The organism is Pseudomonas sp. TH39(2020) (assembly GCF_016650715.1).
Lineage (GTDB): Bacteria > Pseudomonadota > Gammaproteobacteria > Pseudomonadales > Pseudomonadaceae > Aquipseudomonas > Aquipseudomonas mandelii_C.
In genome coordinates this window covers 115,343-173,013 of sequence record NZ_JAEKFF010000005.1, presented here as the reverse complement: position 1 = coordinate 173,013, position 57,671 = coordinate 115,343, and the positions used below count along the sequence as shown (strand labels likewise).

Sequence of the window (57,671 nt, the reverse complement as noted above, 5' to 3'; positions counted from 1 at the left end):
GCCTTCTGGATCAGCTATTCGCAATTCATGCAGGCGGCAGCCACGGATCTGGGCATTGATCTGCAGATTCTCTATTCCCGACGCATGCCGGAGCTCACGTTGGCGCAAGCGCGTCAGGCGCTGCAAGGCCCTGATCGTCCGGACTATCTGGTGTTCGCCAACGAACAGTACGTCGCCCCGCAGATCATTCGTCTGGCCCAGGGCAGCGGGGTAAAGCTGTTCATGGTCAACGCGTCCCTGACGGCCAACCAAATGAGTCTGTTGGGCGAGCGCCCTGAGCGCTTGGGCAGCCTGGTGCCCAACGATGAGGAGGGCGGCTACCTGATGCTCAAGGAGCTGATTCGCCAGCATCCGCCCGCGGCGCCCGGTCAGGTCATCGAGTTGCTGGCGTTTTCCGGCCTGAAGATCACCCCTTCGGCGCAACTGCGCGAGCAAGGCATGATGCGGGCCTTGGCCGAGCACCCTGAAGTACGCTTGCGCCAACTGGTTTATAGCGGCTGGACCCGGGAACGGGCCTATGAACAGGCCAAACTGCTGTTCCGGCGTTACCCGAAGGTCTCGCTGGTGTGGTCAGCCAATGACGAAATGGCGTTTGGCGCCATGCAGGCGTTTTCGGAGACGGGTGGGCTACCCGGCAAGGATGCATTGTTCAGTGCGGTCAACACCTCGCCGGCGGCGTTACAGGCGACGGTCGACGGACGCATTAGCGTGCTGTTGGGCGGGCACTTCACGTTGGGCGGTTGGGCGCTGGTGGAGCTGCATGATCTTGAGCAAGGCGTGGATCTCAGCCATTACGGCGGCCGAGACCGGAGAATCCCGTTGCTGCAATTGATCGACAAGGCACAGGCCCGGCGATTGCTGGCCATGGGGGAATCACCGGATTACGGTGTGAACTTCCGCCGTCTTTCAGCCAAGGGCCGGCCGACGTCGTATCGCTATCCGTTCAGTCTGCAAACCTTGATGCGCTAAACCCCGGCCAGATGCACCACCAGTTGCACGATGCCATACAGCGTCAATGCGAACACCGCGGTGAACAAAATCCCCAGAATCACGAAATGACTGGGCTTGCCGTGAGTGAAGTCCCGCGCCCGGTTCTTCCCGCTCTGCACCCCGAACGCCGCCGCCATGACGCTGTGCAGCATCTGCCAGAAAGTGGGCGGCTTTTTGTCGGCTGGATCGTCCATAAACCCCTCGTCTCCCGTTTGAGTAAGACAAGCATAGACAACCCACGGAAAGAAGATCGCCCCCGGCGCCACGCGGTATAAATATGTACCGCCCTGGACGTCAAACCTGCTGATTGACTGGTGCTTCATTCGACAGCATCAGGTATTGCCACATGAGTGGAATCCCATCGGTCCAGGAAAAGGGCCTTCACAACCATTTCATCAAAAAAAAGCTGCACGATCGGATACGCCACCTGACCCCGGCAAACTTCCGGGCTCTGGATCGGGCGAGAACACCGGGAGGCCTGGCCGAAAATGCCATGCCGGACTGGTTTCAGAAGGCCTCCAGCGACCAACGACAAACTGTACGGGACGACCAGAAGCGCAGTCGAACCTCCAACGAAACCCTGGCAAAAACACTCGCCGGGCTCAAAGGAGTCACCGATTTCGCGCAACCGTTGCTCGAAGCGGCGTTGCAAAAAAAGTTCGGGTTGAATGTTGATGTTGCGCAGACCTGGCTCTACGAGCCCTTTGCAGGCTCGCTCATCACTCACCAGACACTGCTGCAACTGGCACTGCGCAATTTTGAAGAAGACCAGGTGTTTGGTGAACGTGACGTCATTGCTGAGCGAGGTAAACGGGCTGCCTATCTGGAAACTCAAGGAGGACCTTACGGTTGGGACTATCCGGAAAAGGGCCCTTCAACGCGCTACAGGATCAAGAAGCTACCGATAAAGCCCGCCGATTTCGCCTCGCTATGCCGTGAACTGGATATCGGCAAGCAGTATCAGGAACACCTGACGGCGATGTTTGACGCCGCGGACAGGGCCGCCACCGTGCGCACCCAAACCGTCGGCGCGTGGAAGGACAGTCTGCGGGTGCATGCCCATATCGCCCACCTCAAATCGCTGATCACGCCATCGGCCTACAGCACATTGCTGGCCGTGCTCAACGGCGACAAATCGCCAACACTGGACGGTGAACGCGTCACTTTCAGTCAGTTGCATGTGCTGGGGTCGCCCGTCAGTGAGCTGTTTGTCATTGGCGCAAGCCGGCGCAAAGCTAAAAAGGTCAACTTCAGCTGGACCAATCCCGGTGTAAACCTGTTTGACGTACTGGGTTACCAGGACTCGCGGATCATCGTCTGTATTCCGGGTGATCCGGTGGCGCCGGTCATGGAATATGCCTCGCTCAAGTCCTTTGAAAATGACCTGAGCTACAGGCTGCGCGATGTGAATTACCAGCGCTCTTTCCTCAGGCTCATCCCCCACGGTGATGCGGGCAAGTTCCTCGGCAAGATCAAGACTGCTCTGCAAACACTCAAATGGAACCCGGATTTCCCTTACCGTAAACAGACCCTCTTGGGGCACATCGACGGCGTCTACGAAAATGTTTACCGGGATGAGCCGGCTCTTGATATCAGTGAAGAGTTTTTTGACACGGAGCTGTTCGGCGAGCTGTACACGCGGCACCAGACGCGCCTCAAGGAGACTGCCGAGCAACTGGCGGTGCCGACGGCCAAGGTCGATCATGACGCCTGGTATGAACGACTCGCCCGCTATGCCGAGTGGGGGCTGAACATACTCAACGTGGCCGCATTTTTTGTGCCTGGCCTGGGCGAGGTAATGATGGCCGTGATGGCGGTGCAACTGACCACAGACATTTATCACGGGGTTGAAGCCTGGAGTATCGGGGACACGGATCAGGCCTGGAGTTATTTGAAGTCGGTGGCCGTGAACGTGGCATTCATGGCGGCTGTAGGCGCGGTTGCCAGTAAAGCGCCGAAAGTGCTGTCCACACCCATCGTCGATGGCCTGGTCAAGGTTAAATTGCCGTTTGGCAGCGAACAGTTGTGGCGGCCTGGCTTGACGCCGTACCTGAGCGACAGGGTCTTGCCGGCGGGGCTCAAGCCCAACAAGCTTGGGCAGTATGAAGTGGACGGCAAGACCTATATCAGGCTCGACGGTAACGTCTACGAAAAAACCTTCGACCCCAAGTTGAACAAATGGCGTCTCAAACACCCGACGGCCCCGGACGCTTACTCCCCCGTTCTTGAACACAACGGTGAGGGCGCGTGGCGCCATCGTTTCGAGCGCCCGCTGGAGTGGGATCGTGCCACCTTGTTACGACGTCTTGGACCGGTCACTGACGGTATTGACGCGGCGACGCTGGAGAAAATTGCCGATATCAGCGGCGTTAACGACGACGTGCTGCGCAAGATCCATACGGATAACCTGCGCTTGCCATCAGCGTTATCCGACACGTTGCGGCAGTTTCAGATCGACCGTCAGCTCAATGAAATGATTGAACAGATTCGTCTCGATCAGCCAGTGCCGGACAGCCGCTACAACGACGTCTTGCCGCACGTGATCAATATGCCGCGTTGGCCGCAGGGGCGGGTGATCGACGTGTTCGACAATGCAAGCCTGAGCGGTGCTTCGTCCCGCTACGGTGAGGCGTCGACACCCATGAAACCGAGCATCAGGATTTCCCGTGAGGATGTGTCTGCCGGGAAATTGCCCGAACGAGTGCTTGCGGCACTGGATGAGGAAGAAATCGTTCGTTTGCTGGGGGGTGACGGTGCGCGGGTCGAGGCAGAGCGTGAAACGGTTTTCCGACAACAGCTTGGCGACCAGCTTTCGGGCAACAAAACTTCATTGTTCGACAAACTCAGCCAGGACTCCAAGGCAACAACGCGTGAAATTCAGGCGCTGCAACGTACTTCCCCCAGTCTATCGACGGACGCGGCGCAAGAAGTACTGACCAATGCCACAGCCAAGGAGCGGCTGTACATCAAACAAACCGGCCGACTCCCCACCAGTCTGTTGCTCAAGGGGCGTGCGCGCGCCCGGGTGACTCGGCTGAACAAGGCCCTGGCCGGATTGCAACTGGAGAGCATGGCGTCATCCGACAGCCAGCGTCTGGCACTGCACAGCCTGGAAAAACTCCCTGACTGGCCGAAAAACCTGCGCCTGGAAGTTCGTCAGGGCGATTGCGGTGGAAAACTGCTCGACAGCATCGGTAGCGAGACGGCCGAGCAAGTCAAATACCTGGTCAAGGACGGCTATCAACATCATCAAGCCAACCAGTTCCAGGCCTTCGACCAGCAACAAAACGCGTTGAACAGCGTGCCGAAAGAAGGCGACAACTTTTTCTCTTCGGTCATGCATGCGTTGCCGGACGACGTCCGCACACAGTTGGGCATGCCCAATGTGGCGCAGGGTGCCAAGTTACAAAAGACATTGAGCATCTATGCCATGGGCCACCGTGATCAGATGATGGAAACCCTCGTGCCTAACGCCGCCACGCCACGATTCCGTCCGCCGGTGCGACTGCCCGACGGCAGGGTCGGCTACCCATTGAGCGGGCGGGGTGCCGGAGCAACGGTGAATCCCTCGTTGGTCTCCAGGTTGCGGGATGTCTATCCGAACTTCTCCGATGAGTTGGCGGAATCGATGGTCATCCAGCTTGCGCTGGATGGCATGACCGAAACGCAGATCGCCAATTTATTGAACATGCGGGGCCGGGAATACGAGGCACTGACGGCGCAGCTCGAACAATGGGCACACAGCGGCGACTGGAATACTGTTCGCTATCAAGTCGCACGAAACATTAGAGACGTCTGGCAGCAGAGGGGTATTTACGATGGCGATGCCAGTGTTTATCTGGACGTGGGCGCTGCAGACAGCTTGCCGGAACTGGCCGGCAACTTTCCTCACGTAAGACATCTGAATATGAGCGTTGGTGGAGTATTGAGTCAGACACCGGAAGCCTTTGTGCGCCAGTTCCCCAACGCCCGGTCGCTAAGGTTGAGGATCCAGGGTGGCGTCGACAGGGTTCAACTGGCCGAGAGGCTAAAGGCACTGCCGAGTATTCGTGAGCTGGAGATGGTAGGGCCGCTGGGTCCGGAATTCACCGAAGCTGCCCAGTCGCTGATAGACGCCATGCCACAACTGCAACGATTGGACGTGATTGGCATGGCGGGCGAGCTGGATGTCAGTCGCCTGACTCAACTGCATTCGTTGAGTGTGTACGGAACGACAGAGGCCTGGCCGAAGGGCGCTCTGCAATTGCCGCAGCTCAGGTCGCTGGATCTCGCTCACTCAAGCGTCAAGACACTTCCCCCTGAATGGCTATCCGGTCATGAATCACTGTGGCCTGGCATGAAACTCAACTGGGCCAGGCTGAGCACTGAGGACTTCTCGAAGGCATACGAGTATGTGCACGACAATCCTGCGCATTTGCTGGATACCGGGCAGATGCTGGATCGTTATTGCCAAGGCACGCTATACAACGCCCTGGAGACAAGCGACGAGCTTTCGAAGATTGCCCTTGGGCGAATGAAGGCTGAGGGGTTGGCAGGGCGGGCGTTGCTGGCACGGACCAATGCACTGCGCCAGGATGGACAGGCATTGCGACAGCATTTGGAGGCATGGCAGCAGCGAACAGCAAGAGCCAATGGCCGGCAAGTCAACATTCGGGAACGAGAATCCGTTGCCCGGCGAATCCGTGAGTGCTGGCGTGATGGTCTGCGTAAACGCTATGGCGGTACGGAGGAGGCGCAGTCTTCGCAACCTCAGGCCGGACCTTCAACGGTGCGGCCATGGCCTGTCATGCCGCGACAAGTCATTTCATCGACTCTTGATTTGTCCGGCTGGGCGCTGGGCGATCTGCCTGAACTGCCAGCGCTGTCAGCAACGAATTTTGCCCATGTGCAAACCCTGAAAATGTCGGGTGTGGTGGCCTCATCCGAGGATTTCAGTCGTTTTTTGAGCGGCTTCACCGACATTAGCGAGTTGGATCTGTGTGGCAATCAACTGCAGGATCTTCCGTCAGCTTTGGACAACCTCGGAAAACTCACTGATCTGGAGCTGAGCCGAAATCACCTGACAATTACCCCGAGTATGCAACAACGCTTGAACCGGTTGTCTGCCCTTGAAAGCCTGGACTTGCGCTTTAACCGGCTCGATTCGCTGGATGTCAGCGCCATGACCCGCTTGAAGACCCTGCGTGTGGGTCATACCGCCATTAAAGACTGGCCAAAAGGTGCGTTGGACTTGTCCGGCCTCGGCACGCTCGAGTTGAACAACAGCGCGATCACGACGATTCCTGAGGCTGCCTTGACCGGCCACGACGCTCTAAGGATCGATATGATTGGCTGTCGATTGACGGCCAAGGCCCGCACCGATTTGCTGGCGAGTACTTCTTCCGAAACACCCATGGGTATTCCCAGAGCCAGATTGCAGGCGGGCATTACCATTGGTAAGCCAGAGTACTTTCCGGTTTTGGTCGCACAAAATCCGGACTTGTTACTGCCGCTGCCTGTTGTCCCTGGCAATGACCTGACGCTTTTGACCCCACAAGCCCGCTTGCGAAGGCTTGACCCGGATCTGCCAGGCGCCGAGGCGATACAGATGATTGATGAACTGACGTTACGCCATGGCGGCGCTGGCCCCCTGTATGAGCAATTGGCCAAATGGGACAGACAACATCAGGCATTGACGAAGACCCTGAACACATGGATCGAAACCCCACCACAGCAGATGGGTGAATCCTCTCCTCCTGTGTGGATTGCAGCCACCGAGCGTCGTCAGGCGGCAGACCGGATAATGGCGTGCTGGAGGCAGAACCTCCGCGGGGCGCAGGCCGTGGAGAGCGCATCGGGAGGTTATATCCTTGATCTGTCCGATAACCCCTTGGGCAATCTCCCGGCTCTACCCGCCGACTTCGCTCATGTCGGTGCGTTGAACCTGAACAACGTGTATCTGAGAGAAGAGGGGCTAAGCGATTTCCTTGATGCGTTTACTCATGTCCATACCCTGGCGCTGAATGCCAATGCATTGAGTGCATTGCCAGAGTCCGTTACCTCACTGAACAGCCTCAAGCGACTTTCGGCAGTCAATAACCGTTTTTCCGATGCGCCTCAGCTCCAACGTCAGCTTGCAGGATTGAGCAACCTGGAGTCATTGAACCTGGCGGAAAACTGGCTTGAGTCGCTGGATATCAGTCCTCTTACCCGTTTGCAGGCCCTCGATCTGAGTGGCAATCGCCTGATCATCTGGCCGCAGGGAGCGCTTCAGCTCCCCTCGCTCAGTGCTCTGGATTTGCGCGACAACATGATCGAGTCCATTCCGCCGGTCCTGATGGCCGATGAACACAGGGTATTGCGTGCGGGCACGAATTTGGCCAGCAACGAAACTCTGGATGGCGCGAGCCTGCTAATGCTGCGTAATCAGGTGCGGGAGGGCGAGCAGATAGTGGGATGGAGGCCAGGAGAGATTGACGAGGCACTGGAGCGGTTTGATAGCACTAGCGACAGCAGCAGCGTTAACGACAGCGATAGCGATGACTCGATCGCAAGTGACGTAGAAGTGGATATGGATGAGGTGACAGGTACCGACGCTCGTGAGCGATGGATCGCTCCGTCAGCAGCCGACTCAGAGGAATTGATACGGATATGGAATGACTTTGAGCAAGCGCCAAACAATCAGTTCTTCTTCAATTTGCTGACCAAAATGGAAGGTACGACAGACTTCCTGACGGGACGTGCTGATCTTGTGCGGCGGGTCCATACCGTACTGAGGGTGGCCGATAGCGACGCAGGTCTGAGGGATACGATATTCGAAATGGCGAGGTCTGGCGCAACCTGCGTTGATGGTCAAATCCTGTTGTTCAGCGATATAGAAGTTAAGGCTTTCGAATTTGAGACCGCGAAGTCAATTTCCCCGGGCCAACAAGGCAACGTCTTGTTCAGACTTGGCAGGAACCTGTTTCGCCTTGGGAAAGTCGAGGAAATCGCTAACCGCGACATTGTCCAGCGACAGGCACAGCGCCGCTCAACTGATCCGGCGGAAGTACGGTTGGCCTATCGTATCGGGCTTGCCGAGCGACTTGAGTTGCCGGGGCAACCAAGAGGCATGCGCTACAGCGGCAACGTTGCGCCTGCCGTGCTGGATGCTGCCTATGCTGAAGTGATCGTGGCAGAACAATCATCGGCATTTATTGATGATTTGGTCGGCCGCAAGTACTGGAGCGACTATTTGAAGGACAAATACCCTGAACGGTTCGCCCAGGTGCGAGAGGGTTTCGCAGACAGAGAGCATGAGGTAGACGAGGCGTATCCAAATTACGGCGAAGGCGCGCAGGAGCAGTACAAAACCGCCATGCAGGCGATAGAGGCAGACCTTCTTTTCGAGCAAGGAACGTTGGTGCGCGAATTATCTGAAAAAGAACGGACGCTGGTGGGGCTGTAACGTCAACCTGCAGCTTTCATATGAACCCCGGGAGTCGCACCAGTCGACTCCCGGGACCACCATCAGTTGTCGTAACCCAGGTTCGGCGCCAACCACCGCTCGGTCACGCTCAATTCCTGACCTTTGCGCGAGGTGTAGCTCTGCACCTGATCCTTGTCGATCTTGCCCACGGCAAAATACTGCGCCTGTGGGTGAGCGAAGTACCAACCGCTGACCGCCGCCGCCGGGAACATGGCGTAGTGCTCGGTAAGGAACACGCCGCTGCGGCCGGCTTTCATTTCCGAGGCCTCAGGGTCCAGCAACTTGAACAATGTGGATTTCTCGGTGTGATCCGGGCAGGCCGGGTAGCCCGGGGCAGGGCGGATACCGGTGTATAGCTCTTTGATCAGCGCCTCGTTGTCGAGTGTCTCGTCCTTGGCGTAACCCCAGTAGTCTTTACGTACCTGCTGGTGCAGCCACTCGGCGCACGCCTCGGCCAGACGGTCGGCCAGGGCCTTGACCATGATCGAGTTGTAATCGTCGCCGGCGTCCTGATAAGCCTTCGCCACTTCTTCGGCACCGATCCCGGCGGTGGTGATGAAACCACCCACGTAGTCGGTCACTTCGCTGTCCTTCGGTGCAACGAAGTCAGCCAGGGAGAAGTTCGGTTTGCCGTCGGTCTTGATGATCTGCTGACGCAGGTGATGCAGCTTGGCAATCGGCTTGCCGTCATCGCCGTAGACTTCAATGTCATCCTCACGCACCTGGTTGGCTGGCCAGAAGCCGAACACCGCGCGGGCGCTGATGAGTTTCTCGTCGATCAGCTTGGCTAGCATTTCCTGGGCATCGGCGAACAGCGCGGTGGCGGCTTCACCGACCACTTCGTCCTGCAAAATGCGCGGGTATTTGCCGGCCAGGTCCCAGGAGATAAAGAACGGCGTCCAGTCGATGTATTCGGCCAGGACATTCAGGTCGATGTTGTCCAGCACCTTGGCACCGGTAAACGTCGGTTTGACCGGCTCGTAAGTGGTCCAGTCAAACTGCGGCTTCTTGGCGATGGCCGCCGGGTAGCTCAGGCGCTCGGTGCGGGCGCTGCGGTTGGCGGTGCGCTCGCGGACTTCGATGTATTCCAGGCGAGTCTTCTCGATGAAGGCCGGCTTCAATTCCTTGGACAGCAACTGCGTCGCCACGCCCACGGCGCGGGAAGCGTCGGTGACGTAGATCACTGCGTCGTTGCTGTATTTGGGCTCGATTTTCACCGCCGTGTGCGCTTTCGAGGTGGTCGCGCCACCGATCATCAGCGGCAGATGGAAGTCCTGACGCTGCATTTCGCGGGCCACGTGGACCATTTCATCCAGCGAAGGGGTGATCAGGCCGGACAGGCCGATGATGTCGCACTTCTGCTCCTTGGCCACTTGCAGGATTTTCTCCGCCGGCACCATCACGCCAAGGTCGACGATGTCGTAGCCGTTACAACCCAGCACTACGCCAACGATGTTCTTGCCGATGTCGTGCACGTCGCCTTTTACCGTGGCCATCAGGATTTTGCCCTTGGCTTCCGGTTTGTCGCCTTTTTCCAGTTCGATGAACGGGATCAAGTGGGCCACGGCCTGCTTCATCACGCGGGCGGATTTCACCACCTGCGGCAGGAACATTTTGCCAGCGCCGAACAGGTCGCCGACGATGTTCATGCCGGACATCAGCGGGCCTTCGATCACTTCGATCGGGCGAGCGAACGACTGACGGGATTCTTCGGTGTCTTCAACGATATGCGTGGTGATGCCTTTGACCAGCGCATGCTCCAGACGCTTGTTGACGGGCCAGCCGCGCCATTCTTCGGTCTCGGCTTCCTTGACGCTGCCGTCGCCCTTGTACTTGTCGGCAATGGCGAGGAGGGCGTCAGTGCCTTCCGGGGTGCGGTTGAGCACTACGTCTTCAACGGCGTCACGCAGTTCGGCCGGGATCTGGTCGTAGATCTCCAGCTGGCCGGCGTTGACGATACCCATGGTCAGGCCGTTGCGGATCGCATACAGCAGGAACACCGAGTGAATCGCCTCGCGCACCGGGTTATTGCCACGGAACGAGAACGACACGTTGGACACACCGCCAGAGGTCAGCGCGTACGGCAGTTCGTCACGGATGTAGGCACAGGCATTGATGAAGTCCACAGCGTAGTTGTTGTGTTCTTCGATGCCGGTGGCGATAGCGAAGATGTTCGGATCGAAGATGATGTCTTCCGGCGGGAAGCCGACTTCGTTGACCAGAATGTCGTAGGAGCGTTTGCAGATTTCTTTCTTGCGCGCTTCGGTGTCGGCCTGGCCGGCTTCGTCGAAGGCCATCACCACCACGGCGGCACCGTAGCGCTTGCACAGTTTGGCGTGATGAATGAACTGCTCGACGCCTTCCTTCATGCTGATCGAGTTGACGATGCCCTTGCCCTGGATGCACTTGAGGCCGGCTTCGATCACTTCCCACTTGGAGGAGTCGATCATGATCGGTACGCGCGAGATGTCCGGCTCACCGGCAATCAGGTTGAGGAAGGTCACCATGGCCTTCTTCGAATCGAGCATCCCTTCGTCCATGTTGATGTCGATCACCTGGGCGCCGGCTTCGACCTGCTGCAGGGCGACTTCCAAGGCTTCGGTGTAGTTGTCTTCACGGATCAGGCGGGCGAACTTGGCGGAACCGGTGATGTTGGTCCGCTCGCCGACGTTGATGAACAACGAGTTGCGATCGATGGTGAACGGTTCCAGGCCCGACAGGCGGCAGGCCTTTGGAATGTCCGGAATTTCACGCGGCGCATAACCGGCCACGGCATTGGCGATGGCTTCGATGTGGCCCGGCGTGGTGCCGCAGCAACCGCCGACGATGTTGAGGAAGCCGCTTTGGGCGAATTCTTCGATGACTTTTGCGGTTTCCGACGGCAGTTCGTCGTACTCGCCGAATTCGTTCGGCAGGCCGGCGTTCGGGTGCGCGGAAACGTGGGTGCTGGCCTTGTTCGACAGCTCTTCCAGGTACGGACGCAACTCGCTGGCGCCGAGGGCGCAGTTCAGGCCGACCGAGATCGGCTTGGCGTGGGCCACGGAGTTCCAGAACGCTTCGGTGGTCTGGCCGGAGAGCGTACGGCCGGAAGCATCGGTAATGGTGCCGGAGATCATGATCGGCAACTCGACGCCGAGTTCTTCGTATACACCTTGCACCGCGAAGATCGCCGCTTTGGCGTTCAGGGTGTCGAAAATGGTCTCGATCAGAATCAGGTCGGCGCCGCCTTCGATCAGGCCTTTGGTGGCCTCGGTGTAGTTTTCCACCAGTTCATCGAAGGTCACGTTGCGGTAGCCGGGGTTGTTCACATCAGGCGACAGCGAGCAGGTGCGACTTGTAGGGCCGAGCACGCCAGCGACGAAGCGCGGCCTGTCCGGGGTTTCCAGGGTCTTGGCGTCTGCCACCTTGCGCGCCAGACGTGCGCCTTCTACGTTTAGCTCGTACGCCAGGCCCTGCATGCCGTAGTCTGCCTGGGACACTTGGGTGGCGTTGAAGGTGTTGGTTTCCAGAATGTCGGCGCCGGCATCCAGGTAGGCTTTCTCGATGGCGCCAATCACGTCCGGGCGCGTCAGGATCAACAGGTCGTTGTTACCCTTGACGTCACTTGGCCAGTCGGCGAAGCGTTTGCCGCGGTAATCCTGCTCTTCGAGCTTGTAGCTCTGGATCATTGTGCCCATGCCGCCATCGAGAATCAGGATGCGCTCTTTGAGGGCGTGCTTGAGAGCTTGAAGGCGAACACTGCGATCGGACATTTGGACTACTCGGAAAGACCATGACGAAGGGGCGGGATAATAGCAAACCTGTGCGGTTTTAGAGCATGTCCCGGTTTTTCATGAATATCGCTCATGTTGGTGCAAGGATCAGACCGGTAGAATCGCGGCGTTTTTCATGATCGGGACCAGGGATATGTCTTATCGCGTCATCAGCATGGTTTTGCTGTTTTTAAGCTGGGGCGCCGCTGCACAGGATCCGGCCATTTCCTCTGCCATTTCTTATAGCCGCGACATCCAACCGATTTTCACCGAAAAGTGTGTGGCCTGCCACGCCTGCTATGACGCCGCTTGTCAGCTCAATCTGGGCAGCGGTGAGGGGGCGGCGCGCGGTGCGATCAAGCTTTCGGTCTACGACGGCGAACGCAGACAGGCTGCCGCGCCGACCCGGCTGTTTTATGACGCCTTTGGCAAGCGGGCCTGGCAACAAGAGGGCTTTTATTCGGTACTCGATGCCCAGGGCAGTCAGGCCGCGTTGATGGCGCGGATGCTCGAGTTGGGCCACAAAACTCCTTTGCAACCCAATGCCAGGTTGCCAGAAGAGATCGTTCTGGGCCTGAACCGGGAAAACTCGTGCGCCATGCCGGCCGAGTTCGACGGCTACACCCGCTCACATCCCAAAGAAGGCATGCCGCTGGCGGTCACCGGCCTGACCGATCAGCAATACCAGACGCTGCAGCGTTGGCTGGCGTCCGGCGCGCCGATTGACGCGCAAGGACTTGTGCCGAGCGCCAAAGAAGCCTTGCAGGTGGTGCAGTGGGAAAACCTGCTCAACGCACCGGGCGCACGGCAAAGCCTGGTGGGGCGCTGGTTGTTCGAGCATTGGTTTCTCGCTCACCTCTATTTCAAGGACGGCGAGCCGGGGCATTTCTTTCAGTGGGTACGTTCGCGCACGCCGACTGGCCAGCCTATCGATCTGATCAACACACGCCGCCCGAATGACGATCCGGGCACTCAGGTGTATTACCGCTTGTGGCCGGTGCAAGGCGTGATTGTGCAGAAGACCCACATCACCTACCCGTTGAGCGCGGCGAAGATGGCTCGGATCAAAAGCCTGTTCTATAACGGCAAATGGCAGGTCGACGCCTTGCCGGGATACGGGCCGGAGCGTCGGGCCAATCCGTTCACCACGTTTGAGGCGATCCCGGCCCAGGCGCGTTATCAATTCATGCTCGATAACGCCGAATATTTCGTCCGTACATTTATTCGCGGCCCGGTGTGCCGTGGGCAGATCGCCACCGACGTGATCCGCGATAACTTTTGGGCAATGTTCCAGGCGCCTGAACACGACCTCTACATCATCGATCCGAACTACCGCGGCCAGGCCACGCCATTGCTGGCGATGCCGGGGCAGAACGACGATGTCGGCAGTGTCCTGAGCCTGTGGCATGACTACCGCAACAAGCGTAACGAGTACGAGGCGCTGCGCCGTGACAGTTACGCCGATGCGCCGGCGCCGAGCTGGTCGACCCTGTGGGCCGGTAACGATAACGCGCTGCTGACAATCTTCCGGCATTTCGACAGTGCCTCGGTGAACAAAGGCCTGATCGGTGACGTGCCGCAAACGATGTGGCTGTTCGACTTCCCGTTGCTGGAGCGCACGTATTACCAGTTGGCGGTCAACTTCGACGTGTTCGGCAACGTCTCCCATCAGGCGCAAACGCGCCTGTACTTCGACCTGATCCGCAACGGTGCCGAGCAGAATTTCCTGCGCCTGATGCCGGCCGATTCGCGGGACGATTACCTCGACGACTGGTACCAGAACGGCGGCAAATTCAAGATGTGGCTGGACTACGAGGCCATCGACAACGACAAAAAGACGGCGCTGGTACTGGACGAAAAGGACCCGAAACGCGATTTCGCCATGCAGTTGCTGGTCCGTTACGGCGACCTCAACGCCAAGCCCGATCCGATCAACCGTTGTGACGGCGCTTATTGCTCGCGGCCGAACATCGACCCGGCCTTGCAGAGCGCCGAGCAGGCCTTGAGTCGCCTGACTTCGCGTCCGGCGGCCGGGTTGAAGGTGATCGATCAGTTGCCGGAAGCGACCCTGCTGCGGATCGAAACCGCGAGCGGCAAGCGCGAGGTCTACAGCCTGCTGCGCAATCGCGCTCACAGTAACGTCGCGTTCCTGCTCGGTGAATCCCTGCGGTATCAACCGGGGCTCGACACGATCACCATTTTTCCGGGCGTGCTCAGCAGCTATCCGAACTTCATGTTCAACATTCCGGCGGAGCAAGTGCCTGAGTTCGTGGACGAGATGGAAAACGCCAAGGACGCCAATCGGTTTGAAAAAATCGTCGAGCGCTGGGGGATTCGCCGTAGCCATCCACAGTTCTGGTTCTACTTCCATGACCTGAGTCGGTACGTCCATGAGACCGAACCGGTGGAAGAGGGCGTGCTGGACATGAACCGGTACGAGAATCTTTGATAGACCTTTGACTCGCGGCTGCTGTCCCAATCCAGAGGCAACACCGAACCCCGGGTTCGGTGGTTTGCGGATGGCGATCGGGAGGGCAGTCGATGTTGATTTCAGTACAGGCACTGCGTGCCCTCGCGGCCTGGGCGGTGGTCTGCCACCATTTCATGCAGATATTCTTCAACTTCCAGGCCCGTGGGCCGGTGGGGCAGATGTTCATCGACAAGGGCGCGGTGGGTGTCGACATCTTCTTCGTCATCAGTGGCCTGGTGATTTTCCTGTCCACCGAGGGCAAATCACTGCCGCCGGGGCGCTTTCTGCTGTATCGCTTGTTCCGCATCGTTCCGGCGTATTGGCTGTATACGGTGCTGATGGCGCTGCTGGTGGTGTTCGCTCAGCCCGTGTTGCCGGATCAGACAGTCGACTGGTCGCGTTTCCTGCTGTCGCTGTTGTTCATTCCTACTGAAAACCCCGGCGGCTACGGGATTTATCCGACGCTCAACGTCGGCTGGACCCTCAACTACGAAATGCTCTTCTACGTGCTGTTTGCCTGGGCGCTGCTGTTCCGCTTGCAGGTTCGGCTGCTGATCGTCGCGGCGCTGCTGTTTGCCGTGTGTCAGGCCTGGACCGGCTACGGCTGGATCAGCGAGTTCTACCGCTCGGACATTGTTTATGAATTCTTGCTGGGGATCGCCATCGGCATGATTTACCGTCGCGGCTGGATCAGGCCCGGCTTCTGGCTACCGTTGCTGGGCATTGTCGGCGCGTTGCTGGCGATTTATTACCTGGCGCCGCAGCCACGGTTGTTGGCCTGGGGCCTGCCGAGCGCGGTGCTGGTGATGGCGTGTATGGCGCTCGAGCGCTATTTCAAGCACAGCCAGGTGCTCAAACTGCTGGGCGATTGCTCCTACTCGGTGTACCTGATGCACGTGTTGGTGCTGTCTGCGGGTGGTTTTATCGCACAGCGTTATGGAATCAATCCCTACGTGATGTTCGCCGTTTGTGCCGCGACAATCGGTCTGGGCTCGTGGGCAAGTTACGAATGGGTGGAAAAATGCAGCTATCGGTGGCTTAAAGGCCGAATCGACGGCGATTTGGCTATCGAGGCCGTTCCAGCTCTTTCCCGACAAAAATACTAGGACTTTGTACGGCGCGATGATTGGCGTAAACTGCGCCCAAGCCTGCGAGGAGTTTCCATGACCGCTATTACCATTACCGACGCCGCCCACGATTATCTGGCTGATCTGCTCTCCAAGCAGAACACCCCAGGCATCGGCATCCGCGTCTTTATCACCCAGCCTGGCACCCAGTACGCCGAAACCTGCATTGCTTATTGCAAGCCGGGCGAAGAAAAACCTGAAGACACAGCGCTGGGGCTCAAAAGCTTCACCGCTTACATCGACTCGTTCAGCGAAGCTTTCCTGGACGATGCGGTAGTCGACTACGCCACCGACCGTATGGGCGGCCAGCTCACCATCAAGGCTCCAAACGCCAAAGTCCCGATGGTCAATGCCGACAGCCCGATCAACGAGCGTATCAACTATTACCTGCAAACCGAGATCAACCCGGGGTTGGCCAGCCACGGCGGTCAGGTCAGCCTGATCGATGTGGTCGAAGACGGCATCGCCGTACTGAAGTTCGGCGGCGGTTGCCAGGGCTGCGGCCAGGCAGACGTCACCCTTCGCGAAGGCATCGAGCGCACCTTGCTCGAGCGCATTCCCGAGCTCAAGGGTGTTCGTGACGTCACCGACCACACGCAGAAAGAAAACGCCTACTACTAAGTAAGGTGTTCGCTGCAGACATAAAAAAACGGCGCCCCGTGAGCGCCGTTTTTTTATGGGAAAAATTTACCGAACCCTTCGCGAGCAGGCTCGCTCCCACAATTAACCGCATCCCAATGTGGGAGCGAGCCTGCTCGCGAATGGGCCCTATGGGCGATACAAATGCGCATGCCCCGCGCGATACAGCGACGACTCACTGAAGTGATCACTGCCCAAAACCCGGCCCACCAAAATCAACGCCGTGCGCCGAAACCCCTTGGCTTCAACCTTCGCGGCAATGTCTTCAAGCGTCCCCACCACCCAATCCTGATCCGGCCAGGTCGCCCGGTGAATCACCGCGATCGGGCAATCCGCGCCGTAATGCGGCAGTAATTCGGCCAGGATCTTCTCCAGATGATTGACCCCCAGATGAATCGCCATGGTCGCCCCGTGCTGCGCCAGGCTGCCAAGCTCTTCACCGGCGGGCATCGCGGTTTTGTCGGCATAGCGGGTCAGGATCACGCTTTGCGACACGTCGGGTAACGTCAGTTCCGCGCCCAACAGTGCCGCGCAGGCCGCGGTGGCCGTGACGCCGGGAATGATTTCAAACGGGATGTCGAGTTCGCGCAGGTAGCGGATCTGCTCGCCAATCGCGCCATAAAGACTCGGATCGCCGGAGTGCACCCTGGCCACGTCCTGACCATTGGCATGGGCGGATTTGATCAGCTCGATGATCTGTTCCAGGTGCAGTTCGGCGCTGTTGACCACCTGTTCGGCGCGATGGCCTTCCAGCACAGCGGCGGGCACCAGGGAGCCGGCATAGATGATCACCGGGCAGCTGCGAATCAGCCGTTGGCCTTTGACGGTGATCAGTTCCGGGTCGCCGGGACCTGCGCCAATGAAGTAGACGGTCATCGTCGGTTCCTGTGAGAAAAGGGGTTAGGCAAGGCTTCAGATGAAGATTGCTCATGATCAAAGGAGGGGATTATCGAGGATTTCAGGCGGCGCCGGCCAATGCCAGGGTGGCCTGGGCATATTTTTGCCGTGAAATCAGCAATTTTGCCGGTGCCTTGGTCAGTTGTTCGGCGAGGGCCAGGGCGGCACTTTCCGCGACGCCGTAACAACCGGTGCGTTCGAATGCGATGTCCGAGCGGTGGCTGAGTTGCGGTTGATAGCCGGCCAGTTGTTCGCTGCTGAAGTACATCAGTGGCAGCGCCAGTTGTTCGGCCAGCTCGATCAAGCCAGGTTCTTCGCGCTTCAGGTCGATGCTGGCCAGCGCCTTGATCGCCCGAAGTTCGATTTTATGCGCCTGTAACGCCTGATCGAGCAGCGCCCGCAGCGTGCTGACAGGGCAGCCGCGCTGGCAGCCCAGGCCGACCACTAAAGTCGGCGCTGTGCTGATCTCACTCATGCGTGGTATTGACCATCGCTTTTGCGACGGAACAACCAGGCACTGATCAGGCCCAGGGCCAGCCAGAATGCCACGTTGGTCAGCTGCGAAGCGATTTTGAACTGAGCTTCCAGGGCTTCTGGAGCGAGCATCGAATGCACTTCCGGTTGCGGCGCGCCGATCACATGAGGAACGGCCAGGATCGCCACGCCGAGGATCTTCATCAGCCAGTGACGGCTGAATACGATCAGCGCGATGCCGACCGCGGTGGAGGCAGCCGTGCCGATCCACCAGATCTGCCGTTGCGCCAAATCAGCGGCGGCAGTGCCCGGCAACTCAGGCGGCAGACCGAGGGTCGGTGCCAGCACGAACGTGGCGTAACCGGCCAGGCCCCAAAGCAGGCCTTGGGAGGTTTTAGTCGGTGCGCGCAAGGTGTAAAGACCGGCCAGCATCAGGGCGAAACCGACCGCTACCACCAGGTTGCCGCCGGTGGTGGACAGCACGCGCTGCCAGCCGTCTTCCGGTTCCCAGGCTTCAGCATCGTGGGTATGAGCGGCGACAGCACCTGCGGCGTGTTCGTGAACTTCAACAGCGGCGGGCTCGGATTTTTCGTAAGTCTCGGCCTGCAGAATCAGCGGAGCCACCCAAAAGCTTTGCAGCAGGGTCAGCAGCAGGGCGGCCAGCAGCCCGGTGAACCCTGCGGTTTGCGCAATACGCTTGATCATGTCAGCAGGTCTCAATGGCACGGGAATGCTGAGCTGTGGCGGGTATCGTGCGCGGCATTGTGCACCGCTTCGATGTGCGAGAAACCGGCGAAATACACAAGGCATGCGCCCAGGATCGACGCACACGCGGCGGCGGTCAGGCGTTGAGTCAAGGTTGTGGTGCTGGCGGTGCTCTTATCAGTGTTGCTGGCGGTGCTGCTGATGATCGACATGGCGCTTCCCTCTGGTCTGTCAGCGGGTGAATAGAGCGCATGGAAAACCCCGGCGAGTCGGGCACGCAGAGGTTCAAACAGCGCCCGCCCACCGCGGGTTTGTTATTCAGTGATCGTAATGGTCACTTTGTGTTGCGGGCCGGTCTCCGGGCTCACGAGGGGCGCAGGCTTTCGCCTTGACCTGCAAGCATCACCTTCCCATGCCGAACTGCTGGCACAGTGGATCTGACGCTTCGCTCGCTTACCGTTGCGGGGGCAGCACCGGACTGACATGACTTTAGAGTAAAGCACATGATTCACCGGTTTCCCGTTTCACCCTTTGAAGGGCACCCGTAACAAGGCGTGTAGGAGAGCATGGGCGGGGGCGGAGAGTCAATTGGCATGGGTTCTCGTTTGGATACGAATGATGATTGGCTCTTGGTAGGAGCCGCCGAAGGCTGCGATCTTTTGATCTTGTTTTTAAAAGCAAAATCAAAAGATCGCAGCCTTCGGCAGCTCCTACAGACATTGACCCGCCCCAAGACGATGCGTAGCCTTGCGCTTTCGAGGTTCTTCGGCGTCTGCCGAAGCTAAGAAGGGAACGCGGTCGATGCCGCGGCTGCCCCCGCAACTGTGAACGGTGATGTTCGCTGCCACGCCACTGCAAACCCTGTGCAACGGGTTCGCGGGAAGGCGCAGCGAATGCCAGGCCCACAAGACTGGCAAACCGTCAGCCAGGAGACCTGCCTCGACACAGATTCTCAATTTCAACCGGGCGGGGTGATCCGGTGGCGGAACTCTTGCGCGCGCCCGTCGCTGCGATTGTCGTCCCGTATGCCCGCCACCTTGCCAAAGGGCATCCGATGAAAACACTGGCCAAACTCCCCGTCACCATCGTTACCGGCTTCCTGGGCTCGGGCAAAACCACCTTGCTGCGGCACATGCTCGACAATGCTCAGGGCCGCCGCATCGCGGTGATCGTCAACGAGTTCGGCGAGCTGGGCATCGACGGCGAAATCCTCAAGCAGTGCTCCATCGGCTGCACTGAAGAAGAAGCTAATGGCCGCGTTTACGAATTGGCCAACGGCTGCCTGTGCTGCACCGTTCAGGAAGAATTCTTCCCGGTGATGCGCGAATTGGTTGCCCGTCGCGGCGACCTCGACCACATCCTCATCGAAACCTCGGGCCTGGCGCTCCCAAAACCGCTGGTGCAAGCCTTCCAGTGGCCCGAAATCCGCAGCGCCTGCACCGTTGACGCGGTCATCACCGTGGTCGACAGCCCAGCGGTCGCCGCTGGCACCTTCGCGGCTTTCCCGGACCAGGTCGATGCCCAGCGCAAACTCGACCCGAACCTGGACCACGAATCGCCGTTGCACGAACTGTTCGCCGACCAACTGGCCAGCGCCGACCTGGTGATCCTCAACAAGGCCGATCTGATCAGCCCTGAAGACCTGGCCCGTGTACGCCTGGAAGTCGCTGAAGAACTGCCGCCCGCGGTGAAACTCATCGAAGCCAGCAGCGGCCGTCTGCCACTGGACGTGCTGATCGGCCTCGGCGCCGGTTCCGAAGAACACATCGACAGCCGTCACAGCCATCACGATCACCACCATGAAGGTGAAGACGGCCATCACGATGAGCATGACCACGATGCCTTCGACTCCATCTCCCTCGAATTGCCGCAAGCCGACGAAAGCCTGTTGCTGGACGCGTTGACTCAACTGGTGGTCCAGCACGGCATCCTGCGCGTCAAAGGCTTCGCGGCGATTCCGAACAAGCCGATGCGCTTGCTGATTCAGGGCGTGGGCACACGTTTCGACAAGCACTTCGACCGTCAGTGGGGCGCCGACGAAGCGCGTACCACGCGCCTGGTATTGATCGGTCAGGAGCTGGACGCCACTCTGCTTGAAGCGCAATTGCGCGCTGCGCTCAGCGTTTAAGCCATGCACCTGCTCAGGACCCAGCCCGGCGGTTTCGTGTCGGATGACAACATTGCCGACCTTGGACAAACCCCCGCCGAGCTGGTGATCCTGTGCAGCGGCGACTCCAGCCTGGCGCTGCTCGCCGAGGCGGCGCAGCAGTTGCCCGACGATTACCCCAGCGTGCGTCTGGCCAATCCGATGCAGGTGCAGAACCACGCGTCGGTCGACCTGTATGTCGACGAAGTGCTGCGCCACGCCAAGGTGATTCTGATTTCGCTCCACGGTGGCATCGCTTATTGGCGTTACGGCGTCGAGCGACTGGTGGAATTGTCACAGCGCGGCGTGCAGCTGATTCTGGTGCCCGGCGATGACCGCCCGGACCCGGAACTCAGCGAGCTGAGCACGGTGGCTGCCTGTGACCGCGACCGGCTCTGGCAGTTTCTGCGTCAGGGCGGCATGAGCAATGCTCTGGATTTTTTCCGTTGCCTTGCCAATCGTTGGCTGGATCGCGACTACACCTGGGCCGAGCCGCAAACCCTGCCGCGCACGGCGATTTACCACCCGCACAAAAGCCCCGCTGAACTGAAGGATTGGCAAGCCGACTGGCAGGCCGGTCAACCGGTCGCGGCAGTGCTGTTTTACCGCTCGCATTTGCAGGCGGCCAACACAGGCTTCATCGATGTTTTCTGCCAGCGCTTGCAGGCGGCAGGGTTGAACCCGTTGCCGATTGCCGTGGCCAGTCTGAAAGAGCCCGGCTGCCTGACGGTGGTCGAGGACCTGTTGGACGAAGTCGAGGCCGGCGTAATTCTCAACACCACCGGTTTCGCCCAATCCAGCCCCGAAGCGCCGCATTTGCGACCGTTTCGCCGCAACATCCCGGTGATCCAGGCGATCTGCGCCCAGGACAACGAGCCTGGTTGGCGCGCCAGCGAACAAGGCCTCGGTCCGCGTGATCTGGCGATGCACATCGCGTTGCCTGAACTGGATGGGCGGATCATCAGCCGACCGATCAGCTTCAAAGACCTGGCCTGGCGGAGCGAGCGTAGTCAATCCGATGTGGTCTGCTATCGGCCACAACCGGAGCGCATGGATTTTGTCGCCGAACTGGCGCGGCGCTGGATCGATCTGGCGCGAGTGCCCAACGCTGAAAAACGCATCGCCCTGATCCTCGCCAACTACCCGACCCGTGACGGGCGTATTGGCAATGGCGTCGGCCTCGACACCCCGGCGGCGGCGCTGAACATCCTGCGTGCGCTGCATAAAGAAGGTTATCCGCTACCCGCCGAATTGCCCGACACTGGCACCGCGTTGATTCAGCAATTACTCGGCGGCGTCAGCAACGACCTCGACACCCTCGACCAGCGCCCGTGTATGCAAAGCCTCGCGCTGGACGACTACAACCTGATGTTCAACGCCTTGCCCGAGGCCAACCGCCAGGCCGTGCTGGAGCGTTGGGGCACGCCGCAAAGCGACCCGATGTGCCGTGGCGGGCGAATGATGATTGCCGGGCTGCGCTTTGGCCTGACCTTCGTCGGCATTCAACCGGCGCGGGGTTATCAGGTCGATCCGAGCGCGGTGTATCACGATCCTGACCTGGTGCCGCCTCACGGTTACCTGGCGTTCTATTTCTGGTTGCGCAACACCTACGGTGCCCACGGTGTGATCCACGTCGGCAAGCACGGCAACCTCGAATGGTTGCCGGGCAAAGGCGTCGGGCTGTCGGAGCATTGCTGGCCGGATGCGCTCCTCGGGCCGTTGCCGAACATCTATCCATTTATCGTCAACGATCCGGGCGAGGGCGCCCAGGCCAAGCGCCGTACGCAGGCGGTGATCATCGATCACCTGATGCCGCCGCTGACCCGCGCCGAAACGTACGGCCCGTTGCGCAACCTCGAATTACTCGCCGACGAGTATTACGAAGCGCAATTGCTCGATCCGCGCCGTGCCCGGGAATTGCAGCGCGACATCCTGCAACTGGTGCGCGAGACGCACATCGACCGCGAACTGCAACTGGACGAAAAACTCGACAGTGATGCCGATGCGGCGATTTGGTTGCCACGGCTGGACACCTATTTATGCGACTTGAAAGAGTCGCAGATCCGCGACGGCCTGCATGTGTTTGGCGAGTCGCCGACCGGACGCTTGCGCATCGACACCTTGCTGGCGTTGTTGCGTATTCCGCGTGGCGATGGGCGCGGTGCGCAATCGAGTCTGCTGCGGGCCTTGGCCAAGGCGTTCGCGTTGGGCTTCGATCCGCTGGATTGTGCGCTCGCCGAACCCTGGACCGGGCCACGTCCGATTGAACTGCAAACCCTCACCGATGAAGTCTGGCGCACAGCAGGTGATACCCGCGAACGTCTGGAACTGTTTGCCACTCAACTGATCTCGCAGACGTTGAACCAGCCTCAAGTCAACCCCGGCCCCTGTGGGAGTGAGCCTGCTCGCGAAAGCGGAGTGTCAGGCGACATTGATTTGCCTGACCCACCGCATTCGCGAGCAGGCTCGCTCCCACAAAAGGCGGAATGGTCTGAAGTAGACGCCATCCTCGACAGCCTGCGTGAAGTCGTCGCCCCACGGCTGGACGCCTGCGGCCCGGCGGAAATGTGTGGACTGCTCGACGCCCTCAACGGCCGCTTCGTGCCGGCCGGTCCCAGCGGTGCGCCAAGTCGCGGTCGACTTGACGTGCTGCCGACCGGGCGCAACTTCTACTCGGTGGACGTGCGTAACCTGCCGACCACCACCGCGTGGCGTATCGGTTTCCAGTCGGCCACCCTGATTCTTGAACGACACCTGCAAGACCACGGCGATCACCTGCGTCAGCTCGGCCTGTCGGTGTGGGGCACCGCGACCATGCGCACCGGCGGCGACGACATCGCTCAGGCCATGGCGCTGATGGGCGTGCGCCCGGTCTGGGCCACGGGCAGTCAGCGGGTCGACGACTTCGAAATTCTGCCGCTGAGTCTGCTGGACCGTCCGCGCGTGGACGTGACGTTGCGCGTCTCCGGATTCTTCCGCGATGCCTTTGCCAATCTGATCCGCCTGTTCGACGCCGCCGTGCAAGCGGTCGCCGCCCTCGACGAGCCGGACGACCTCAACCCCCTGGCCGCCAAGGTGCGTGCCGAGCGCGAAGCGTTAATGCAATCGGGGCTGGATGAAGAGGCGGCCAGGCGTCAGGCCGGCTGGAGAATTTTCGGCGCCAAACCCGGTGCTTACGGCGCGGGCGTGCAGGGCGCCATCGATGGTCGTCTGTGGCAAAGCCGCGACGACCTGGCCGAGGTTTATCTGAACTGGGGCGGCTACGCTTACGGCGGTTCTGACGAAGGCACCGCAGCGCGAGAACAGTTCGCTCAGCGCCTGAGCCAGGTTCAGGCTGTGCTGCAAAACCAGGACAACCGTGAACACGACTTGCTCGATTCCAACGACTATTACCAGTTCCAGGGCGGCATGCTCGCGGCGGTGGAAAGCCTCAGTGGTGAAGCCGCGGCCAGTTACCATGGCGATCACAGTCAGCCGGATCTGCCGAAAATCCGCACGTTGAAGGAAGAGCTGAACCGGGTGATCCGCTCCCGGGCGGCCAATCCGAAGTGGATCGACGGCGTGAAGCGCCACGGCTATAAAGGCGCGTTTGAACTGGCGGCGACGGTGGATAACCTGTTTGCCTTCGACGCTACAACGCAGCTGATCGACGACCACCAGTACGCGTTACTGGCGGATGCGTATTTGCTGGATCCTGCGACCCGGGATTTTGTTCGTGAGCATAATCCGCATGCGTTGCGCGACATGACTGAGCGGATGCTGGAAGCGCAGCAGCGGGGGATGTGGAAGGAGCCGGGTGAGTATCAGGAGGCGCTGGAGAATTTGTTGTTGGATATTGAGGAGGAGGGGTAGTGGTTGTTTCGGTATTTTTTTACGGCCTGAAATCCGCCCCTCACCCCACCCCTCTCCCCACGGGGGAGAGGGGGAAGGGAGCCGATCTTCATCGCTGCCAAAACTTGAGTTCAACCTGAAGGCCCAGGTCGCAGAATTTCTGATAATCACCGCAATCAGTCCCCTCGCCCTTTTGGGGAGAGGGTTAGGGTGAGGGGCCGATCCCATTGACACCCCACAACCAAACCAAAGACCACGGACCCAGACAAACCATGACCGACACCCCGCATTTCCCGCTGTCCGCCGTGGTCGGCGCCGACGACTTGAAGCTCGCCCTGTACCTGACCGCCATCGACCCGAAAATCGGCGGCGTACTCATCGAAGGCCCTCGCGGCATGGCCAAGTCAACGCTGGCCCGTGGCCTGGCGGACTTGCTCGCCAGCGGCCAATTCGTGACATTGCCGCTCGGCGCCACCGAAGAACGGCTGGTCGGCACCCTCGACCTGGACGCCGCCCTGAGCGAAGGGCGCGCACAGTTTTCCCCCGGTGTACTGGCCAAGGCCGACGGCGGCGTGCTCTACGTCGATGAAGTCAACCTGCTGCCCGATCACCTGGTGGACCTGCTGCTGGATGTGGCCGCCAGCGGCACCAACCTGATCGAACGCGACGGCATTTCCCATCGGCATTCAGCGAAGTTCGTGCTGATCGGCACCATGAACCCGGAAGAGGGTGAGCTGCGTCCGCAACTGCTTGACCGTTTTGGCCTGAACGTCGCCCTCAGCGGCCACACAGCACCGACCGAGCGCGGCCAGATCATTCGTCGGCGGCTGGATTTCGACAGCGATCCCCACGGCTTCTGCACCGAATGGGAAAGCCAACAGCAGTCGCTGCGCGAACGTTGCCAGAAAGCGCGCAGCGTGCTGGCAAGCATCCCGCTCGACGATCATGCGCTGGCGCAGATTACCGAGCGCTGCTTTGCCGCCGGAGTCGACGGCTTGCGGGCCGACCTGGTCTGGTTGCGTGCCGCGCGTGCCCACGCGGCGTGGCGTGGGGCGAATGCAATTGCCGAGGAAGACATCGACGCCGTCGCCGAATTTGCCTTGCGCCATCGCCGTCGCGAACCATCGCCACCAGCGCCGCAACACAGTCAGCCGCCCTCTACGCAAAATGCCAACCCGAGCGAAGGCCAGGGCCAATGGGGGGAAATGCCCGCTCAGGCGCTCCCGGTCGGCGCACGCCGTGACGTGCCGAGCTGGCCAAAAAAGCCCTAGGCATTCGCCCTCGATCTGACGCGGGGGCGAATGCCAGACCCCGCGCCGGACAACTGGACAATGGCAAACAGGGTAAACGTCACGCATCGCGCAACGGCTCGATCAATTGGCCCGGTACCTTGCTGAACGGCCGCCCGCGTCAGCGTGATGATGTCCTGTTTCACCTGCGCACCCGCTCGCCCCACGAACTGTGGCTGGTGATCGTCGACGCCTCGGCTTCGACTCGTCGCCGTCAGGCGTTGAGCGATGCCAAGGGCCTGCTGGCGCAACTGTTCGACGATGCCTATCGCCAGCGTGCACGCCTGGCGTTGCTTACTGCCAGTGGTCATGTGCCGAAATGGCAAGTGCAAGGGTTGAAAGCCTCCGCGGTTTTGCGCGACTGGCTTGATGGGCTGGGAGCGGGCGGTGGTACGCCGTTGCTGGCGGCGCTGGGTGAGGCAGGGCGCTGGCTGGCTGCACGGCAAAAGCGTTTTCCGGCGGAACAGCAGCGCTTGTTGCTGGTGACCGATGGCCGATTGAAGGACTGGTCGATGTTGCCGGCGCTTGAGTGTCCGGGGCTGCTGATCGACATCGAGCGCGGGCCGATTCGCCTGGGACGGTCTAAAGTATTGGCAACTCAATTGCAAGCGCAGTACCGGCATATCGATGATATGGAGTAACCGAAAAAATCAAAAGATCGCAGCCTGCGGCAGCTCCTACGATGAACGGCGAACACCTGTAGGAGCTGCCGCAGGCTGCGATCTTTTGATCTTCACAGGAGTGAGTCATGCGCGTTCTAGCCGCCAACAGTCAGGACGATTTCCGCGTCAAAGCCTACGCCGGCACCAATGGTGTGCTATTGGCCATGGACCTGGCCGAACCCCGACGCAAAGGCCTCTTGGGTTTCGCCATCGAAAAGCAGCAAGGCCCCAAGCCCTGGCTGTTCCTGTTCAACAGCCTGACCTTCCCCGGCAAGGTGCATACCTTTCCCCAGTTTCACGCCACCCCCAGCGATATCGCGCCATTACAGAAATTTCGCTGGGCCGATTACGCGGTCAATCCGGGGATGACGATCCATTACCGAATCCACCTGGCCTACGGCAGTGTTGATGCGCCGCAACTGGGAGAATTCCTGGAAGTGACGGTCACCTCCGACAATGGTCAGCCGAATAACCAAAGCGTGATCTTCAATCGCGCAGTGGCCGCCAGCCAGGCGTTCCAGCGCAAGTTTCCCGAGCTCGACGCGCTGATCAGCGCCAACAAGAACCTGCCCATCGAAGCCTGGCCGGATGTCCCGCGGCAGTGGCTGGAAAACGGTTTGCTCGGGCGTTTGTTGGGGTTTATCGCCCGTGCGGTGGATGGCCAGTGGGCGCTGGACATTGCCATCTACGAGTATGAATTGCAGGCCATCGTCGATGCGGTCAATGCCGCGTTCGAACGTGGGGTGAACGTTCGAGTCCTGTATCACGCTCAACCGGGTGATGAGGACACCACCATGAACGAGGCCAGCCTGGAAAAAATCCCGGCAGAGAACAAGCGTGGGCGGGTCACCCATAACATCTTCCACAACAAGTTCATGGTGCTGAGCCGACTCGACGCAGCGGGGAAGCGTCAGCCGGAAGCGGTGCTGTGCGGCAGCACCAATTTCACGCCCAACGGCGTTTACCGCCAGGCCAACGTGGTGCATGTGCTGGACGACACACGCGTCAGCGCCAGCTATCTGCACACCTTCGAGCAGATCTGGGCCAACCCTGCGGATGTCGGCGCCACCCGAAACTGGCTCACGCACAACAACCCGATGGATCCGTTGCAACCGATGTTCGCCGGTTTCTCACCACGCTCGGGCAAAGGAGATCTGGATGAGTTTGTCGAGATCATCAACGCCGCGAAAAAGGACGTGCTGTTCGTCACCGCGTTCGCCTTGCCCGACGACATCCTGAACGCCTTGCTCGGCCAGCCCCACGACGACATTTTGCGTTACGGCCTGCAAAACACCACCAGCCGCATCACCGGCTTCCACGCCGACCGCACCGCCGAATTCGCCGCCACCGCGCTGCTCAACACCGGGCTGGAAGGCTGGCTCAAAGAAAACATGAAAGGCCAGAAGGGCAATCTGCTGGTGCACACCAAAGCCGTGGTGACGGACTTCACCAGCGATGCGCCGACGATCATCAGCGGCAGCCATAACCTCAGTGTCGCGGCCAGCAATGGCAATGACGAGAACTTCCTGATCATTCGCGGTGATACCGATCTGGCAGACCGTTATGGTCTGGAACTGCTGCGGTTCTACGAGCATTACCGCTTCCGCTATTTCGCCAGGAAACTCGCGCTCAAGCAGGTCCAGCCGTTGGCGGCGGATGATAGCTGGACCGATGACTATTACCTCGAGGGGGATTTGCGTCAGCTCTCCAGATTGCGTTTTTCCGGACGGTAAACATACTTGCAGCGCAGACATACCCTTGTGGGAGTGAGCTTGCTCGCGATAGCGGTGTGTCAGGCGACATCAATATTGACTGGTCGGGCGCTATCGCGAGCAGGCTCGCTCCCACATTGGATTACTTCATTCCCATCGCCTGCCGGTACTGGCGAGTACGCCGGGCGATGTACACGCGGTCGAGAATCAACGCCCATAGCGCCGAGACGTCGGGACGGGTCTTGCGCCCACGGCTCAGGCGATTGAGCTGGAATTTCACGACGGCCATGCTCGCCAATGCCGCCAGGGGTTTGCGTTTCCAGCGAATCGGCGGCAGTTGCGGGTGACTGTTCTGACCTTCGCGCCAGCGTTTGACCAGTTGAGGTTCGAGCGCCAGTGCCGTGCCGATCCCGGCCATGGCGATGCCGCTCTCGAGCACCTGTTCGACGATCGCCAGGCGTCGAATCCCGCCTGTGACCATCACCGGCATGTTCGCCACGCTGGCCAGCTCACCGGCCATTTCCAGAAAATACGCTTCTCGCGCCAGGGTCCGGCCATCCCGGGCCTCGCCTTGCATGGCCGGGGCTTCGTAGCTGCCGCCGGAGAGTTCCAGCAGATCGATCGGTTGATCGTTGAGCCACTGGATGACTTGCCGGGCATCGTCGGCATCGAAACCGCCGCGCTGGAAATCCGCCGAGTTGAGCTTCACCGCCACGCAAAATGTCGGTGACACAGACTTGCGCACGGCGCTGACCACCGCCAGCAACAAGCGCGCGCGATTTTCCAGAGAACCACCCCAGCGGTCGGTTCGGCGGTTGGTCAAGGGCGAGAGGAACTGGCTGATCAGATAACCGTGTGCGGCATGAATCTGCACCCCGGTGAAACCGGCCTTTTCCGCCAGGGCAGCGCTGGTGGCGAAGCGTTGGATAACGTCTTCGATGTCGCGCTCGCTCATGGGTTTGGGTTCGGCGAACATTTTCGAGAACGCGCCCAGGTCCAGCGCCACCGCCGAAGGCGCCAACGCTTGCTGGCCGAGGTTGGCCATGGTCTGACGGCCGGGATGATTGAGCTGCATCCAGAACTGCGCACCACCGGCCCGACCGATGCTGGCCCACTGGCGAAAGCGTTCAAGGTGCCGCTCATCTTCCAGCACCACACCACCGGGGCCGGTCATGGCGCGGCGGTCAATCATCACGTTGCCGGTCAGCAACAGGCCGGCTTCGCCTTCGGCCCACGCCTGATACAGCCGGAACAAGGCCTCTGCAGGTGCCTGCCCGCTGTCAGCGAGGTTCTCTTCCATCGCGGCTTTGGCGATGCGGTTGCCGAGGGTCTGGCCGTTGGGCAAATTCAACGCTTGGAAGGGCGACATGCTTGACTCCTCATCAGTGAAGAGCAGAGGCTAAGCTTAAAGTTAACTTTAATGTCAAGCAGGCAAATGAGGCTGAGATGAAGATTGGTGAGTTGGCGCAATTGAGCGGGTTGAACGCGTCGCGCATTCGGTTTTACGAGGCTCAGGGTTTGATTCGGCAGGTGGAACGCCGGGCCAACGGTTACCGGCATTATCCCGAGCAGGTATTGCAGACTCTGTACCTGATCCAATGCGCCCAGCAGGCCGGGTTCAGCCTGGAAGAGTTGAAACAGTTGATGCCGGACACCATCACCGGTGAATTCAAGCACGACGAACTGCTGGCGGGGCTTAAGCGCAAAGTCCATCAGATCGAAGAAATGCAGCTGCACCTGGCGCAGAGCAAGGCGAAGCTGCTGGCGGTGATCGACGACATACAGGCGAAACCCGAAGGCATGGGCTGCGATGCGAATGCCGAGCGGGTGCTGGCGTCATTCAAGCATTCGCGCCGATAGCTGCGGTCGACGGAGCGGGGATCGGATTGCGCATCAGCGTGCCCACCACCAGCGCACCCAGTAATGCCAACAACCCCGCGACCCACAACAGCAGACTGAAGCCGCCGACGAAGGCTTGGCGGGCCAACGGTTCGACCACCGTGCGCGCGGTTTCCGGCAACAGGCCCATTGCCGCCGTCATGTCACCGGCCACCACCCGCGAGGCGATGCCCTGGGTTTGGCCGAGCCATTGCGCACCCTGTGCCGTCAGGCTCGTACGCAATAACAGCTCGGTATGACTGGACAGCAACGCACCGAACACGCCGATGGCCAGCACGATTGCGCTGAAGCGCATGGTGGTGCTCATGCCTGAAGCCATGCCGGTACGCTCCCGTGGCACGCAGGCCATGATGTTCTTCTGCGTATCACCGTTGAGCAGCCCGGCACCGGCGCCCGTCACGGCAATCGCCAGGGCGAAGGGCAGGTAACCGCCGCTGCTGACCGCCCAGGCACTGAGCAGATTGCCGCTGCCGACCAGGGTCAAGCCGGCGGCCATCAATGTGGCGGGGGTAAATCGACTCGCCAGACGTACGCCGATGCGCGGGCAAATCAGCATGGTCAGGGCAAACGGCAACATCCCCAGCCCTGAAGCGATGGCCGAGAAACCCAGGCCGTTTTGCAGGTAGAAGGGCAGCAGGGTCATCATCACCTGGGCGCAACCGGCGTAGGCAAACATGCCCAATAGCGCGCCGATGAAACGCGGATGCTTGAACAGTTGCAGGTCAACCATCGGCCGCCGCTGCATCCGTTCAATCACCACGAACAGCCCCAGCAACAGAGCGCCGCTGATGAGCCGGGCGTAGGTCAGCGGATTGCTCCAGCCAATCCGGTTCGCCTCGATCAGGCCCCAGATCAGGCACAGCAAACTCGCACTGAACGCCAGGCTGCCCCAGGGATCGAGGCGCGCGGACTGAGTGTCGCGGGACTCCGGCACGGCGCGCCAGACCATCACCATCAGGAACAAGCCGACGGGCAAGTTAAGGTAGAAAATCCAGCGCCAACCCATATATTCGGTGATCAGCCCGCCGACCGTCGGCGCGGCGGTCATCGCCACCCCCATGCACGCGCCCCAGAACGCCCAGGCCTTGCCCCGTTCCACTTCATCGTGAAAGGTATGGCCGATGGAGGCGAGGGCCGAGGTCAGCAGCAAGGCCGCGCCGACACCCTTGATCGCCCGGGCGATGTCGAGGAACAGCGCATTGGGCGCGGCACCGCAACCGATGGACGCGAGGATGAAGATGACCAATCCGCAGAGTAGAGTTTTCTGCCGACCGAAGCGGTCGGCGATGCTGCCAGCCGGCAACAAAAGGGCGGCGAAGGCCAGCATGTAAGCGCTGACCACCCATTCGATGTCGGCAAAGTTAGCGCCCAGGTCGCGGGCGATCGTAGGCAGCGTCACGGCAACGATGTTGGTGTCGAGGACGATCAGTGAGCAAACGCCTGAGGCTGTGAGTAATGTCAGGCGCGGGCTTACCTGGGGTTTGACGGGCATAGCAACATTTCTCTACTGTGAAAGTCAGTGGAGCTTATCGTCTGTTGACGCTTCCTTTGTTAGGCGTGCCTTGTCACTTCATTACCTTTGAGCTAACGCACCAATGGACATACGGCATTTCCGCTATTTTCTGGCCGTTGCCCGGCAAGGCAACTTCACCCGCGCCGCCGAACAACTCGGTATCGCACCGCCGACCTTGACTCGACAGATCCAGGACATGGAGAACGAACTCGGCACGCGATTGTTCGTGCGCCAGACACGTGAAGTCAGCCTGACCGAGGCCGGCGCCGCGCTGTTGATCGAGGCCGAGGCGACGGTGCGGCAATTCGAATACGCTCAGTACAACGCCCAGCGTGCCGGGCGCGGGGATATTGGCCATATCGAACTGGGTTACGTGGCTTCGGCGGTGTATTCGGGCTTGCTGCAGAAACAGGTGCAAGCCTTCAGCCGCGAGTGTCCTGACGTCAGCCTGAACGTACGGGAAAGTCCCATGGCGTCATTGCCGATGATGGTGGTCGAGGGGCGTTTCGATATTGGCTATGTCCGCTCACCCATGACCCTGCCTGAAGGCCTGGAAGCCATTCGCCTGGACGCAGAAGGTTTTGTGCTGGCGGTGTCGGCCGAGTCCTGGCTGTGCCGATTGCCAGAGATTGGCCCGGAACATTTGCAGAATGAGACGTTCATCCTGCCGGAGCAAATCAGTGGCACCCTGCAAGTTGCCGCCGAGGGTGGATTTGCGCCGAAACTCGGGGCGCAACCGGGCGGGTTGGTGGCGGTCATTGCGTTGGTGTCGTTGGGGCAGGGCGTTGCAGTCGTGCCAGAGTCGGTGGTCGGCCATGTGGGATTGCCCGGCGTGGTGTACCGGACAATCAAAGGGTGCGAGGCGAGTTCGTGGTTGTCGTTGATTTATCGTCGATTCGAAAAATCACCGGCGGTGGCGAGGTATATCGAGCGGGTCAAAAATCGCTGATTACAGATTTTGTAATGATTTCCAGCTGTAGGAAATGTCGCTTTCGCCTGTACGCTCCAAGGCCTTTTTCCTTTCAGGACGTGCATGAACACCCTCTCGGAGCCTCTCGGTTATCCTTTCTCCTCGCGCTACGGCGCGGTCTTGATGCACGCGAAACACCCAGTCTTTCGACGTCTGAATACCTTTGACATTGCAGTTCCACGGCCTCCGCGCCGCGCCTTGCCGTGCCCGGCATTCTGAATTCACTGAAGAGATCGAGACGTTTTTATGGAATGGATAGCTGACCCCACCGCGTGGCTGGGCCTGTTGACGTTGATTGTGCTGGAGCTGGTGCTGGGCATCGACAACCTGGTGTTTATCGCAATCCTCGCCGACAAACTGCCGCCCGAGCAGCGCGACCGTGCGCGGATCATCGGTTTGTCCCTGGCATTGCTGATGCGCCTGGGCCTGCTGGCGAGTATTTCGTGGCTGGTGACGCTGACTCAGCCGCTGTTCGAGGTGTTCGACAAGAGCTTCTCCGGCCGCGACCTGATCATGCTGTTCGGTGGTGTGTTCCTGTTGTTCAAAGCCACCATGGAATTGCACGAGCGGCTCGAAGGCCATGTTGGCCAGCGCGCGTCCAACGCGGCTTACGCGCTGTTCTGGCCGATCGTGGCGCAGATCGTGGTGCTCGATGCGGTGTTCTCGCTGGATGCGGTGATTACCGCTGTGGGCATGGTCGATGAACTGGCAGTGATGATGATCGCGGTGATTATTTCCATCGGCCTGATGATCGTCGCCAGCAAGCCGCTGACCCGTTTCGTCAACGAACACCCGACGGTGATCATGCTGTGTCTGGGCTTCCTGATGATGATCGGCTTTGCGCTGACCGCTGAAGGCCTGGGTTTCCACATTCCGAAGGGCTACCTGTACGCGGCCATCGGCTTCTCGATCCTGATCGAGATTTTCAACCAGATCGCCCGGGCTCGCCGCAAAAAATCGATGCAGGGCCTGCGACCGATGCGTGAGCGCACGGCCCACGCCGTGATGCGTTTGCTCGGTGGCCGCAAGCTGGCCGTGGAGGAGGTCGGCGAGGAGATTGTCGACTTGCTGGACAACGGTGAAGCACCAAGCGCAGAACTGTTCGATCGTCGCGAGCGGGTGATGATCAGCGGTGTGCTGCAACTCGCCGAGCGACCGATCCGCACCTTGATGACCGTGCGCGCCGATGTCGATCACATCGATCTGTCCGACGATGCCGACGCCATTCGCACGCGCCTGATGCATTCATCCTATTCGCGCCTGCCGCTGATTCGTGATGGCGCAGTGGATGAGCCGCTGGGCTTCGTGCACAAGAAGGAATTGCTCAAGGAATACCTGGCCGGCAACTCGCCCGGTCTTGAGCATTTGGCGCGCAAGACCATCAACTTGCTGGACAGTTACTCGATCCTCAATGCCCTGGAGCAGATGCGCAAAGCCTCGACGCACATTGCGTTTGTGGTCAATGAATTCGGTGACTTCGTCGGTCTGTTGACCATGACCGACATTCTCGAATCGATCGCCGGCGAGTTGCCCGACGCCAGTGAAATCGAAGGCCCGGATGTGGTCGAGGAGAAGGGTGGATTCATGGTCAGTGGCGCGTTGAACCTGGCGCGGGTGCGACAACGGACCGGATTTGCGGCAGAGCCCACCGATGACTATCAGACCCTGGCCGGCCTGGTGGTGAGCGTGCTGGATCGCCTGCCGATGATCGGTGACAGCCATGAGTGGGAAGGCTGGCGGATGACTGTGGTGGCGGTTGAAGAGCGGCGGGTGACGCGAGTGTTGCTGGCGCGTATCGGCGGGTAATTTTGCGCCGGATTTGAGGGGCTTTCGCGGGCTTGCTCGCGAAAGCGCTCTATCCGGCGACAGACAACTCAAGCCCTGCCGACCTGACGTGCCCGAGGCACGGTGCACAGGGTCCGCAGGGTTTTACGTAACCACATCAGGTCATGGCTCGGTTTGCGAGCCGTGTATCTGGGTTTCACCTTGCCGATGTGCCTGGCGAAGTCTTCCTGCAGGGTTTGCTCAGTGCCGATTCCCTTGAGCTTTTTCAGCAACTTCCCCTCCTTGTAAAACAGCACGGTGGGTGTGCCGGTGACGTCCGGGTGGCGGGGGGATTCGCTAGTGTTCAGCATGTAGATCTGCGCGTGATGCCGATACGGCTCGGCGATCTGGCGAAACACCGGTCCGGCCATTTCGCAGGCGGGACAGTGCTGACTGCCGAAGTACAAGATCACCGGGCGCCAGGTTTTCAGGGCTTTGCGGTAGACCGGGGCCAGTGCTGCAGGGGCGGTTATCGAGCTCATTGAAATCTCCTTTTCACAACGGCCATTGACGGTCCATCGACGGTAAAGGAAGGAGCAGGAAGGGGTCTACTGTCAAAAATAACAGGTCGATAGGTTTTCCTACGTAGACTCGGACACTCCTTACCGTGTTACAGGACCAACCCGACAGGACACACGGAAAGCCGGAAGCGTCTGGCGTGATACTTTTTTGTTCACTCATCAGGAACAACTTCATGACACATATCGTGCTTTCGAAGGTCGTGGCCAGCATTTCTGAATTGAAAAAAAATCCGATGGGAACGGTCGCTGCCGGCGGTGGCCTGTCTGTTGCGATCCTTAACCGCAATGAGCCGGCTTTCTATTGTGTTCCCGCAAAAGAGTACGAAGCCATAATGAATCGACTGGATGATTTGGAGTTACTTGCCCTTTGTAAAGAGCGGGAAAACGATCCGACCATAAAGGTTTCGATTGATGACCTTTGAGCTGGAGTTTTCAGCCAGCGCCGCACCGAATTAGCCCATCAAAACACCAACTGTGAACCAGGTACCCGCACTTTGTAGCCAACGGTAGCGGTCGTTCGCCTGTGCATTTCGTAACGTCGGTGTTGTATCTTTTTCCATCCATTTGATTCAAAACACTTTTCAATCTCCCAACATTCCGCCCACATCCTGTGGCACACTTTCTGCTGTTTATTCCGTTGTTACATACTACCTTCCGGTATAGCGGAATAAACATCACCCTGGAGTGCTTGCCATGCATCGCCGACCTTCCTTGTTTAAAGCGTGTGTTTTTGTTCTCGCGGCTTCGGCTGCTGTCATGGGTGTGGCCCAGGCGGCGGACAGCAAGCTCGATAGCGTGCTGGCCCGCGGGAAACTGATTGTGGGCACGGGCAGTACCAATGCGCCGTGGCACTTCCAGGGAGCGGATGGCAAGTTGCAGGGTTTTGATATCGATATCGCGCGGATGGTGGCCAAGGGGTTGTTCAACGACCCGAGCAAGGTCGAGTTCGTGGTGCAGTCGTCCGATGCGCGGATTCCGAACCTGCTGACCGACAAGGTCGACATGAGCTGCCAGTTCATCACCGTGACTGCCAGCCGTGCCCAGCAAGTGGCGTTCACGCTGCCGTACTACCGCGAAGGTGTCGGCCTGCTGTTGCCGGCCAACAGCAAGTACAAGGAAATCGAAGACCTGAAAGCCGCCGGCGACAGCGTGACTGTGGCGGTACTGCAGAACGTGTACGCCGAAGAACTGGTGCATCAGGCCTTGCCCAAGGCCAAGGTCGATCAGTACGACAGCGTGGACCTGATGTATCAGGCGGTGAACTCCGGTCGCGCCGACGCCGCGGCCACCGATCAGTCCTCGGTGAAATACCTGATGGTGCAGAACCAGGGGCGCTATCGCAGCCCGGCTTATGCCTGGAGCCCGCAAACCTACGCGTGCGCGGTCAAGCGCGGCGATCAGGACTGGCTGAACTTCGTCAACACCACATTGCATGAAGCCATGACCGGCGTTGAATTCCCGACCTACGCGGCCTCCTTCAAGCAGTGGTTCGGTGTCGATCTGCCGACACCAGCCATCGGTTTCCCCGTCGAATTCAAATGATCCCGTGAGAGCGGGGCGGTCATAAATCGCCCCGTTCAAGGTACCGCTGACCATGAACTATCAGTTGAATTTTGCCGCCGTGTGGCGCGATTTCGACACCTTGCTGGCGGGGCTCGGTCTGGGCCTCGAACTGGCGCTGGTGTCGATCGCCATCGGCTGCGTGATCGGCCTGATGATGGCGTTTGCTTTGCTCTCAAAGCACCGCGCGTTGCGGGTGCTGGCGTCGGTGTATGTGACGGTGATCCGTAACACGCCGATTCTGGTGTTGATTCTGTTGATCTACTTCGCCTTGCCGAGCCTGGGGATTCGTCTGGACAAGATCCCGTCGTTCATCATCACCCTGTCGCTGTATGCAGGGGCGTATCTGACCGAAGTGTTTCGCGGCGGGTTGTTGAGCATTCCCAAGGGGCAGCGCGAAGCCGGGTTGGCGATTGGTCTGGGCGAATGGCAGGTCAAGGCGTACGTCACCGTGCCGGTGATGCTGCGCAATGTGCTGCCGGCCCTGTCGAACAACTTCATTTCGCTGTTCAAGGACACCTCGCTGGCCGCGGCGATTGCCGTGCCGGAGCTGACCTATTACGCGCGCAAGATCAATGTCGAGAGCTACCGGGTGATTGAAACCTGGCTGGTGACCACCGCGCTCTATGTGGCGGCCTGTTACCTCATTGCCATGATGCTGCGTTACCTCGAGCAGCGTCTGGCGATTCGCCGATAGGAGGCCCCACATGTACGAATCCCCCAGTTGGTTGCATGAGTTATGGGTTGCCCGGGAAGTGCTGTGGCAAGGCTTTTTGACCAGCGTGCAGGTCTCGGCCCTGGCGATTCTGTTGGGCACGATGGTCGGCATCGTCGCCGGTCTGGTGCTGACGTACGGCAAGTTCTGGATGCGCGCGCCGTTTCGTTTTTACGTCGACCTGATTCGTGGCACGCCGGTGTTTGTGTTGGTGCTCGCCTGCTTCTATATGGCGCCTGCATTGGGCTGGCAGATCAGTGCCTTTCAGGCCGGTGCGTTGGGGCTGACGCTGTTTTGCGGCTCCCACGTCGCCGAGATCGTGCGTGGCGCGTTGCAAGCGCTGCCCAGTGGTCAGATGGAAGCGAGCAAGGCCATTGGCTTGACGTTCTTTCAGTCTTTGGGCTACGTGTTGTTGCCTCAGGCGTTGCGGCAGATCTTGCCGACCTGGGTCAACTCGTCCACCGAGATCGTCAAGGCTTCGACGCTGTTGTCGGTGATCGGTGTGGCCGAATTGTTGCTCAGTACGCAGCAGATCATCGCCCGGACCTTCATGACCCTCGAGTTTTACCTGTTCGCCGGATTTCTGTTTTTCGTCATCAACTACGCCATCGAATTACTCGGCCGGCACATTGAAAAGCGGGTGGCCTTGCCATGACTCAATCTCAGCTCTCTAACGCAAAAGACGCCAGGGCTCAAAACGATCAGCCCCTGCTGGACATTCGCGGGTTGCACAAAAAGTACGGCCAGCTCGAAGTGCTCAAGGGCGTCGACTTGACCATGCAGCGCGGCAACGTGGTGACGCTGATCGGTTCCAGCGGCTCGGGCAAGACCACGCTGCTGCGTTGCGTGAACATGCTCGAAGAGTTCCAGGGCGGACAGATCATGCTCGATGGCGAGTCCATCGGTTATGACGAGGTCAACGGCAAGCGCGTGCGTCACCCGGAAAAAGTCATCGCCCGGCATCGGGCCATGACCGGCATGGCGTTCCAGCAGTTCAACCTGTTTCCGCACCTCACGGCGTTGCAGAACGTCACCCTCGGTTTGCTCAAGGTCAAAAAGTTGCCCAAGGATGAAGCGGTGGCCCTGGCGGAAAAATGGCTGGAGCGGGTCGGCTTGCTGGAACGCCGCGATCACTTCCCCGGTCAGTTGTCCGGCGGTCAACAGCAGCGCGTGGCGATTGCCCGGGCAATTGCGATGAACCCGAGCCTGATGCTGTTCGACGAAGTCACTTCGGCCCTCGATCCGGAATTGGTAGGCGAAGTACTGAGCGTGATCAAAGGCCTGGCCGAGGACGGCATGACCATGCTGTTGGTGACCCACGAAATGCGCTTCGCTTTCGAGGTCTCGGACAAAATCGTTTTCATGAATCAGGGGCGGATTGAGGAGCAGGGGCCACCCAAGGAACTGTTCGAACGCCCGCAATCACCGCGTCTGGCGGAGTTTCTCAAGAACACGCGGTTCTGATTTTTTCAAAGAATTTCACTTTTCAATCAGGAGAAACACTCATGAGCATTACTCGTTACGGCACCGGCAGCACCGCCGGTGGCGGCCAACCCGTCCTTTCGCCCGCGCCGTTGAAGCCGATGGCTGGCTGCATGTGTCCGGGCAAGTACCGGCGCTGGATGGCGAAATCATTGTGGGTGGCATCGTCGAACAGACTCACCAGACCATGAAGAATTTGATCGCCATTCTCGAAGAGGCTGGTTACGGCCTGGAAGACGTGGTGCGCGCCGGCGTGTGGCTGGAAGACCCGCGGGATTTCTGGAGTTTCAACAAGGTGTTTTCCGAATATTTCAAAAGCGAACACGCACCGGCCCGGGCCTGTGTGCAGGCGAACATGATGGTCGATTGCAAGGTCGAAATCGACTGCATCGCGTACAAGAAAAAGGCCTGAACCGCGGTGAATGCTTCGCGAGCAGGCTCGCTCCCACATTTGGATCGCGTTCCCCTGTGGGAGCGAGCCTGCTCGCGAAAGCGGCCTAACAGTCACCGCTGCACTCTGGTTAAACTCCCGGCACTTTTATGGGAACCAATGAAATGACCGAAGACACCATCAAGCGCCGGGCTCGCGGTCTGGACCGGGCGTTCGATATCCTCGAATTTCTCAAGGAAGTCGGCAAGCCCCTGCGCCCGAACGAAATCGCCAGCGGCATCGGCAGCCCGAAATCCACGGTCTATGAATTGGTTGCCTCCCTGCTGGAGCGACGGATTCTGGAGACCGTGGGCAAGGACGGTCACGTCTACCTAGGCCGTCAGCTGTACTTCCTCGGGCAAGCGCATTTACGCCATTTCGACCTGACCCGCGAGGCCGATCATGCCTTGCAGGAGATCGTCAGCCAGACCCGCGAAACCGCGCAGATGTGCCTGCTCAACGGACGAAAATATACCGTGGCCTTGATGAAAGAGGGCGAGCGGCATTTCCGCATTTCCTCGGACATCGGCGAGAACGCGCCGATCCCCTGGACCGCTTCCGGGCGTCTGCTGCTGACGCACTTGAGCGACCAGGAAATCGTCGACCTGATCGACCACGACGACTTCATCCTGCCCGGCGGCGAACGCTTGCCGCTTGAACAGTTTCTCGGTGAAATCCGTCAGGCCGCTATCGATGGCTTCTTCTCTTTCGATAGCGTTGCCGACACCTTTACCCATTGCTTTGCCGCCCCGGTGAAAGACCCGAACGGCGTGGCCATTGCGACCCTGTGTATCGTCGCCCCACGGGCGGATGCCAAGAACAATTACAACGACTATCGCCGGGTGCTGATTGACAGCGCCAACAGCCTGGCCCGTCGCATCAACGAATAACAGCGGCTGCCTGCGGCCGCGAATGTGAGGAGTTCGACCATGTTTTCTGCCAAAAATACTGCCACCGTGGAAAAGGGCTTTGCCCATACAGGCGCCAATCTGGTGCGCGACGTCAGCCTGCCTGCGCTGGTGCTGCACCGCGAAGCGCTGGAACACAACATTCGCTGGATGCAGGACTTTGTCAGCAACAGCGGTGCCGAACTCGCCCCCCACGGCAAAACCAGCATGACCCCGGCGCTGTTTCGCCGCCAACTGGACGCCGGTGCCTGGGGCATCACCCTGGCCAGCGCCACGCAAACCCGCGCGGCTTACGCCCATGGCGTGCATCGGGTGCTGATGGCCAACCAATTGGTCGGTACGCCGAACATGGCGTTGATCGCCGATCTGCTGACGGACCCGACTTTCGACTTCCATTGCATGGTCGATCACCCGGACAACGTCGCTGACCTCGGCGCGTATTTCGCCTCCCGCGGTGTGCGCTTGAACGTGATGATCGAGTACGGCGTGGTCGGCGGTCGTTGCGGTTGCCGCACGGAAGACGAAGTGGTCGCGCTGGCCAAAGCCATTGCTGCACAACCGGCCCTGGCGCTGACCGGGATCGAAGGATACGAAGGGGTGATTCACGGCGATCACGCGGTGAGCGGCATCCGTGCGTTCGCTGATTCTCTGGTGCGCCTGGCCGTGCAATTGCAGGACAGCGGCGCGTTCGCCATTCCCAAGCCGATCATCACCGCGTCGGGTTCGGCCTGGTATGACCTGATCGCTGAATCCTTCGAAGCGCAGAACGCCAGCGGGCGTTTCCTCAGCGTGCTGCGTCCCGGCAGCTACGTCGCTCACGACCATGGCATCTATAAAGAAGCGCAATGCTGCGTGCTCGATCGCCGCAGCGACCTGCACGAAGGCCTGCGCCCGGCGCTGGAAGTCTGGGCTCACGTGCAGTCGTTGCCGGAACCGGGCTTTGCGGTGATCGCCCTGGGTAAGCGCGACGTGGCCTACGACGCCGGGTTGCCGGTGCCGCTGTTGCGTTACAAGGCGGGCGTGGTGCCGGCGACGGGCGATGACGTCAGCGCCTGCAAGGTGACGGCAGTGATGGACCAGCATGCGTTCATGACCGTGGCGCCGGGGGTTGAATTGCGGGTGGGGGACATTATTTCCTTTGGTACTTCGCACCCGTGCCTGACGTTCGACAAGTGGCGTATCGGGTGTCTGGTGGATGAGCAGCTGAATGTCATCGAAACCATGGAAACCTGTTTCTAAGGTTTAGACCGAGGCGTGTCTATCGCGAGCAGGCTCGCTCCCACAGGGATTGTGTGAACACTGAAGATCCCATGTGGGAGCGAGCCTGCTCGCGATGAGGCCCGGCCAGACAACACCGAAACACCAGAGACCCCACAACAATGAACACCATCAACACCCTCGGCCCCAACACCCCGCGCATTGCCCTGATCGGCGAGTGCATGATCGAGTTGCAGCAACGCGCCGACGGCAGCCTGCAACAGAGTTTCGGTGGCGATACCTTGAACACGGCGGTCTACCTGTCCCGGGAGCTGGGTGAGGGCGGCACGGTGGATTACGTCACAGCCCTGGGCGACGACAGTTTCAGCGATGCGATGTGCCAGAAGCTGGGCCGAGGAAAATATCGGGCTCGGTATGGTCCAGCGCTTGCGCGGCCGATTGCCCGGCTTGTATTGCATCCAGACTGACGCTGCCGGCGAACGGCGTTTCCTTTACTGGCGCAACGAGGCGGCAGTCCGCGATTGTTTCACCACCCCAGCCGCGGCGCCGATCCTGGCGGCATTGCCGGATTACGATGTGCTGTATTTCAGTGGCATCACCCTGGCGGTACTGGGTGTGCAAGGTCGGGAGAAGTTACTGGAAACCCTGGTCGAAGCCCGGCAGCGGGATGCGCGGATCGTGTTCGACAACAACTACCGGCCACGTTTGTGGGCGTCGATCGAGGACGCACGAGCGGCCTATCGTAGCGTTCTGCCTTATGTTGACCTGGCGTTGCTGACTGTTGATGACGAGCAGGCGCTGTTTCATTTTTCCGATTGCGCGGCGGTGTTTGCCGCTTACGAGCAGATTGGCACGCCTGAAGTGGTACTCAAGCGTGGCGCCGAGGCGTGTCTGATTCGTTGTGATGGCGCGTCGGTTGAAGTGCCGGCGCAGGTGGTCGAGCGGGTGGTGGACACCACGGCGGCGGGGGATTCGTTCAGCGCCGCGTACCTGGCCAGTAGGCTCAAGGGCGGCAGCCCGGTTGAGGCGGCTGAAGCGGGGCATCGCTTGGCGAGTCGGGTGATTCAGGTGCCGGGAGCTTTAATTCCAAGGTAAGCGGAGGATGGCCGCTGGCTGCGCCATCGGTTCGCGAGCAGGCTCGCTCCCACAAGGAAATTGCGAACAACGCAGATCCAATGTGGGAGCGAGCCTGCTCGCGAAGGGGCCTTCAGCCAACCGATCAATCCCGGTAAAACACCTGCACCAGGTGATAGCCGAACTTGCTCTTGATCGGACCATGCACAACCCGCAAAGGTTTTTTGAAAATCACGGCATCGATAACCCCAACCATCTGCCCGGGCCGCACTTCACCCAAGTCGCCGCCGCGCTTGCCGGACGGGCAGGTGGAATACTTCTTGGCCAGCACATCGAAGGCTTCGCCTTTGGCGATGCGTTGTTTGAGCTGTTCGGCTTCTTCCGAGGTTTTCACCAGAATATGGCGGGCTTGAGCTTTCATGGGCAGTACCTTGCAACGGTGGTGGCTATGTGGGTGCCAGCGGGGGGCGCGCGATTATGCCCTAACTCAGTCCGGTTGACCGATCATCGCGCGAATCTTGTTGGCCAACAGGTCAATGGAAAAGGGCTTGGCCACCATGTCCATGCCTTCTTCCAGGAAACCCTGGCGCTCGGCGGCTTTTTCCGCGTAACCGGTCATGAACAGCACTTTGAGTTCGGGGCGATGCTGGCGCGCAATCTCCGCCAGTTGCCGACCGTTCATCCCCGGGAGCCCGACATCGGTGACCAGCAAATCGACCCGCAGGTCGGACTCCAGCAGGGGCAGGGCAGTCTTCGCGTCTTGGGCTTCATGGGCGTGGTAACCCAGCTCGTTGAGCAGGTCGAGCACCAGCATGCGCACCGCCGGATCGTCCTCCACCAACACCACGGTTTCACCGGCAATCGCGGCCGGCGCTACGCTGGTGACCGGCATCAGGATGTTTTCGGGCTCTGCGGCGTGCAGCCGCGGCAGGTACAGACGAACGCTGGTGCCCTGGCCCGGCAAGCTGAACAGGCTGACATGACCGCCTGACTGCTGGGCAAAACCATAGATCATCGACAACCCAAGACCGGTGCCCTGGCCGATGGGTTTGGTGGTGAAGAATGGGTCGAAAGCCTTGGCCAGCACCGACGGTGTCATGCCGGTACCGTTGTCGCTGACGGCAATCATCAGATAATCCCCGGCCTTGATCGGTTCCAGGGTGTTGATATCACTGCTGTCGAGGTAAACGTTGGCGGTTTCAATCCGCAACTCGCCGCCATCGGGCATGGCGTCCCGGGCGTTGATCACCAGATTGAGCAGGGCATTTTCCAGCTGGCTGACGTCGGTGCTGACCGGCCAGACGTCATCGGCCAGTTGCAGTTTGAGCTCGATGTGGTCGCCCTTGGTCCGACTGAGCAGATCTTCCAGGGAATGGATCAGATCATTGGCGTTCAGCGGCTTGCGGTCCAGTGACTGACGCCGGGAAAACGCCAGCAGGCGATGGGTCAGGGCGGCGGCGCGGTAGGCCGAGGACACTGCCGCCTCGGTGAAACGGCCCACCTCGGCGACGCGCCCGTCGGCGATGTAGCGCTGCATCAAATCGAGGCTGCCGATGATCCCGGTGAGCATATTGTTGAAGTCATGGGCGATGCCGCCGGTGAGCTGGCCGAGCGCTTCCATCTTCTGCGCATGGCGCAACGCCTCTTCGGCGCGTTCGCGTTCGAACATCTCGTTCTGCAGTCGCTGGTTGGCTTCAGCCAATTGTTGGGTGCGGGCGGCGACCCGTTCCTCAAGGGTTTCGTTGAGATTGCGCAGGGCTTCTTCGGTCTGTTTGCGCTCGGTTTCGTCAATCACAAAGATATAGAATCCATTGACCGCACCATCCGCGCTGTGGCGCGGCAAGTAGTTCATCAGGGCCTGGCGGATGCTGCCGTCACGGTGCGGGGTGCTGATGCTGAAACAACAAGGCTTGCCGGACAGTGCCTGGGCGATGTGTTCGGCGCGCAAGGCATAGGCTTCTTCACCCAGTACTTCACGGATGGTTTTGCCAAAGAGCTCCTGAGGCGTCAGCCCGTACCAGTCGAGGTAGGCCGCATTGTTCAGGCGAAAGCGTTCCTCGCGGTCCACGTAGCTGATCAGGATCGGCATGGCGTTGATGATCAGTTGCAGCTCGGTCTGGCTTTGCCGCAAGGCTTGTTCTGTGTGTTTACGTTCGGTCAGGTCCAGGGCGGCGCCGAGGAAGCGGATCGGCCGGCCATGGTGGTCCTTGTAGCAACGACCCCGGGCAAACACCCAGCGCAGCTGACCGTCGGCCTGCAGCAGGCGATATTCCTCGGCGTACTCGGTGCCGTGGGTGATGGAGTGCTTGATGCTGCGGGCGACCATGGCGCGGTCTTCCGGGTGCACCCCCTGAAGGTAGGCGCTGATGGGCAACTGATTGGCGAGCAGCGGGTCGATACCGTGTAACTGGGCGAAGTGGGTGTCGGCAATGAAGCGGTCTTCGTTGATGTCCCAGTCCCAGGTGCCGACGGCGTCGGTGGCCGCGAGCGCAAGTTGCAGGCGCTCCTCGGTTTCGTGCTGGGCCTTGAGGCTCGCAGCCGAACGCTGCTCGAGTTCGAGGGCGATGCGTCGGCGTTCGTTGGTTTCGATGGCCGTCACCAGAATCCCGGCGACCTGGGCGCTTTCATCGCGGATGGGGCTGTAGGTCAGGTCCAGCCAGAAGTCGGAATCATGGCCATTACGCTGCAAGGTGAAGCGCTGTTCGCTGTAGGTCCGCACCTGTCCTTGTAGGACGGCGCTGTAAATGGGGTCGGTAAAGTCTTTTAACTCTGGCCAGATCAGGTGTGTCGGCTGTCCGAATGCGTGTGGATGCTTGCTGCCGGCCAGCAGGGCGAAGCCGTCGTTGTAGATCTGCGTGAGCTGCGGCCCCCACAGCAACAGCATGGGCATCGGCGAATGAATCACGATATCCACGGCGGTTCGCAGGCTTTGCGGCCAGGTACTGGCAGCGCCCAGCGGGCTGCGTCTCCAGTCCAGTCGGGCAATCAAGGCCTGGGCATCGCTGCCGGTCGGTGATGCGTTCATCAAGATGTCCTGCACTTAAGTCGGTGTAGCGGTGTCAACTATCCTTGTACCGCAGTAGACGCTGGATGACCCAATTTGGGTCATTTTTATTCATTGAATGCTTCGCGGGTGCTTTTTGCCATGGAAATCGATGCACTGTTAAGGCTCCTGGCCAGCCAGAATGGCTCCGATCTTTATCTGTCTACCGGTGCGCCACCCAGCGCACGGTTCGAGGGTGTGCTTAAACCCTTGGCCGATCAGCCGTACAAACCGGGTGAAATCGCGGCCATTGCCGCGTCCATCATGGACGCCGAACAGCGTCTCGAGTTCGACCGGGAGCTGGAGATGAACCTGGCGATCTCTTTGACCGGTATCGGGCGCTTTCGACTGAATATCTTCAAACAACGCAACGATGTGTCGATCGTAGCGCGCAACATCAAACTCGACATTCCGCGTTTCGAAGATCTAAAGCTGCCGTCGGTGCTGCTCGAAACGGTGATGCTCAAACAAGGACTGATGCTGTTCGTCGGCGCTACCGACTCGGGCAAGTCAACTTCGCTGGCCGCGTTGATCGACTACCGCAATCGCCACAGCAGTGGCCATATCATCACCATCGAAGACCCGGTCGAGTACATCCATCGGCACAAGAAGTCGATCATCAACCAGCGCGAGGTCGGCGTCGACACCCGCAGTTTTCACGCCGCATTGAAAAATACCCTGCGCCAGGCACCGGACGTCGTGCTGATCGGCGAAATCCGTGACCGCGAGACGATGGAGCATGCGCTGGCGTTTGCCGATACCGGTCATCTGGTTATTTCCACGCTGCATGCCCACAACGCCCATCAGGCGCTGGACCGGATCATCAACTTCTTCCCCGAAGAACGGCGGACGCAACTCCTGCATGACCTGGGCAACAACCTCAAGGCCTTCGTTTCCCAGCGATTGGTGCATACCCGTGACGGTCAGCGACGGGCGGCGGTGGAAGTGATGATTGGCACGCCGACCGTCGGCGACCTGATCCGGCGCAATGAGTTTTCCGAGCTCAAAGGGATTATGGAGAAGTCTGTGGAGCTGGGGATGCAGACGTTCGACGGAGCGCTTTATGCGTTGGTCGTCGAGGGCGCGATTGACGAGGAAGAAGCGTTGAAGCATGCGGATTCGGTGAACAACTTGCGCTTGCGGCTGAAGCTGCACGCCGAAGCGTCACCGCAGCCCCATGCACCACCGGGTGAATGGGGGCTCATGGACTGACAAAGATCAAATGTGGGAGCGAGCCTGCTCGCGAAAGCGGTGTGTCAGTCGAGATCAATATTGACTGGCACATCGCTTTCGCGAGCAGGCTCACTCCCACACTAGATCCCAGCGTTCAGTCGTTGAGTTCGGGGCGGTTGCGGAACTGCTCCAATGCCTCGGGATTGGCCAAGGCATCGGTGTTTTTCACCTTCTGCCCGTGCACCACATTTCGCACGGCCAACTCGACAACCTTGCCACTGATCGTCCGTGGAATGTCCGTCACCGCGACAATCTTCGCCGGCACATGCCGCGGTGTGGTGTTCGCGCGGATGACCTGGCGGATCTGTTGTTGCAGCGCTTCGTCCAATTCGACGCCCTCGCGCAAGCGCACAAACAACACCACCCGCACGTCATCTTGCCATTGCTGACCAATGGCCACGCTGTCCAGAACCTGTGGGATTTTCTCCACCTGACGGTAGATTTCCGCGGTACCGATGCGCACGCCGCCGGGGTTGAGCACGGCGTCGGAGCGTCCGTGGATCATCATCGCGCCATGGGGCAATTGCTCCGCGTAATCGCCTTGGGCCCAGACACCGGGGAACTGACTGAAATACGAGGCGCGAAGCTTTTCCTGCTGAGGATCATTCCAAAACCCGATGGGGATTGCCGGGAAGTGCCGGGTGCACACGAGCTCACCTTTTTCGCCGATCACCGGCTGGCCGTCGTCGTTCCAGACTTCCACCGCCATGCCCAGGCTTTTGCCTTGTATCTCGCCACGGCGTACCGGTTGCAGCGGATTACTGTTCACAAAACACGAAACGATGTCGGTGCCGCCGGACATCGAGGCCAGGCACAGGTCAGGCTTGAGGTCGCGGTAGACGTAGTCGTAACTCTGCGGCGACAACGCGGAACCGGTACACAGCAGGGTTTTGAGGCTGCTCAGGTCATGGCTTTCGCGAGGTTTGATGCCGCTGCTTTCCAGGGTCGCGAGGTACTTGGGGCTGGTGCCGAAGACACTGATGCGTTCGTCGTCGATCAGGTCGATCAGGCGCTCGGGGGCGGGATGAAACGGCGAGCCGTCGTACAGCACCACCGTGCTGTCCACGGCCAGTGCCGAGACCAGCCAGTTCCACATCATCCAGCCGCACGTGGTGTAGTAGAACAACCGGTCGCCGGGGCCGAGGTCGCAATGCAATCCGTGTTCCTTGACGTGTTGCAGCAACACGCCGCCGGTGCTGTGAATGATGCATTTCGGCACGCCGGTGGTGCCGCTGGAATAGAGGATGTACAGCGGATGCGCGAAGGGCACGGGGACGAACTCCGGCTCGCCGCCCACGTCGTAGAAATCATCCCAGAGCGTCACGTTGGCCGTGGTATGGAAGTGTTCGATGCGCGCTTGCGGTCGGGCGTAAGGCACGACAATCAACTGCTGCAAGGATGGCAAGCGTTCGAGGATTTCATTGACCTTGGCGGTCTGGTCGATGTCCTTGCCGGCATAGCGGTAACCGGCGCAGGTGATCAGCACTTTCGGCTCGATCTGGCCGAAGCGATCGATTACGCCCTGGGTGCCGAAGTCCGGTGAGGAGCAGGACCAGATCGCCCCCAGGCTGGTGGTGGCGAGCATGGCCACCAGGGTTTGCCAGGTATTGGGCATGCACGCCGCGACGCGGTCACCGAGGCCGACACCGGCGGCTTTCAAACTGTTCTGAAACCCTGCGACATGCTCAGCCAGTTCGGCCCAGGTCAGGTGTTCACGCTGGCCGTTCTCGCCGATGGCAATGACCGCCACGGCATCGTCGCGACGGCGCATCAGGTGTTCGGCGAAGTTCAGGGTGGCGCCGGGAAACCATTGGGCGCTGGGCATTTGCGCGCCCTCAACCAGTACAGCGTCCGGTTGATCGTGGAAACGGATGTCGAAGAAATCGACGATGGCCTGCCAGAACGCTTCACGCTGATCGATGGACCATTGATGCAGGGCAGGGTAGTCGTCGACGTGGAGATTGTGTCGCTGATTGATGAAGCGCCGAAAGGCCTCCATGCGGGTTTTGCCGATGCGCTTGGCGCTGGGTTGCCAGAGGATGTCGGACATGGCTTGCCTCTTCTTGTTGTTTTCTCGTTCAGATCGTTCCCACGCTCTGCGTGGGAATGCCTCAATGGACGCTCTGCGTCCTCTTTTGGGACGCGGAGCGTCCCGGGCTGCATTCCCACGCGGAGCGTGGGAACGATCAGTGCGCGGTCCGGTGGGTTACTGCGCCAACCACCCACCATCGATATTCCACGCCGCGCCACGCACTTGGCTACCGGCTTCACTGCACAAAAACAGCACCAGTTCGCCCAATTGTGGCGGCGTCACAAACTCCAGGGAAGGCTGCTTCTCGGCCAGCAAATCATGTTGCGCCTGTTGCGGGTCGATCCCTTTGGCGATGCGATCATCAATCTGCTTTTGCACCAATGGCGTCAGCACCCAGCCCGGGCAGATGGCGTTGCAGGTGACGTTGGTGGTCGCCGTTTCCAGGCCCACCACCTTGGTCAAGCCGATGACGCCATGCTTGGCCGCAACGTAAGCCGCCTTGCCCACCGACCCGACCTGGCCATGCACCGAAGCGATGTTGATGATCCGTCCCCAACCCTTGGCGCGCATGCCCGGCAGGCTCAAACGGGTGCTGTGGAACACCGACGACAGGTTGATCGCAATGATCGAATCCCAGCGCTCTACCGGGAACTCTTCCACCGGCGCCACATGCTGGATACCGGCGTTGTTGACCAGGATGTCCACGCCGCCGAACTCACGCTCGGCGTAGGCGATCATGTCGGCGATCTGTGCCGGGTCGCTGACGTCGGCCGGGTGATGGCCAACCTTGCCACCGCTTTTGTTATTGAGCAGCTCAACCTCGGCAATCACCTTGGACGCATCACCGAAACCGTTGAGGATCAGATTGGCGCCAGCCTTGGCCAGGCTGAGGGCAATGCCCAGGCCGATGCCGCTGGTGGAACCGGTGACCAGTGCAGTCTTGCCCGAAAGAGTCGTCATGAATACCTCACACAATGCCAGTGGCGTAGAAAGTACCGATCACCACAAAAACCGCCAGGGTCTTGATCAGCGTAATACAGAAAATGTCTTTGTAGGCTTCGCGGTGGGTCAGGCCGGTCACCGCCAGCAAGGTAATCACCGCGCCGTTGTGCGGCAGGGTGTCCATGCCACCACTGGCCATCGCGGCCACCCGGTGCAGCACTTCCAGCGGGATGTTGGCGGCGTGGGCCGCTGCGATGAAGTCATTGGCCATGGCCGCCAGCGCAATGCTCATACCGCCCGACGCAGAACCGGTGATGCCGGCCAGCAGGGTTACGGTAATCGCTTCGTTGACCAGCGGATTGGGAATGCTTTTGAGCCAGTCGGCCAGCACCAGGAAGCCCGGCAAGGAGGCGATCACCGCACCAAAGCCGTACTCCGACGCGGTGTTCATCGCCGCCAGCAACGAACCGCTGACCGCGCTTCTGCTGCCTTCGGCCAACTTGCCGCGAATCGCCTGGAAGCCGAACACCAGCACCATGATGATGCCGACCAGCAACGCAGCTTGAACGGCCCAGATTGCCGTGAGTTTGGCGATGTCGGTGGTCACCGGCGCGGCCATGCCCGGCAGCGCGAGGCTGTGGGTCTTGCCGTACCACTGTGGAATCCACTGGGTAAACAGCAGGTTCATGATGCCGACAGCCAGCAGAGGCGACACAGCGATCCACGGATTTGGCAGTTTGATGTCGGCCGCGGTTTCCGGCTCGTTGCGCAGTTCGGTGCCATAACCCTCACCGGCGCGCTGAGCCTTGTTGCGCTGGCGCTGCAGAAACAGCATGCCGGTGCAGACCACGAAGATCGCGCCGATCAAGCCCAGCCAGGGCGCGGCCCAGGCGGTGGTGTTGAAGAAGGTGCTGGGAATGATGTTCTGGATCTGCGGGGTGCCGGGCAAAGCGTCCATGGTGAACGAAAAGGCACCGAGGGCGATGGTCGCCGGGATGAGACGCTTGGGAATATTGCTCTGGCGGAACATTTCAGCAGCAAACGGGTAAACCGCGAACACCACCACGAACAGCGACACGCCGCCGTAAGTCAGCAGGGCGCAGACCAGCACGATCACCAGCATCGCCTGACGGGTGCCGAGCAGGCGAATCGCCGCGGCGACGATAGAGCGCGAGAACCCCGACAGCTCAATCAGCTTGCCGAACACCGCACCGAGCAGGAACACCGGGAAATACAGTTTGATGAAGCCGACCATTTTCTCCATGAACACCCCGGTGAAGGCGGGGGCGACGGCGGAAGGGTCGGTGAGCAGAACGGCGCCGAGGGCGGCAATCGGGGCAAAGAGGATAACGCTGTAGCCACGGTAGGCCGCGAGCATTAGCAGCGTGAGAGCTGCCAAGGCAATGATCACACTCATGGTGTGTCTCCTGGATTGTTATTTTTTTAGGGTGGATCTTGGTGGGAGAGGGCTTTAGCGAGTTTCGTGCCAGAAGGTTAAGGCATTGAAATATATAGATTTTTTTCAGTTTTCATGACGCACTTGAGGTTTTCGTCTCTCTTCGGAGACGTGTGTCGATTTTGAAGGCCTCTTCGCGAGCAGGCTCGCTCCCACAGGTTGAGTGTCCAGCCTGTAGAAATGCGATCAAGTGTGGGAGCGAGCCTGCTCGCGAAGGTCTGTCTATAGGTGGAGATTTGTGTCTCGTTACAGAGACTCTGCAATCCCCAACGCCACCATTTTCTTGTACAGCGTTGACCGCCCCAGCCCCAACCGCGCCGCCGCTTCAACAACCTTCCCGCCACATTGCGCGAGGGCAGCTTCAATCAACTGTCGATCAAACCGCTCCCGAGCGGCACCAAACGTTTCATGCGCAACCGGCTCAATCGTTACAGGCGCCACGCGCTCTACCGGCGTGAATGTCCCAATCGCCGCGCGGATATCAGCGGCATTCAGCATCAGGTCATCACTGAGCAATGCCGCCCGCTCCAGCACATTGCGCAGTTCACGAATATTCCCCGGCCAGGCATGTTGACCCAGCAGTTCCAGGGCTTCGCGGTTCAATTCGTGTTGACTGCGCAACTCCTCCAGAATCGCTTCACTGAGGGCGGGCAGGTCATCGAGTCGATCACGCAGCGGCGGGACCTGGATCGGCAGCACGTTGAGGCGGTAATACAGGTCGGCGCGAAACTCGCCGCGTTTGATCGCGGCTTCCAGATCCGTGGAGGTCGCGGCAATTACCCGCACATCGCTCTGGATCACTTCGTTGGAACCCACCGGCTCAAATTCTTTCTCCTGCAGTACCCGCAGCAGTTTGCTTTGCAGTGGCAACGGCATATCACCGATTTCATCGAGAAACAGGGTGCCGCCCTGGGCGATCTGCAACTTGCCGGCACGGCCCTTGCGATCAGCACCGGTAAATGCGCCGGGCGCGGTGCCGAAGAATTCCGCTTCCAGCAACGATTCGGGAATCGCCGCGCTGTTGATGCTGACAAAGGCTTTGTGCGCGCGCGGTGAAGCGCCGTGAATCGCTTGGGCCAGCAGTTCTTTGCCGGTGCCGGTTTCACCGAGCAGCAACACCGGGGACTCGGCGCTGGCACTGCGTCGGGCGCGGCGTTTGACTTCGAGGCTGGCGGCGCTGGTGCCGATAAAGTGCGCGAAGTTGTACTTGGTTTGCCGCGCTCGCAGCAGCGAGCGGGTGGACGCCAGTTCTTCCTGCATGCTCATGTAGCGCTTGAGCATCGGCGAGAGGCTGCGCAATTCGTCGAACAGCGCAAACCCGATGGCGCCGATCACCACGCCGGCGTCGTCATGAATCGGCAGGCGCATCACCACCAGTGGTTCTTTGGGGGTGTCCTGCATGTCGAGCAGGATCGGCCGACCGGTGCGCACCACCTCGCGCAACAGACTGCCGGGGATCACACTTTCGCAGGCCTTGCCGATCGCCACTTCCGCCGATTCCAGGCCGAAGCGTCGGGCATAGCGCTCGTTCATCCAGACGATGTTCGCATCGCGGTCGACAATCACCGTGCCTTCGCTGGACTGCTCGATGATCTCGAACAACGAACGGATCGCCAGCAAACGAACGCGCTGGTAGTCCTTGAGGCTTTCGGTGGTGTTCATCGGATGGCCCCAGGATGCGCCGCCGCCAACAGCTCTTTGGTATACGGATGCTGCGGCGAATCGAACACGTCGTGGCTGGCACCGCTTTCCACCACTTTGCCGTCCTTGATCACGATCATGTCGTGAGCCAGTGCGCGCACCACTGCCAGGTCGTGGCTGATGAACAGGTAGGTCAGGCCATGTTTTTCCTGAAGTTGGCGGAGCAGGGCGACCACTTGTTTTTGCACTGTGCGATCCAGTGCCGAGGTCGGTTCGTCCAGCAGGATCAGCGCCGGCTTCAGCACCAGCGCCCGGGCGATGGCGATGCGTTGGCGTTGGCCGCCGGAAAACTCGTGCGGGTAGCGATGACGGCTTTGCGGATCAAGTCCGACTTCCACCAATGCCCGAATCACTTCGGCTTTGCATTCGTCAGCCGTCAATTGGCTATGCACCTCAAGGCCTTCACTGATGATCTGCGCCACGGACATTCGCGGGCTGAGGCTGCCGAACGGGTCCTGGAACACCACCTGCATTTTCTTGCGCCACGGCCGCAGCTGTTTTTGCGTCAGGCCGTCCAGCGCTTCACCTTGAAAGCGAATGCTGCCTTCGGAATCGAGCAAACGCAGGATCGCCTGACCCAGCGTCGATTTGCCGGAGCCGGATTCGCCCACAATACCCAGCGTCTTGCCGCGCTGAATATTCAGGCTGATGCCGTCCACGGCCTTCAGGTAAGTCTTGCGCTGAAACAGCCCGCCGCTGAGGGCGAACTGCACCCGCAAGTCATCTACCTCAAGCACGTTCTCGCGCTCGTCCCGGGGCAGGGCTTCACCTTCCGGTTCGGCATTGAGCAGCACGCAGCTGTAAGGATGTTTCGGTTCGGTAAACAATGTTTCGCAAGGGGCCTGCTCGACGATCTCGCCGGCCTTCATCACGCAGACTCGTTGGGCAATGCTGCGCACCAGATTGAGGTCGTGGCTGATCAGCAGCAGCGACATGCCAAGACGCTGTTGCAGGGATTTGAGTAGCAGCAGGATCTTGCGCTGCACCGTCACATCCAGTGCTGTGGTCGGTTCGTCGGCGATCAGCAGCTCCGGTTCGCAGGCCAGGGCCATGGCGATCATCACCCGTTGCCGTTGGCCGCCGGACAATTGATGGGGATAGGCCTTGAGCCGCTCTTTGGGTTTCTGAATGCCCACCAGATGCAGCAACTCGAGTATCCGCGTTTGCGCCGCTTTACCGGCCAGGCCCTTGTGCAGCAGCAGGGTTTCGCCGATCTGTTTTTCAATGCTGTGCAGCGGGTTGAGCGAGGTCATCGGCTCCTGGAAGATCATCGCGATGCGGTTACCCCGCAGTTCTCGCAACACCTTGGCCGGAGCGCCGACCAGCTCCTGGCCACGGTAGCGAATACTGCCCGTGGTTTCGGTGCCGGTCTCGGGCAGCAGTTGCAGGATCGAGTGAGCGGTCACCGACTTGCCGCAACCCGACTCGCCCACCAGCGCCAGGCATTCGCCGGGGCGGATGTCCAGGCACAGATTGCGCACCACGGTCTGGCCGCTGAAGGCCACGCGGAGGTCACGGATTTCGATCAGGTTGTTACTCATATCAGCCGTCCGCTTCATGATCGTGATCAAGATCTAGGGTCAAACGCATCTCGCAATGCCTCCCCGATAAACACCAGTAAAGAAAGAATCAATGCCAGGGTGAAAAACGCCGTCAGCCCCAGCCACGGCGCTTGCAGGTTCTGCTTGCCCTGACCGATCAACTCGCCCAGCGATGCACTGCCGGCGGGCATGCCGAAGCCGAGGAAGTCCAGCGCCGTGAGAGTCGAGATCGCCCCGGTCAGAATGAACGGCAGATAACTCAGGGTCGCGTTCATTGCGTTGGGCAGGATGTGCCGGACGATAACCTTGCGGTCGGTCAGGCCCAACGCCCGGGCGGCTTTGACGTATTCCAGGTTGCGTCCGCGCAGAAACTCGGCGCGCACCACGTCCACCAGGGCCAGCCAGGAAAACAGCGCCATGATCCCCAGCAGCCACCAGAAATTAGGCTCGACGAAACCCGACAGGATGATCAGCAGGTACAGCACCGGCAGCCCCGACCACACCTCCAGCAACCGTTGACCGATCAGGTCGACCCAGCCGCCGTAATAGCCTTGCAGGGCGCCGGCCGCGATGCCGATCAATGCGCTGACAAACGTCAGCATCAAGGCAAACAGGATCGACACCCGCGCACCGAAAATCACTCGGGCCAACACGTCCCGCGCCTGATCGTCGGTACCCAGCCAGTTGACCTTCGTCGGAGGACTGGGCGCCGGTTGGTTGAGGTCATAGTTCGGCGTGTCGTCGCTGAAGGGGATTGGCGGGAACAGCATCCAGCCACCGTCCTGGTGAATCAGCTTCTGCACATAGTCGCTGCGGTAGTCCGCCTGGAACGGCAGCTGCCCGCCAAATTCCTGCTCGGTATGACGTTTCAGGGCCGGGAAGTAGAGGGATCCCTGATAGCTGACGATCAGCGGTTTGTCGTTGGCGATCAGCTCGCCACCGAGGGTCAAGAGGAACAGGCCGACAAACAGCCACAGCGACCACCAGCCGCGACGGTTTTTCTTGAAGCGCTCGAAACGACGACGACCTAACGGCGAGAGCTTGAACATCAGGCGTTCCTCGCAGCGAAGTCGATACGCGGGTCCACGAGGGTGTAGCAGAGGTCGCCGACCAGTTTTATCAAGAGACCGAACAGCGTGAAGATGAACAGCGAACCGAATACCACCGGATAGTCCCGGGAAACCGCGGCTTCGTAACTCATGCGACCCAGGCCGTCGAGAGAGAAAATCACTTCGATCAGCAGGGAACCGGCGAAAAATACGCTGATGAACGCCTGCGGGATCCCCGATACCACCAGCAACATGGCGTTGCGAAACACGTGACCGTAAAGCACTCGGCGTTCGCTCAGACCCTTGGCGCGGGCGGTGACCACGTACTGGCGCGTGATTTCATTGAGGAAGGAATTCTTGGTCAGAATGGTCAGCGTGGCGAACCCGCCGATCACCAGCGCTGTCACCGGCAATACCAGGTGCCAGAAGTAATCGGCGATTTTGCCCACTGTCGACAGCGAGTCGAAGTTGTCCGAGACCAGCCCCCGCACCGGGAACCAGTTCAGCGAGGTACCGCCGGCGAAGACCACGATCAGGAACATCGCGAACAGGAACGCCGGCATGGCGTAGCCGATGACGATCGCAGTGCTGCTCCAGATATCGAAGTGGCTGCCGTGGTTCACAGCCTTGCGGATGCCCAAGGGAATCGACACCAGGTAGGTGATCAGCGTCGCCCAGAGCCCAAGGGAAATGGTCACCGGCATTTTTTCCAGGATCAGGTCGGTGACGGTCGCTCCGCGGAAAAAGCTCTTGCCGAAGTCCAGGCGCGCGTAACTGGTGAGCATCAGCCACAGACGTTCGTGCGCCGGCTTATCGAAGCCGTATTGCTTTTCGATGTCCTTGATCAGTTGCGGGTCGAGGCCGCGACTGGATCGGGAGGTGCCGGACATGCGTTCGCCGGAACCGCCGCCGACACTCGCGCCGCCGAGGCCTTGCAAATGCGCGATGGCCTGTTCCACCGGGCCGCCCGGCGCGGCCTGGACGATGATGAAGTTGACCAGAAGAATGATCACCAGCGTCGGAATGATCAGCAGCAGGCGCCGCAGTATGTAAGCCCACATCAGTGCGGCCCTCCGGGTTTGCCACGGCGGATTTTCTCAGCGGTCATCTGTTGGTTGGTCAGCGGCGTGGTGCTGATTTCCCACCAGCTCTCGATGGCTTCGTCATTGCTCGCTTGCTCGTTGGGCCTGCCGAAACGATTCCACCACACGGTGGAGCTGCCCGGCGGGTAATAGTTGGGAATCCAGTAGTAGTTCCATTGCAGCACCCGGTCCAGCGCGTGGGCATAGTGCAGCATTTCGGGTTGGGTGGTGGCGCGAACCAGTCCGGTGATCAGTGTGTCGACCGCCGGATTTTTCAACACCATGTAGTTATTGGCGCCAGGGTCGTTGGCCGAGACCGAGCCGAAGTAATTGATCAGTTCGCCCCCTGGCGAGGTCGTGACCGGGTAGCCGGTGACGATCATGTCGTAGTCGCGGCTCATCAGGCGATTCACGTATTGGGACGAGTCGATGCGGCGGATGTTCAGGTCGATGCCGATCTGTTTCAGGGTGCGCTTATAAGGCAGCAGCAATCGGTCCATGCCGTTCTGGCTGACCAGGAAAGTGAAACTCAGCGGCGTGCCATCGGCGTTGACCAGTTGATCGCCATCGGGTTTCCAGCCGGCCTGTTCGAGCAGATTGAGTGCCTGCAACTGTTTGTCGCGAATCACGCCGCTGCCATCGGTTTTCGGTGATTCGAAAACCTGGGTGAACACCTCGTCGGGGATCTGCCCGCGCAGTGGTTCGAGAATCGCCAGCTCGCCGGCGTCCGGCAGCTTTCGGGCGGCGAGGTCGGTGTTGGAAAAAAAACTCTGCTGGCGGATGTACAGGTCGCGCATCATCTGCCGGTTGCTCCACTCGAAATCCCAGAGCATGGCCAGCGCCTGACGCACTCGACGGTCCTGGAACAGAGGGTTTTGCAGGTTGAACACAAAGCCCTGAGCCGTTTGGGGAGCTTGCGTTGCCAAGTGTGCCTTTTGCAGGCGCCCGTCACTCAGGGCCGGGCCGTCGTAGCCGATGGAGTAACCGGTGGCGGAAAATTCGCGGTTGTAGTCGTAGGCACCGCCGCGCAGAACCTGGCGGGCGACGTCGGTATCGCCGAAGTACTCGATGCTGAAATGATCGAAGTTGTAGAGGCCGCGGCTGACCGGTAAATCCTTGCCCCACCAATCGGCATTGCGCTCGAAGGTGATGCTGCGACCGGAGTCGACCTTGCTCACTCGGTAGGGGCCGCTGCCCAAAGGTGGCTCGTAACCGCCGCCATTGGCGAAGTCGCGAGTCTTCCACCAATGCTCGGGAAACACTGGCAGGGTCGCGATATCGAGGGGCAGGGTACGGTTCTCATTGCTTTTCAAGTCGAATCGAACTGTCAGAGGTGA

At 60.0% G+C, this 57,671-nt stretch carries 40 protein-coding genes, 2 pseudogenes and 2 riboswitches (2 of these 44 running past the window's edge); of the genes and pseudogenes, 23 read left to right on the top strand and 19 right to left on the bottom strand.

The features are described 5' to 3' along the window. Nucleotides 1-969: the 3' portion of an ABC transporter substrate-binding protein gene (locus JFU47_RS05760; protein WP_140682683.1), read on the top strand. Its footprint begins 105 nt before the window's first position; 969 of the gene's 1,074 nt are visible here — the last part of the coding sequence; the start codon falls outside the window, past its left edge; it ends in the stop codon at nucleotides 967-969. Here the strand turns inward: JFU47_RS05760 and JFU47_RS05755 are convergent. Continuing rightward, nucleotides 966-1,184: a DUF2970 domain-containing protein gene (locus JFU47_RS05755; RefSeq protein WP_140682680.1), complete on the bottom strand. Its 219-nt coding sequence runs from the start codon at nucleotides 1,182-1,184 to the stop codon at nucleotides 966-968. The two genes, JFU47_RS05760 and JFU47_RS05755, sit on opposite strands and share 4 nt — an antisense overlap. Nucleotides 1,185-1,336: 152 nt before the next feature. Between JFU47_RS05755 and JFU47_RS05750 the strand changes: the two genes are divergently transcribed. Continuing rightward, the gene (locus JFU47_RS05750) at nucleotides 1,337-8,416 is read left to right on the top strand and encodes an NEL-type E3 ubiquitin ligase domain-containing protein (RefSeq protein WP_201181744.1); all 7,080 of its coding nucleotides are present in this window, start codon (nucleotides 1,337-1,339) and stop codon (nucleotides 8,414-8,416) included. Nucleotides 8,417-8,478: 62 nt separating this feature from the next. On the opposite strand, the gene metH is transcribed toward JFU47_RS05750, so the two are convergent. Further along, nucleotides 8,479-12,189: a methionine synthase gene (gene metH, locus JFU47_RS05745; RefSeq protein WP_201181742.1), complete on the bottom strand. Its 3,711-nt coding sequence runs from the start codon at nucleotides 12,187-12,189 to the stop codon at nucleotides 8,479-8,481. Nucleotides 12,190-12,343: 154 nt separating this feature from the next. Here metH and JFU47_RS05740 point away from each other — a divergent pair, with 154 nt between their 5' ends. The 3 genes from JFU47_RS05740 to nfuA all read left to right on the top strand — a co-directional run bounded on the left by JFU47_RS05740 (nucleotide 12,344) and on the right by nfuA (nucleotide 16,407). Then, nucleotides 12,344-14,638 (top strand): fatty acid cis/trans isomerase, encoded by a 2,295-nt coding sequence (locus JFU47_RS05740; protein ID WP_201181741.1) that lies wholly within the window; start codon nucleotides 12,344-12,346, stop codon nucleotides 14,636-14,638. A gap of 92 nt (nucleotides 14,639-14,730) precedes the next feature. After that, nucleotides 14,731-15,765, top strand: coding sequence for an acyltransferase family protein (locus tag JFU47_RS05735; RefSeq protein WP_201181740.1), 1,035 nt, complete (start codon nucleotides 14,731-14,733; stop codon nucleotides 15,763-15,765). A gap of 57 nt (nucleotides 15,766-15,822) precedes the next feature. Next, nucleotides 15,823-16,407 carry a Fe-S biogenesis protein NfuA gene (gene nfuA / locus JFU47_RS05730; RefSeq protein WP_046048486.1) on the top strand — a complete coding sequence of 195 codons (585 nt, stop codon included), beginning with the start codon at nucleotides 15,823-15,825 and terminating at the stop codon, nucleotides 16,405-16,407. Nucleotides 16,408-16,554: 147 nt separating this feature from the next. Here nfuA and cobM read toward each other — a convergent pair whose 3' ends face one another. From cobM to JFU47_RS05710, 4 genes are all read right to left on the bottom strand, one after another. Further along, on the bottom strand, nucleotides 16,555-17,301 hold the full coding sequence (cobM, locus tag JFU47_RS05725; RefSeq protein ID WP_140682665.1) for a precorrin-4 C(11)-methyltransferase: 747 nt from the start codon (nucleotides 17,299-17,301) through the stop codon (nucleotides 16,555-16,557). An 82-nt stretch (nucleotides 17,302-17,383) separates the two neighbouring features. Then, a complete protein-coding gene (locus JFU47_RS05720) occupies nucleotides 17,384-17,797 on the bottom strand; it encodes a cobalamin biosynthesis protein (protein WP_140682661.1) in 414 nt (137 codons plus the stop codon). Next, nucleotides 17,794-18,501 (bottom strand): CbtA family protein, encoded by a 708-nt coding sequence (locus tag JFU47_RS05715; RefSeq protein WP_201181739.1) that lies wholly within the window; start codon nucleotides 18,499-18,501, stop codon nucleotides 17,794-17,796. The genes JFU47_RS05720 and JFU47_RS05715 overlap by 4 nt, the downstream gene beginning before the upstream one ends. Before the next feature lie 11 nt (nucleotides 18,502-18,512). Then, complete coding sequence (locus JFU47_RS05710; protein WP_123368152.1) at nucleotides 18,513-18,713, bottom strand: CbtB domain-containing protein; 201 nt, start codon at nucleotides 18,711-18,713, stop codon at nucleotides 18,513-18,515. A gap of 120 nt (nucleotides 18,714-18,833) precedes the next feature. After that, a riboswitch (cobalamin riboswitch) is annotated at nucleotides 18,834-19,062 on the bottom strand. A gap of 180 nt (nucleotides 19,063-19,242) precedes the next feature. After that, a riboswitch (cobalamin riboswitch) is annotated at nucleotides 19,243-19,457 on the top strand. Nucleotides 19,458-19,555: 98 nt separating this feature from the next. Here JFU47_RS05710 and cobW point away from each other — a divergent pair. The 5 genes from cobW to JFU47_RS05685 all read left to right on the top strand — a co-directional run bounded on the left by cobW (nucleotide 19,556) and on the right by JFU47_RS05685 (nucleotide 28,162). Continuing rightward, nucleotides 19,556-20,629 (top strand): cobalamin biosynthesis protein CobW, encoded by a 1,074-nt coding sequence (gene cobW, locus JFU47_RS05705; protein WP_201181738.1) that lies wholly within the window; start codon nucleotides 19,556-19,558, stop codon nucleotides 20,627-20,629. A gap of 3 nt (nucleotides 20,630-20,632) precedes the next feature. Then, entirely contained in the window at nucleotides 20,633-24,499 is a 3,867-nt protein-coding gene (cobN, locus tag JFU47_RS05700) for a cobaltochelatase subunit CobN (protein WP_201181737.1), read from the top strand. Nucleotides 24,500-24,750: 251 nt separating this feature from the next. Beyond that, on the top strand, nucleotides 24,751-25,749 hold the full coding sequence (locus JFU47_RS05695; protein ID WP_201181736.1) for an ATP-binding protein: 999 nt from the start codon (nucleotides 24,751-24,753) through the stop codon (nucleotides 25,747-25,749). A gap of 119 nt (nucleotides 25,750-25,868) precedes the next feature. Beyond that, nucleotides 25,869-26,408, top strand: coding sequence for a VWA domain-containing protein (locus JFU47_RS05690; RefSeq protein ID WP_201181734.1), 540 nt, complete (start codon nucleotides 25,869-25,871; stop codon nucleotides 26,406-26,408). A 107-nt stretch (nucleotides 26,409-26,515) separates the two neighbouring features. After that, nucleotides 26,516-28,162 (top strand): phospholipase D-like domain-containing protein, encoded by a 1,647-nt coding sequence (locus tag JFU47_RS05685; RefSeq protein WP_201181733.1) that lies wholly within the window; start codon nucleotides 26,516-26,518, stop codon nucleotides 28,160-28,162. A 121-nt stretch (nucleotides 28,163-28,283) separates the two neighbouring features. Here JFU47_RS05685 and JFU47_RS05680 read toward each other — a convergent pair whose 3' ends face one another. Further along, a complete protein-coding gene (locus JFU47_RS05680) occupies nucleotides 28,284-29,510 on the bottom strand; it encodes an NADH:flavin oxidoreductase/NADH oxidase family protein (protein WP_201181731.1) in 1,227 nt (408 codons plus the stop codon). Nucleotides 29,511-29,587: 77 nt separating this feature from the next. On the opposite strand from JFU47_RS05680, the gene JFU47_RS05675 reads away from it, so the two are divergent. Further along, nucleotides 29,588-30,001 carry a MerR family transcriptional regulator gene (locus tag JFU47_RS05675; RefSeq protein ID WP_140894783.1) on the top strand — a complete coding sequence of 138 codons (414 nt, stop codon included), beginning with the start codon at nucleotides 29,588-29,590 and terminating at the stop codon, nucleotides 29,999-30,001. Here the strand turns inward: JFU47_RS05675 and JFU47_RS05670 are convergent. Beyond that, a complete protein-coding gene (locus JFU47_RS05670; protein ID WP_201181729.1) occupies nucleotides 29,982-31,532 on the bottom strand; it encodes an MFS transporter in 1,551 nt (516 codons plus the stop codon). The genes JFU47_RS05675 and JFU47_RS05670 overlap by 20 nt on opposite strands. A 103-nt stretch (nucleotides 31,533-31,635) precedes the next feature. Between JFU47_RS05670 and JFU47_RS05665 the strand changes: the two genes are divergently transcribed. Next, nucleotides 31,636-32,502: a LysR family transcriptional regulator gene (locus tag JFU47_RS05665; RefSeq protein ID WP_201181727.1), complete on the top strand. Its 867-nt coding sequence runs from the start codon at nucleotides 31,636-31,638 to the stop codon at nucleotides 32,500-32,502. Between the two features lie 267 nt (nucleotides 32,503-32,769). After that, nucleotides 32,770-34,329, top strand: a complete 1,560-nt coding sequence (locus JFU47_RS05660) for a TerC family protein (RefSeq protein ID WP_201181725.1) — start codon at nucleotides 32,770-32,772, stop codon at nucleotides 34,327-34,329. 68 nt (nucleotides 34,330-34,397) lie between these two features. Here JFU47_RS05660 and JFU47_RS05655 read toward each other — a convergent pair whose 3' ends face one another. After that, entirely contained in the window at nucleotides 34,398-34,829 is a 432-nt protein-coding gene (locus tag JFU47_RS05655) for a thioredoxin family protein (protein ID WP_201181723.1), read from the bottom strand. A 212-nt stretch (nucleotides 34,830-35,041) separates the two neighbouring features. On the opposite strand from JFU47_RS05655, the gene JFU47_RS05650 reads away from it, so the two are divergent. The 9 genes and pseudogenes from JFU47_RS05650 (at nucleotide 35,042) to JFU47_RS05610 (ending at nucleotide 42,276) form a co-directional block, all read left to right on the top strand. After that, the gene (locus JFU47_RS05650; RefSeq protein WP_140682622.1) at nucleotides 35,042-35,290 is read left to right on the top strand and encodes a type II toxin-antitoxin system Phd/YefM family antitoxin; all 249 of its coding nucleotides are present in this window, start codon (nucleotides 35,042-35,044) and stop codon (nucleotides 35,288-35,290) included. A gap of 271 nt (nucleotides 35,291-35,561) precedes the next feature. After that, nucleotides 35,562-36,410 (top strand): transporter substrate-binding domain-containing protein, encoded by an 849-nt coding sequence (locus JFU47_RS05645; protein ID WP_140682619.1) that lies wholly within the window; start codon nucleotides 35,562-35,564, stop codon nucleotides 36,408-36,410. Nucleotides 36,411-36,462: 52 nt separating this feature from the next. Further along, nucleotides 36,463-37,125 (top strand): amino acid ABC transporter permease, encoded by a 663-nt coding sequence (locus JFU47_RS05640; protein WP_008015908.1) that lies wholly within the window; start codon nucleotides 36,463-36,465, stop codon nucleotides 37,123-37,125. A 10-nt stretch (nucleotides 37,126-37,135) separates the two neighbouring features. After that, on the top strand, nucleotides 37,136-37,798 hold the full coding sequence (locus tag JFU47_RS05635) for an amino acid ABC transporter permease (RefSeq protein ID WP_140682616.1): 663 nt from the start codon (nucleotides 37,136-37,138) through the stop codon (nucleotides 37,796-37,798). Then, the gene (locus JFU47_RS05630) at nucleotides 37,795-38,607 is read left to right on the top strand and encodes an amino acid ABC transporter ATP-binding protein (protein WP_201181722.1); all 813 of its coding nucleotides are present in this window, start codon (nucleotides 37,795-37,797) and stop codon (nucleotides 38,605-38,607) included. The genes JFU47_RS05635 and JFU47_RS05630 overlap by 4 nt, the downstream gene beginning before the upstream one ends. 41 nt (nucleotides 38,608-38,648) lie before the next feature. Next, nucleotides 38,649-39,037 (top strand): annotated as a pseudogene (locus JFU47_RS05625) (RidA family protein). A gap of 143 nt (nucleotides 39,038-39,180) precedes the next feature. Continuing rightward, nucleotides 39,181-39,945 (top strand): IclR family transcriptional regulator, encoded by a 765-nt coding sequence (locus tag JFU47_RS05620; RefSeq protein ID WP_201181720.1) that lies wholly within the window; start codon nucleotides 39,181-39,183, stop codon nucleotides 39,943-39,945. Between the two features lie 39 nt (nucleotides 39,946-39,984). Further along, a complete protein-coding gene (locus JFU47_RS05615; protein ID WP_201181719.1) occupies nucleotides 39,985-41,202 on the top strand; it encodes an amino acid deaminase in 1,218 nt (405 codons plus the stop codon). 140 nt (nucleotides 41,203-41,342) lie between these two features. Further along, a pseudogene (locus JFU47_RS05610) lies at nucleotides 41,343-42,276 on the top strand (sugar kinase). A gap of 124 nt (nucleotides 42,277-42,400) precedes the next feature. On the opposite strand, the gene JFU47_RS05605 reads toward JFU47_RS05610, so the two are convergent. Together JFU47_RS05605 and JFU47_RS05600 are read right to left on the bottom strand one after the other, a co-directional pair. Further along, the gene (locus JFU47_RS05605) at nucleotides 42,401-42,676 is read right to left on the bottom strand and encodes a peptidylprolyl isomerase (RefSeq protein WP_007898282.1); all 276 of its coding nucleotides are present in this window, start codon (nucleotides 42,674-42,676) and stop codon (nucleotides 42,401-42,403) included. Nucleotides 42,677-42,742: 66 nt separating this feature from the next. Beyond that, entirely contained in the window at nucleotides 42,743-45,280 is a 2,538-nt protein-coding gene (locus tag JFU47_RS05600; protein WP_140682602.1) for a PAS domain-containing hybrid sensor histidine kinase/response regulator, read from the bottom strand. A gap of 120 nt (nucleotides 45,281-45,400) precedes the next feature. Between JFU47_RS05600 and JFU47_RS05595 the strand changes: the two genes are divergently transcribed. Further along, a complete protein-coding gene (locus JFU47_RS05595; protein WP_201181717.1) occupies nucleotides 45,401-46,510 on the top strand; it encodes a PilT/PilU family type 4a pilus ATPase in 1,110 nt (369 codons plus the stop codon). Between the two features lie 115 nt (nucleotides 46,511-46,625). Here JFU47_RS05595 and JFU47_RS05590 read toward each other — a convergent pair whose 3' ends face one another. The 8 genes from JFU47_RS05590 to JFU47_RS05555 form a co-directional block, all read right to left on the bottom strand. After that, nucleotides 46,626-48,581: an acetoacetate--CoA ligase gene (locus tag JFU47_RS05590; protein WP_201181715.1), complete on the bottom strand. Its 1,956-nt coding sequence runs from the start codon at nucleotides 48,579-48,581 to the stop codon at nucleotides 46,626-46,628. Nucleotides 48,582-48,737: 156 nt separating this feature from the next. Continuing rightward, nucleotides 48,738-49,523 carry a 3-hydroxybutyrate dehydrogenase gene (locus JFU47_RS05585; RefSeq protein WP_201181712.1) on the bottom strand — a complete coding sequence of 262 codons (786 nt, stop codon included), beginning with the start codon at nucleotides 49,521-49,523 and terminating at the stop codon, nucleotides 48,738-48,740. Between the two features lie 7 nt (nucleotides 49,524-49,530). After that, nucleotides 49,531-50,922, bottom strand: a complete 1,392-nt coding sequence (locus JFU47_RS05580; protein ID WP_201181710.1) for a GntP family permease — start codon at nucleotides 50,920-50,922, stop codon at nucleotides 49,531-49,533. A 285-nt stretch (nucleotides 50,923-51,207) separates the two neighbouring features. Continuing rightward, nucleotides 51,208-52,623, bottom strand: coding sequence for a sigma-54 interaction domain-containing protein (locus tag JFU47_RS05575; protein ID WP_201181708.1), 1,416 nt, complete (start codon nucleotides 52,621-52,623; stop codon nucleotides 51,208-51,210). Then, on the bottom strand, nucleotides 52,620-54,203 hold the full coding sequence (locus tag JFU47_RS05570; protein ID WP_201181707.1) for an ABC transporter ATP-binding protein: 1,584 nt from the start codon (nucleotides 54,201-54,203) through the stop codon (nucleotides 52,620-52,622). Before JFU47_RS05570 ends, JFU47_RS05575 begins: the two co-directional genes overlap by 4 nt. A 26-nt stretch (nucleotides 54,204-54,229) precedes the next feature. Further along, nucleotides 54,230-55,252, bottom strand: coding sequence for an ABC transporter permease (locus JFU47_RS05565; protein WP_046048461.1), 1,023 nt, complete (start codon nucleotides 55,250-55,252; stop codon nucleotides 54,230-54,232). Continuing rightward, on the bottom strand, nucleotides 55,252-56,313 hold the full coding sequence (locus JFU47_RS05560) for a microcin C ABC transporter permease YejB (RefSeq protein WP_201181705.1): 1,062 nt from the start codon (nucleotides 56,311-56,313) through the stop codon (nucleotides 55,252-55,254). Before JFU47_RS05560 ends, JFU47_RS05565 begins: the two co-directional genes overlap by 1 nt. After that, nucleotides 56,313-57,671 carry the 3' portion of an extracellular solute-binding protein gene (locus JFU47_RS05555; protein ID WP_140682579.1) on the bottom strand. 510 nt of this gene lie beyond the right edge of the window, so 1,359 of the gene's 1,869 nt are visible here — the last part of the coding sequence; the start codon falls outside the window, past its right edge; the stop codon is at nucleotides 56,313-56,315. Before JFU47_RS05555 ends, JFU47_RS05560 begins: the two co-directional genes overlap by 1 nt.

Excerpts from the sequence above, each read along its gene's own strand:
- JFU47_RS05735 (WP_201181740.1), top strand. The coding sequence starts at position 14,731 with ATGTTGATTTCAGTACAGGCACTGCGTGCCCTCGCGGCCTGGGCGGTG.
- JFU47_RS05580 (WP_201181710.1), bottom strand. The coding sequence starts at position 50,922 with ATGAGTGTGATCATTGCCTTGGCAGCTCTCACGCTGCTAATGCTCGCG.
- JFU47_RS05615 (WP_201181719.1), top strand. The coding sequence starts at position 39,985 with ATGTTTTCTGCCAAAAATACTGCCACCGTGGAAAAGGGCTTTGCCCAT.
- JFU47_RS05740 (WP_201181741.1), top strand. The coding sequence starts at position 12,344 with ATGTCTTATCGCGTCATCAGCATGGTTTTGCTGTTTTTAAGCTGGGGC.
- JFU47_RS05655 (WP_201181723.1), bottom strand. The coding sequence starts at position 34,829 with ATGAGCTCGATAACCGCCCCTGCAGCACTGGCCCCGGTCTACCGCAAA.
- JFU47_RS05750 (WP_201181744.1), top strand. The coding sequence starts at position 1,337 with ATGAGTGGAATCCCATCGGTCCAGGAAAAGGGCCTTCACAACCATTTC.
- JFU47_RS05595 (WP_201181717.1), top strand. The coding sequence starts at position 45,401 with ATGGAAATCGATGCACTGTTAAGGCTCCTGGCCAGCCAGAATGGCTCC.
- JFU47_RS05715 (WP_201181739.1), bottom strand. The coding sequence starts at position 18,501 with ATGATCAAGCGTATTGCGCAAACCGCAGGGTTCACCGGGCTGCTGGCC.
- JFU47_RS05630 (WP_201181722.1), top strand. The coding sequence starts at position 37,795 with ATGACTCAATCTCAGCTCTCTAACGCAAAAGACGCCAGGGCTCAAAAC.
- JFU47_RS05590 (WP_201181715.1), bottom strand. The coding sequence starts at position 48,581 with ATGTCCGACATCCTCTGGCAACCCAGCGCCAAGCGCATCGGCAAAACC.
- JFU47_RS05695 (WP_201181736.1), top strand. The coding sequence starts at position 24,751 with ATGACCGACACCCCGCATTTCCCGCTGTCCGCCGTGGTCGGCGCCGAC.
- JFU47_RS05685 (WP_201181733.1), top strand. The coding sequence starts at position 26,516 with ATGCGCGTTCTAGCCGCCAACAGTCAGGACGATTTCCGCGTCAAAGCC.
- JFU47_RS05640 (WP_008015908.1), top strand. The coding sequence starts at position 36,463 with ATGAACTATCAGTTGAATTTTGCCGCCGTGTGGCGCGATTTCGACACC.
- JFU47_RS05570 (WP_201181707.1), bottom strand. The coding sequence starts at position 54,203 with ATGAGTAACAACCTGATCGAAATCCGTGACCTCCGCGTGGCCTTCAGC.
- metH (WP_201181742.1), bottom strand. The coding sequence starts at position 12,189 with ATGTCCGATCGCAGTGTTCGCCTTCAAGCTCTCAAGCACGCCCTCAAA.
- JFU47_RS05710 (WP_123368152.1), bottom strand. The coding sequence starts at position 18,713 with ATGTCGATCATCAGCAGCACCGCCAGCAACACTGATAAGAGCACCGCC.
- JFU47_RS05675 (WP_140894783.1), top strand. The coding sequence starts at position 29,588 with ATGAAGATTGGTGAGTTGGCGCAATTGAGCGGGTTGAACGCGTCGCGC.
- JFU47_RS05650 (WP_140682622.1), top strand. The coding sequence starts at position 35,042 with ATGACACATATCGTGCTTTCGAAGGTCGTGGCCAGCATTTCTGAATTG.
- JFU47_RS05660 (WP_201181725.1), top strand. The coding sequence starts at position 32,770 with ATGGAATGGATAGCTGACCCCACCGCGTGGCTGGGCCTGTTGACGTTG.
- JFU47_RS05620 (WP_201181720.1), top strand. The coding sequence starts at position 39,181 with ATGACCGAAGACACCATCAAGCGCCGGGCTCGCGGTCTGGACCGGGCG.
- JFU47_RS05575 (WP_201181708.1), bottom strand. The coding sequence starts at position 52,623 with ATGAACACCACCGAAAGCCTCAAGGACTACCAGCGCGTTCGTTTGCTG.
- JFU47_RS05645 (WP_140682619.1), top strand. The coding sequence starts at position 35,562 with ATGCATCGCCGACCTTCCTTGTTTAAAGCGTGTGTTTTTGTTCTCGCG.
- cobM (WP_140682665.1), bottom strand. The coding sequence starts at position 17,301 with ATGACCGTCTACTTCATTGGCGCAGGTCCCGGCGACCCGGAACTGATC.
- JFU47_RS05565 (WP_046048461.1), bottom strand. The coding sequence starts at position 55,252 with ATGTTCAAGCTCTCGCCGTTAGGTCGTCGTCGTTTCGAGCGCTTCAAG.
- JFU47_RS05720 (WP_140682661.1), bottom strand. The coding sequence starts at position 17,797 with ATGAGTGAGATCAGCACAGCGCCGACTTTAGTGGTCGGCCTGGGCTGC.
- JFU47_RS05560 (WP_201181705.1), bottom strand. The coding sequence starts at position 56,313 with ATGTGGGCTTACATACTGCGGCGCCTGCTGCTGATCATTCCGACGCTG.
- JFU47_RS05585 (WP_201181712.1), bottom strand. The coding sequence starts at position 49,523 with ATGACGACTCTTTCGGGCAAGACTGCACTGGTCACCGGTTCCACCAGC.
- JFU47_RS05670 (WP_201181729.1), bottom strand. The coding sequence starts at position 31,532 with ATGCCCGTCAAACCCCAGGTAAGCCCGCGCCTGACATTACTCACAGCC.
- JFU47_RS05605 (WP_007898282.1), bottom strand. The coding sequence starts at position 42,676 with ATGAAAGCTCAAGCCCGCCATATTCTGGTGAAAACCTCGGAAGAAGCC.
- JFU47_RS05680 (WP_201181731.1), bottom strand. The coding sequence starts at position 29,510 with ATGTCGCCCTTCCAAGCGTTGAATTTGCCCAACGGCCAGACCCTCGGC.
- JFU47_RS05600 (WP_140682602.1), bottom strand. The coding sequence starts at position 45,280 with ATGAACGCATCACCGACCGGCAGCGATGCCCAGGCCTTGATTGCCCGA.
- cobN (WP_201181737.1), top strand. The coding sequence starts at position 20,633 with ATGCACCTGCTCAGGACCCAGCCCGGCGGTTTCGTGTCGGATGACAAC.
- cobW (WP_201181738.1), top strand. The coding sequence starts at position 19,556 with ATGAAAACACTGGCCAAACTCCCCGTCACCATCGTTACCGGCTTCCTG.
- JFU47_RS05635 (WP_140682616.1), top strand. The coding sequence starts at position 37,136 with ATGTACGAATCCCCCAGTTGGTTGCATGAGTTATGGGTTGCCCGGGAA.
- JFU47_RS05755 (WP_140682680.1), bottom strand. The coding sequence starts at position 1,184 with ATGGACGATCCAGCCGACAAAAAGCCGCCCACTTTCTGGCAGATGCTG.
- JFU47_RS05665 (WP_201181727.1), top strand. The coding sequence starts at position 31,636 with ATGGACATACGGCATTTCCGCTATTTTCTGGCCGTTGCCCGGCAAGGC.
- nfuA (WP_046048486.1), top strand. The coding sequence starts at position 15,823 with ATGACCGCTATTACCATTACCGACGCCGCCCACGATTATCTGGCTGAT.